55 protein-coding genes and 2 pseudogenes (1 of these 57 only partly in view) are annotated in these 55,663 nt (G+C 42.4%); 40 read left to right on the forward strand and 17 right to left on the reverse strand.

The window, feature by feature from the left end:
• Positions 1 to 82, reverse strand: partial view of a TerC family protein gene (locus FNW02_RS14000; RefSeq protein ID WP_191758146.1) — the 5' portion only. 641 nt of this gene lie to the left of the window's left edge; only the first 82 of its 723 coding nucleotides appear in the window; the start codon lies at positions 80 to 82; its stop codon lies beyond the left edge, outside the window.
• A gap of 1,272 nt (positions 83 to 1,354) precedes the next feature.
• Here FNW02_RS14000 and FNW02_RS14005 point away from each other — a divergent pair.
• The 8 genes from FNW02_RS14005 to FNW02_RS14045 all read left to right on the forward strand — a co-directional run bounded on the left by FNW02_RS14005 (position 1,355) and on the right by FNW02_RS14045 (position 9,775).
• The gene (locus FNW02_RS14005) at positions 1,355 to 1,789 is read left to right on the forward strand and encodes a hypothetical protein (protein ID WP_191758147.1); all 435 of its coding nucleotides are present in this window, start codon (positions 1,355 to 1,357) and stop codon (positions 1,787 to 1,789) included.
• A gap of 426 nt (positions 1,790 to 2,215) precedes the next feature.
• A complete protein-coding gene (locus tag FNW02_RS14010) occupies positions 2,216 to 3,907 on the forward strand; it encodes an NAD(P)H-quinone oxidoreductase subunit 4 (protein WP_191758148.1) in 1,692 nt (563 codons plus the stop codon).
• 655 nt (positions 3,908 to 4,562) lie between these two features.
• Positions 4,563 to 4,727 carry a hypothetical protein gene (locus tag FNW02_RS14020; RefSeq protein WP_191758149.1) on the forward strand — a complete coding sequence of 55 codons (165 nt, stop codon included), beginning with the start codon at positions 4,563 to 4,565 and terminating at the stop codon, positions 4,725 to 4,727.
• A 627-nt stretch (positions 4,728 to 5,354) separates the two neighbouring features.
• Complete coding sequence (locus tag FNW02_RS38640; RefSeq protein WP_225225637.1) at positions 5,355 to 5,696, forward strand: hypothetical protein; 342 nt, start codon at positions 5,355 to 5,357, stop codon at positions 5,694 to 5,696.
• A gap of 12 nt (positions 5,697 to 5,708) precedes the next feature.
• Positions 5,709 to 6,263, forward strand: a complete 555-nt coding sequence (locus FNW02_RS14030) for a hypothetical protein (protein ID WP_191758150.1) — start codon at positions 5,709 to 5,711, stop codon at positions 6,261 to 6,263.
• A gap of 195 nt (positions 6,264 to 6,458) precedes the next feature.
• Entirely contained in the window at positions 6,459 to 7,382 is a 924-nt protein-coding gene (gene thrB / locus FNW02_RS14035; protein ID WP_191758151.1) for a homoserine kinase, read from the forward strand.
• Positions 7,383 to 7,391: 9 nt separating this feature from the next.
• Complete coding sequence (locus FNW02_RS14040) at positions 7,392 to 7,901, forward strand: hypothetical protein (protein WP_191758152.1); 510 nt, start codon at positions 7,392 to 7,394, stop codon at positions 7,899 to 7,901.
• Between the two features lie 260 nt (positions 7,902 to 8,161).
• Positions 8,162 to 9,775 (forward strand): NAD(P)H-quinone oxidoreductase subunit 4, encoded by a 1,614-nt coding sequence (locus tag FNW02_RS14045; protein ID WP_191758153.1) that lies wholly within the window; start codon positions 8,162 to 8,164, stop codon positions 9,773 to 9,775.
• 331 nt (positions 9,776 to 10,106) lie between these two features.
• Here FNW02_RS14045 and FNW02_RS39565 read toward each other — a convergent pair whose 3' ends face one another.
• Together FNW02_RS39565 and FNW02_RS14050 are read right to left on the reverse strand one after the other, a co-directional pair.
• On the reverse strand, positions 10,107 to 10,361 hold the full coding sequence (locus tag FNW02_RS39565; RefSeq protein ID WP_263627752.1) for an SDR family oxidoreductase: 255 nt from the start codon (positions 10,359 to 10,361) through the stop codon (positions 10,107 to 10,109).
• A complete protein-coding gene (locus FNW02_RS14050; RefSeq protein WP_263627753.1) occupies positions 10,304 to 10,819 on the reverse strand; it encodes an SDR family NAD(P)-dependent oxidoreductase in 516 nt (171 codons plus the stop codon). The genes FNW02_RS39565 and FNW02_RS14050 overlap by 58 nt, the downstream gene beginning before the upstream one ends.
• A gap of 61 nt (positions 10,820 to 10,880) precedes the next feature.
• Here FNW02_RS14050 and FNW02_RS14055 point away from each other — a divergent pair.
• Positions 10,881 to 11,512 (forward strand): annotated as a pseudogene (locus FNW02_RS14055) (Uma2 family endonuclease).
• 265 nt (positions 11,513 to 11,777) lie between these two features.
• Here the strand turns inward: FNW02_RS14055 and FNW02_RS14060 are convergent.
• The 4 genes from FNW02_RS14060 to FNW02_RS14075 all read right to left on the reverse strand — a co-directional run bounded on the left by FNW02_RS14060 (position 11,778) and on the right by FNW02_RS14075 (position 14,924).
• On the reverse strand, positions 11,778 to 12,308 hold the full coding sequence (locus FNW02_RS14060; protein WP_191758154.1) for a DNA methyltransferase: 531 nt from the start codon (positions 12,306 to 12,308) through the stop codon (positions 11,778 to 11,780).
• Positions 12,309 to 12,479: 171 nt separating this feature from the next.
• A complete protein-coding gene (locus FNW02_RS14065; protein ID WP_015136553.1) occupies positions 12,480 to 12,830 on the reverse strand; it encodes a DUF1257 domain-containing protein in 351 nt (116 codons plus the stop codon).
• A gap of 141 nt (positions 12,831 to 12,971) precedes the next feature.
• A complete protein-coding gene (gene ycf46, locus FNW02_RS14070; RefSeq protein ID WP_191758155.1) occupies positions 12,972 to 14,483 on the reverse strand; it encodes a stress-responsive protein Ycf46 in 1,512 nt (503 codons plus the stop codon).
• Positions 14,484 to 14,576: 93 nt separating this feature from the next.
• Positions 14,577 to 14,924, reverse strand: a complete 348-nt coding sequence (locus tag FNW02_RS14075) for a slr0373 family blue light stress response protein (RefSeq protein WP_191758203.1) — start codon at positions 14,922 to 14,924, stop codon at positions 14,577 to 14,579.
• Positions 14,925 to 15,220: 296 nt separating this feature from the next.
• Between FNW02_RS14075 and FNW02_RS14080 the strand changes: the two genes are divergently transcribed.
• The 5 genes from FNW02_RS14080 (at position 15,221) to FNW02_RS38645 (ending at position 21,912) form a co-directional block, all read left to right on the forward strand.
• A complete protein-coding gene (locus FNW02_RS14080) occupies positions 15,221 to 15,745 on the forward strand; it encodes a hypothetical protein (RefSeq protein ID WP_191758156.1) in 525 nt (174 codons plus the stop codon).
• Positions 15,746 to 16,020: 275 nt separating this feature from the next.
• Complete coding sequence (locus FNW02_RS14085; RefSeq protein WP_191758157.1) at positions 16,021 to 17,175, forward strand: NAD-dependent epimerase/dehydratase family protein; 1,155 nt, start codon at positions 16,021 to 16,023, stop codon at positions 17,173 to 17,175.
• Between the two features lie 136 nt (positions 17,176 to 17,311).
• Positions 17,312 to 17,494, forward strand: a complete 183-nt coding sequence (locus FNW02_RS14090; protein ID WP_191758158.1) for a hypothetical protein — start codon at positions 17,312 to 17,314, stop codon at positions 17,492 to 17,494.
• A gap of 6 nt (positions 17,495 to 17,500) precedes the next feature.
• Complete coding sequence (locus FNW02_RS14095) at positions 17,501 to 18,637, forward strand: glycosyltransferase family 4 protein (RefSeq protein WP_191758159.1); 1,137 nt, start codon at positions 17,501 to 17,503, stop codon at positions 18,635 to 18,637.
• Between the two features lie 257 nt (positions 18,638 to 18,894).
• Positions 18,895 to 21,912: a GAF domain-containing protein gene (locus FNW02_RS38645; protein ID WP_225225646.1), complete on the forward strand. Its 3,018-nt coding sequence runs from the start codon at positions 18,895 to 18,897 to the stop codon at positions 21,910 to 21,912.
• Positions 21,913 to 21,962: 50 nt separating this feature from the next.
• On the opposite strand, the gene FNW02_RS14110 is transcribed toward FNW02_RS38645, so the two are convergent.
• The gene (locus FNW02_RS14110) at positions 21,963 to 22,238 is read right to left on the reverse strand and encodes a DUF7219 family protein (RefSeq protein ID WP_191758160.1); all 276 of its coding nucleotides are present in this window, start codon (positions 22,236 to 22,238) and stop codon (positions 21,963 to 21,965) included.
• A gap of 571 nt (positions 22,239 to 22,809) precedes the next feature.
• Here FNW02_RS14110 and purC point away from each other — a divergent pair.
• From purC to FNW02_RS14145, 7 genes are all read left to right on the forward strand, one after another.
• A complete protein-coding gene (gene purC / locus FNW02_RS14115) occupies positions 22,810 to 23,547 on the forward strand; it encodes a phosphoribosylaminoimidazolesuccinocarboxamide synthase (RefSeq protein ID WP_191758161.1) in 738 nt (245 codons plus the stop codon).
• A 114-nt stretch (positions 23,548 to 23,661) separates the two neighbouring features.
• On the forward strand, positions 23,662 to 26,256 hold the full coding sequence (locus FNW02_RS14120; RefSeq protein WP_191758162.1) for a BamA/TamA family outer membrane protein: 2,595 nt from the start codon (positions 23,662 to 23,664) through the stop codon (positions 26,254 to 26,256).
• 200 nt (positions 26,257 to 26,456) lie between these two features.
• Positions 26,457 to 27,305 carry a UDP-3-O-acyl-N-acetylglucosamine deacetylase gene (gene lpxC / locus FNW02_RS14125; protein WP_191758163.1) on the forward strand — a complete coding sequence of 283 codons (849 nt, stop codon included), beginning with the start codon at positions 26,457 to 26,459 and terminating at the stop codon, positions 27,303 to 27,305.
• Positions 27,306 to 27,384: 79 nt separating this feature from the next.
• A complete protein-coding gene (fabZ, locus tag FNW02_RS14130; RefSeq protein WP_191758164.1) occupies positions 27,385 to 27,915 on the forward strand; it encodes a 3-hydroxyacyl-ACP dehydratase FabZ in 531 nt (176 codons plus the stop codon).
• A 340-nt stretch (positions 27,916 to 28,255) separates the two neighbouring features.
• The gene (gene lpxA, locus FNW02_RS14135) at positions 28,256 to 29,074 is read left to right on the forward strand and encodes an acyl-ACP--UDP-N-acetylglucosamine O-acyltransferase (RefSeq protein ID WP_191758165.1); all 819 of its coding nucleotides are present in this window, start codon (positions 28,256 to 28,258) and stop codon (positions 29,072 to 29,074) included.
• 92 nt (positions 29,075 to 29,166) lie between these two features.
• Positions 29,167 to 30,360, forward strand: a complete 1,194-nt coding sequence (lpxB, locus tag FNW02_RS14140) for a lipid-A-disaccharide synthase (protein WP_191758166.1) — start codon at positions 29,167 to 29,169, stop codon at positions 30,358 to 30,360.
• Positions 30,361 to 30,468: 108 nt separating this feature from the next.
• Positions 30,469 to 31,737 (forward strand): DNA cytosine methyltransferase, encoded by a 1,269-nt coding sequence (locus FNW02_RS14145; RefSeq protein WP_191758167.1) that lies wholly within the window; start codon positions 30,469 to 30,471, stop codon positions 31,735 to 31,737.
• A 36-nt stretch (positions 31,738 to 31,773) separates the two neighbouring features.
• Here the strand turns inward: FNW02_RS14145 and FNW02_RS14150 are convergent, their stop codons facing one another.
• The 6 genes from FNW02_RS14150 to FNW02_RS14175 form a co-directional block, all read right to left on the reverse strand.
• On the reverse strand, positions 31,774 to 32,739 hold the full coding sequence (locus FNW02_RS14150; protein ID WP_191758168.1) for an aldo/keto reductase: 966 nt from the start codon (positions 32,737 to 32,739) through the stop codon (positions 31,774 to 31,776).
• Between the two features lie 202 nt (positions 32,740 to 32,941).
• Positions 32,942 to 33,388, reverse strand: a complete 447-nt coding sequence (locus FNW02_RS14155; protein ID WP_191758169.1) for a type II toxin-antitoxin system VapC family toxin — start codon at positions 33,386 to 33,388, stop codon at positions 32,942 to 32,944.
• On the reverse strand, positions 33,376 to 33,609 hold the full coding sequence (locus FNW02_RS14160; RefSeq protein WP_191758170.1) for a hypothetical protein: 234 nt from the start codon (positions 33,607 to 33,609) through the stop codon (positions 33,376 to 33,378). Before FNW02_RS14160 ends, FNW02_RS14155 begins: the two co-directional genes overlap by 13 nt.
• A 15-nt stretch (positions 33,610 to 33,624) precedes the next feature.
• Positions 33,625 to 33,792, reverse strand: a complete 168-nt coding sequence (locus FNW02_RS14165) for a type II toxin-antitoxin system HicB family antitoxin (protein ID WP_191758171.1) — start codon at positions 33,790 to 33,792, stop codon at positions 33,625 to 33,627.
• A gap of 32 nt (positions 33,793 to 33,824) precedes the next feature.
• Positions 33,825 to 35,507, reverse strand: a complete 1,683-nt coding sequence (locus FNW02_RS14170) for a type IV pilin-like G/H family protein (protein WP_191758172.1) — start codon at positions 35,505 to 35,507, stop codon at positions 33,825 to 33,827.
• A gap of 182 nt (positions 35,508 to 35,689) precedes the next feature.
• The gene (locus FNW02_RS14175; RefSeq protein ID WP_191758173.1) at positions 35,690 to 36,211 is read right to left on the reverse strand and encodes a hypothetical protein; all 522 of its coding nucleotides are present in this window, start codon (positions 36,209 to 36,211) and stop codon (positions 35,690 to 35,692) included.
• 94 nt (positions 36,212 to 36,305) lie between these two features.
• Here FNW02_RS14175 and nfi point away from each other — a divergent pair, with 94 nt between their 5' ends.
• The 10 genes from nfi (at position 36,306) to FNW02_RS14225 (ending at position 47,779) form a co-directional block, all read left to right on the forward strand.
• Positions 36,306 to 36,971, forward strand: coding sequence for a deoxyribonuclease V (nfi, locus tag FNW02_RS14180; RefSeq protein ID WP_191758174.1), 666 nt, complete (start codon positions 36,306 to 36,308; stop codon positions 36,969 to 36,971).
• Between the two features lie 127 nt (positions 36,972 to 37,098).
• Entirely contained in the window at positions 37,099 to 37,698 is a 600-nt protein-coding gene (locus tag FNW02_RS14185; protein ID WP_191758175.1) for an FHA domain-containing protein, read from the forward strand.
• 34 nt (positions 37,699 to 37,732) lie between these two features.
• Positions 37,733 to 39,688: an FHA domain-containing protein gene (locus tag FNW02_RS14190; protein ID WP_191758176.1), complete on the forward strand. Its 1,956-nt coding sequence runs from the start codon at positions 37,733 to 37,735 to the stop codon at positions 39,686 to 39,688.
• Positions 39,689 to 39,734: 46 nt separating this feature from the next.
• The gene (locus tag FNW02_RS14195; protein WP_191758177.1) at positions 39,735 to 40,622 is read left to right on the forward strand and encodes a CPBP family intramembrane glutamic endopeptidase; all 888 of its coding nucleotides are present in this window, start codon (positions 39,735 to 39,737) and stop codon (positions 40,620 to 40,622) included.
• A 66-nt stretch (positions 40,623 to 40,688) separates the two neighbouring features.
• Complete coding sequence (locus FNW02_RS14200; RefSeq protein ID WP_191758178.1) at positions 40,689 to 41,414, forward strand: GDSL-type esterase/lipase family protein; 726 nt, start codon at positions 40,689 to 40,691, stop codon at positions 41,412 to 41,414.
• A 145-nt stretch (positions 41,415 to 41,559) separates the two neighbouring features.
• Positions 41,560 to 41,994 carry a hypothetical protein gene (locus tag FNW02_RS14205; RefSeq protein WP_191758179.1) on the forward strand — a complete coding sequence of 145 codons (435 nt, stop codon included), beginning with the start codon at positions 41,560 to 41,562 and terminating at the stop codon, positions 41,992 to 41,994.
• 420 nt (positions 41,995 to 42,414) lie between these two features.
• Positions 42,415 to 43,704, forward strand: a complete 1,290-nt coding sequence (locus tag FNW02_RS14210) for a cation:proton antiporter (protein WP_191758180.1) — start codon at positions 42,415 to 42,417, stop codon at positions 43,702 to 43,704.
• Between the two features lie 235 nt (positions 43,705 to 43,939).
• A complete protein-coding gene (locus tag FNW02_RS14215) occupies positions 43,940 to 46,144 on the forward strand; it encodes a cation:proton antiporter (RefSeq protein WP_191758181.1) in 2,205 nt (734 codons plus the stop codon).
• Between the two features lie 4 nt (positions 46,145 to 46,148).
• Positions 46,149 to 46,658 carry a hypothetical protein gene (locus tag FNW02_RS14220; protein ID WP_191758182.1) on the forward strand — a complete coding sequence of 170 codons (510 nt, stop codon included), beginning with the start codon at positions 46,149 to 46,151 and terminating at the stop codon, positions 46,656 to 46,658.
• A gap of 251 nt (positions 46,659 to 46,909) precedes the next feature.
• Positions 46,910 to 47,779, forward strand: coding sequence for an AMIN domain-containing protein (locus FNW02_RS14225; protein WP_191758183.1), 870 nt, complete (start codon positions 46,910 to 46,912; stop codon positions 47,777 to 47,779).
• Between the two features lie 72 nt (positions 47,780 to 47,851).
• Here FNW02_RS14225 and FNW02_RS14230 read toward each other — a convergent pair whose 3' ends face one another.
• Positions 47,852 to 48,391 carry a DUF3172 domain-containing protein gene (locus FNW02_RS14230; RefSeq protein WP_191758184.1) on the reverse strand — a complete coding sequence of 180 codons (540 nt, stop codon included), beginning with the start codon at positions 48,389 to 48,391 and terminating at the stop codon, positions 47,852 to 47,854.
• A 406-nt stretch (positions 48,392 to 48,797) separates the two neighbouring features.
• Between FNW02_RS14230 and FNW02_RS14235 the strand changes: the two genes are divergently transcribed.
• Both FNW02_RS14235 and FNW02_RS14240 read left to right on the forward strand, forming a co-directional pair.
• A complete protein-coding gene (locus tag FNW02_RS14235; RefSeq protein WP_191758185.1) occupies positions 48,798 to 49,625 on the forward strand; it encodes an ABC transporter permease in 828 nt (275 codons plus the stop codon).
• Positions 49,626 to 49,652: 27 nt separating this feature from the next.
• Positions 49,653 to 50,129, forward strand: coding sequence for a GNAT family N-acetyltransferase (locus FNW02_RS14240; RefSeq protein ID WP_191758186.1), 477 nt, complete (start codon positions 49,653 to 49,655; stop codon positions 50,127 to 50,129).
• Positions 50,130 to 50,164: 35 nt separating this feature from the next.
• On the opposite strand, the gene ndhN is transcribed toward FNW02_RS14240, so the two are convergent.
• Together ndhN and FNW02_RS14250 are read right to left on the reverse strand one after the other, a co-directional pair.
• A complete protein-coding gene (gene ndhN / locus FNW02_RS14245) occupies positions 50,165 to 50,641 on the reverse strand; it encodes an NAD(P)H-quinone oxidoreductase subunit N (RefSeq protein ID WP_191758187.1) in 477 nt (158 codons plus the stop codon).
• 189 nt (positions 50,642 to 50,830) lie between these two features.
• Positions 50,831 to 50,986 carry a hypothetical protein gene (locus FNW02_RS14250; protein ID WP_191758188.1) on the reverse strand — a complete coding sequence of 52 codons (156 nt, stop codon included), beginning with the start codon at positions 50,984 to 50,986 and terminating at the stop codon, positions 50,831 to 50,833.
• 754 nt (positions 50,987 to 51,740) lie between these two features.
• Between FNW02_RS14250 and rplC the strand changes: the two genes are divergently transcribed.
• The 7 genes and pseudogenes from rplC to FNW02_RS14290 all read left to right on the forward strand — a co-directional run.
• A complete protein-coding gene (gene rplC, locus FNW02_RS14260) occupies positions 51,741 to 52,376 on the forward strand; it encodes a 50S ribosomal protein L3 (RefSeq protein ID WP_191758190.1) in 636 nt (211 codons plus the stop codon).
• Positions 52,377 to 52,452: 76 nt separating this feature from the next.
• A complete protein-coding gene (gene rplD / locus FNW02_RS14265; RefSeq protein WP_191758204.1) occupies positions 52,453 to 53,085 on the forward strand; it encodes a 50S ribosomal protein L4 in 633 nt (210 codons plus the stop codon).
• Positions 53,078 to 53,392, forward strand: a complete 315-nt coding sequence (locus tag FNW02_RS14270; protein ID WP_191758191.1) for a 50S ribosomal protein L23 — start codon at positions 53,078 to 53,080, stop codon at positions 53,390 to 53,392. Before rplD ends, FNW02_RS14270 begins: the two co-directional genes overlap by 8 nt.
• 247 nt (positions 53,393 to 53,639) lie before the next feature.
• Positions 53,640 to 54,503, forward strand: a complete 864-nt coding sequence (rplB, locus tag FNW02_RS14275; RefSeq protein ID WP_191758205.1) for a 50S ribosomal protein L2 — start codon at positions 53,640 to 53,642, stop codon at positions 54,501 to 54,503.
• 117 nt (positions 54,504 to 54,620) lie between these two features.
• Complete coding sequence (gene rpsS / locus FNW02_RS14280; RefSeq protein WP_191758192.1) at positions 54,621 to 54,899, forward strand: 30S ribosomal protein S19; 279 nt, start codon at positions 54,621 to 54,623, stop codon at positions 54,897 to 54,899.
• A gap of 128 nt (positions 54,900 to 55,027) precedes the next feature.
• Positions 55,028 to 55,387 carry a 50S ribosomal protein L22 gene (gene rplV / locus FNW02_RS14285; RefSeq protein ID WP_191758193.1) on the forward strand — a complete coding sequence of 120 codons (360 nt, stop codon included), beginning with the start codon at positions 55,028 to 55,030 and terminating at the stop codon, positions 55,385 to 55,387.
• Between the two features lie 52 nt (positions 55,388 to 55,439).
• Positions 55,440 to 55,663 (forward strand): annotated as a pseudogene (locus FNW02_RS14290) (30S ribosomal protein S3); the annotation flags it as partial.

Genomic DNA, 55,663 nt, shown 5'->3' on the forward strand with positions numbered 1-55,663 from the left:
CTAAAAAAATCAGGATCAGCAGGACTATAGAGGCTTCAACGCTGAAATGAAAGTTCAGGTAATCAAAAATTCGGTCTAACATTCCGGGTTCTCAAGCAGCGATTAAAAATTAACAGGATTAGCCAATTTAGCCAATTTAATATAAACAGTGCAATAAATTGCTACTTTTAATCCAGCTTAACGTGGTTGCGGTGCATTCTGAAGGCGATGTCCAAGGGGAAGCCATCCGGTGACGCTCGTGATTCGCCAGAAAATCTGTATTTTTTTATACGGATACATCATATATATTTTTAAATATAATTGTATATCAATAAAATTTGAGGCATTGCTGAATCAGGGGATGAAATTTGATGTATTGAAATCTTAAACTCTTTATTCTCTCTGTCTTGAAAAGTTTCCTAGGTCGGGCTAACCCTCCTTCTCCTGACGGAGACCGGAGGCGAACAGAACTTTTCGCTGCGTCTGTGCCTTGAAAAGTTATCAACGCTATGCCGGTCTTACTGCCCAACCGTTCTTTTAGAACGGTTGCCTTGTGTCCTCTGGACACAAGGGGGAGGCGCAAGGCTTTGCGCCTCTCGGCAGTGAACAGACCATCGCCGGAAGCCGGCGCTCAGACTTTCCGCTGCGTTAAATAAATCATCCCGCAATTATGCAACGCCAAATTTGATTGTTTCAGACAGATGACAACCATTCAACAGACAGGTAATTCAATACAGATCAGCCAAAAATCCTGATGTAGAGACACGATTTATCATGTCTTCAAAGACAAATTATCTGTACAAATAATCCTTAACCTAACCGTATTGACAGGTATTGACTATTTGCTTATTTTGGATAAAAATCAAACTTTCATGCCTGAAAAGAGTTACTAAACACTCGATTATTTAGTCCAATGTGTAAGTTGTATGAGATTTTATATGAGTTTTTATATGAGTTTTCAGGTCTAGCAGATACACAATCAAAGCAAAAATTTTAGTTTAATAAATCAGTAGAGATCCTGTTTTTCAGAAAAAAGTTTTCTTCAAAAATTAGTCTTAATGAGACTAACTTAAAATATCTATTTTTTGACTATTTATTCATGTAAAGTGGGGAATATATCGTATGGGAATAGTCTTCTGGAGAAAAGTATTTGATTTGATTAAAAAGGGTAGAAGTAATTTTCGATAAAAAGCGATCCCGCTACTCTTTCTCCTCTGGATTGCTTCTGAAGCCAGAACACTTAGCTTAGTTAGTAAAATTTGTAAAGTGTAAACATAGTAATAAATTAGAATACCTAATTTACTTAGACCTGAGATTCATGTGACAATAGTGGAATTAGGGTTGAAAATTATACTTAATACTAAGGAAATCCAACATGAGTATTGGTAACACTAAGTTATATCCGAAAAGATTAATATTTTGTCTGAGTGCGGTGTGTGGCTTGCTGGGCGTGATGATTCCCGAAACCGTGTCTTCTCAAACTACTCCTATAATACGCATTTTAAGGGTTACTGCTCCTGGAGGTACTACTTTCAAGCGGGAAGAAAGCTGGTATTTACAAGCACGTAACATAACACAAGCAGATCAAAAGTGCGCTGTTAGATCAGGTGATAAGTTTTTTGTCTCGTCTATTCTAAGTAGCAATAATAGTCAGGTAGTGAGTCCTACTGGCAATGGTGAACGTCTCAGGGATTACTGGGAAGTTACATTTGAGAAGCCACTTCCTTGCAATCAGCAGGGTGATGGTAGACAAACCTGGTTTGTTTTTAAATCTCATGTACAACAATTACAAGCTGTTGCCGTGCGCTAGTGGTGAAGTGATTTAATATTCTTAATCTTGTAGGACAAGTGTAAAATTGCATTGATGCAAATCAGATATTAATTAGCTTGCGATCGCATTTCTGTTTGGTAGTAAGTACTCTGCGGAAATGCTTGTCTACGAAACCAAGGCGAACCCAAACAGCATGACAATAACGTCGCACATCACTCGCACCTCATCATTAAATGCAATTTATCTTCTGAGAGTCGGGTGTACAACGCAGGATAAAACCTTCAATATTTAGTAACGGCAACTTCAGCATTCATAAGGAATATTAGATTACTTGTTCACCACCAAGTCCGTGGTTCAAAGAACAGTGTTGCATCTATACATACCTATGGAAAATCTTTATGAAGAAATTGTTACAAAGTTTAGTAGAATGACATCATTCACAAATAAGTATTTTTTCTTATTGACATGATGGCGGATAGATTTCCCTGGCTTACCGCGATTGTCTTGCTACCACTTGTTGCTTCCCTGCTGATTCCTGTGCTGCCTGATAAAGACGGCAAGCGCGTGCGGTGGTATGCACTGGGTATAGGTATCGCAGACTTTGCCTTGATGTGTTACGCCTTTTGGAAGCATTACGATGCCAGCAGTGCTAGTTTTCAACTCGTGGAGACTTATGCCTGGGTACCTCAGTTAGGCCTGAACTGGGCAGTATCGGTAGATGGACTTTCAGTTCCGCTTGTGCTTTTAGCAGGATTTGTCACCACGCTCTCGATGTTTTCTGCCTGGCAAGTTGATCATCGACCCCGCCTTTTCTATTTTCTAATGCTTGTGTTGTATTCCGCACAGGTAGGGGTGTTCGTTGCCAAAGACTTGCTGCTATTTTTCATTATGTGGGAAGTGGAGCTGATTCCCGTATACCTACTAGTCTGCATTTGGGGTGGGCAAAGGCGTCGCTATGCAGCTACAAAATTCTTGCTGTATACCGCAGCGGCTTCTATATTTATTCTGGTGGCAGCCCTAGCAATGGGGCTATATGGTGGCGGTAATATGACATTTGACATAACCGCACTCGGCATGAAGGAATATCCGCTTGGTCTACAACTGCTGCTTTATGCAGGGCTGTTGATTGCATTTGGCGTTAAGCTTGCTGTTTTCCCCATGCATACCTGGTTGCCTGATGCCCACGGTGAAGCATCCTCTCCTGTATCAATGATTCTGGCTGGTGTGTTGTTGAAGATGGGCGGATACGGACTGATTCGCCTGAATCTTGAGTTGTTACCTGATGCACACATTTACTTTGCGCCAGTTCTAGCCATTCTGGGTGTTGTCAATATTATCTATGGCGCATTGAATTCCTTTGCTCAGACCAACATGAAGCGGCGTTTAGCTTATTCGTCGATATCTCACATGGGATTTGTACTGCTTGGGATTGCGTCCTTTACTGATTTGGGAATCAACGGCGCGATGTTGCAGATGATATCGCATGGTTTGATCGCATCGGTGCTGTTTTTCTTAGCAGGTGTTACTTACGATCGTACCCACACTATGGTAATGAAAGATATGGGCGGTATTGGTCAAGCCATGCCCAAAGTCTTCGCCCTGTTTACAATTGGAGCGATGGCATCACTAGCGCTTCCGGGTATGAGCGGCTTTGCTGGCGAACTTGCGGTATTTCTTGGTGTAACAACCAGTGACGTCTACAGTTCGACTTTCTGCACTGTAACAGTTTTTCTCGCCGCAGTTGGAGTCATCCTCACACCTATCTATCTCCTTTCAATGCTGCGACAAGTGTTTTATGGTAAAGGTGCAGCGCTCGTATGCGACATCAATAATGTAGGCTTAGAAAATCAAGAAGACGAGGGAACAGTCTGTTTTGGTACAGACTGCCTCGTGCCAACAGAAGCAGTTTACGACGATGCTAGACCGCGTGAAGTGTTTATCGCTGCTTGTTTTCTAGTTGTAATTATCGGTATTGGTTTCTATCCTAAGATGGCTATGCAGATGTACGATGTGAAGACTGTGGCAGTCAATGCTAACCTTCGCCAGTCTTATGCCATAGTCTCGCAAACAAATCCCCGGATCTATGCCAATGGAATCTTGATTCCGAAAATCTCACAAACTAATGATGAAATCTTTGTTGCTCAAGTTAAGCAGTAAGTCTTGTTGATTGCAAATAAAACTGACAAACCCACCAACCTGGAGATAATTATTAAAGTCAAAAGTATCCTTAGATTGGAAATCAAGGATACTATCGATATCTTGTAAGCCGTCTTGGAAAATGTTCTGATTGATTGAAGGTAAGGTGTTTGAACCGCTACTACCTCGCAGGATATCATTATCGAGTCTACCGATTAAGATATCTTTATCGTTACCGCCGATAATGATTGATGGTTGTCATGAGACGTTACTCCAATTTTGGAATTTTAGCAGTGAAGAGTCTCTCCTAATTACTTCATATTTCTAAGATTAGGCGATCGCATGAGGTGATGAAAGATCAGTTTTGTAGCGAAGAAGTACTTGGAAAACTGATTTTGACAAAACAAAAGTTTTACAGAGTAGATTTTCAGGCGTTGCTGAATAGAAGTATGAAATTGAAAAATAGAGTGTATTAAAACTCTTACTCTCTGCGCAGCGGACACTTTGTACTCTGCGGTAAGCCGCTATCGTGTCTAAAAGTCGGCAGAGCAGCGCACGCTAGTGTCCTCCTCTGTATGAGATAAATTTATACCCTGATTTAGCAACGCCGATTTTCAACTAAAGGAAGATTATATTAACATAGGAATTAAAATAATATTTATAACATTTAATTATTATGGCTATGCGAGACGCAGACAAAGATCGTCGCAAAAATCTTCATGTCAAAAATACTAATTTACCTGTGAAAGAACCCCTTTCTTATCATGAGCTTAAAGACAAATGGAAGAATGCTCGTGCCGATGCACTTCAATGGGAACAATGTGCAAAAGAAAATCAATAAGCTGCATCTAAACTGGCTCAAGTTCAGCAAGATATCCAAACTTACCAAATTGAGGTTCATGAATTAAAAGAACGTGCAGGACATAATTACGAAATATATCTGAATGAACAAAAAAACTATCAGCAGGCTTTAAGCCTCTACAACGGAGAAAAAACTAGAGCAATTGAATTAATTGCCCAACGTGATGAATGGCAACAACGCGCGAAAGAAAATCAAGAAGCTGCGTCCCAACTAACTCAAGTTCAGCAAAACATCTACACTTATCAAGTTGAAATTAATAAGTTAAAAGAACGCATAGCACACAATTATTTAATCTATCTTGAGGAACAAGAAAATTATCAGCAGGCTCTAAATCGTTACAATGAAGCAAAAGCCAAAGCAACTGAATTAATTGCCCAACGTGATGAATGGCAGCGACGTGCGAAAGAAAATCAGGAAGCTGCGTCCCAACTAACTCAAGTTCAGCAAAATATCCAAATTTACCAAGTTGAGGTTAATGAATTAAAAGAAAGTGCAGCACACAATTATCAAAAATATATTGATGAGCAAAAAAATTATCAGCAGGCTCTACATCGTTACAATGAAGAAAAAGCTAGAGCGGCTGAATTACTTGCCCAATATGAAGAAATGAAATCTGAGCGAGACAATTATTTAACTCTATATAATGAGGCACAAACACAACTTAAATTTGAGCGCCGTTCCAAGGCTGGTATTAAGGGATGGGAAACTCGTCGTAAAGCCGAGAACGAAAGGCTAAAAAGGGAAATTGCTGAGATGGTTGTTCTGCTGCGCGAATCCCTGGCAAGTAAGGATGAAGCTATAAATAACCTCTACGTTGTAGCAGAGCGTATGGATCGAATTCAATCCCTGGTAGATTCGGTGGAAGATGAAACAATAGGCAATCCTGTAGGTCTGGTACAAAAGTTTAAACGCATTTGGCTTGCTATTAAAGAAATACTTACGGAATAAACAAACATCTTTATGAGCAAAAAATCATCATCAACTATAGGAATTCAAAGTAAAGCTAAGTTGGGGGAGCAAATTCGTAATATTGCCGATAGACTTAAACAAGAGACCGAGGTGCAGATCAAAGCCACCTCCCGTATTTTAGGGGCTGCGGCTCAAATTTCCGAAAATCATGACCGACTTATTAATGAAGTAGTTGATATGGTTGAGGAAGACCTTAATAAACAAACCCAGACGTATTCAAAGGATATTTATACGGTTGATATTCTAAAGCAACAGTTTAAAACATTACGTGAAGCAAAGGATTATTTTAAGCTGAAAGCGACTAGTTGGGAATCCCTTGCTAAGAAACTAAATGATTCATCTTCCCAAAAGCTTATACTTGAAACTAAACCTCAGTCATGTCAAGTTTTGGAAAGCAACTATATAGGAAAATTTGAAAATAATGGCAAAAACTCTGAAGGTTTGACAGTTCATTTAGAAGCAGATGTCGCAGAAATGTTTCCCAATGCTCAAGCAGTAAATGAAGCTCTACGTTTTCTCATTAGAGTTACGAAGAACAGTTGCTAAAACAGTGAATTTGACAGTCAAAAATTTATAATTAATTTTAGTTGATGCTGTGTTCTATTTAATTACATACAGCTTACACAATTAACTAATTATTACAATTAATCATCCCAGTAACTCCAATAGTGATCAAAAACTCGCCCCCAAATGCTACCAATACATGGGATGCTTGTTGATTGATTAGTTGAGTATTTGCAGATGTCTGTTGTTTCTGGTGTAACTGTTACCGTTCCTGCCACAACTGCTAATTTGGGGCCTGGTTTTGATTGCATCGGTGCAGCTTTAACGCTGTACAACGAGTTTAAGTTCATTCGCTTGGAAGAAAGCGGGATGATTATCCATGTCACAGGTGTAGAAGCTGAACGAGTACAAACTGATGAGAGCAATCTTCTCTACCAAGCATTTTTGAAGTTATATCAATATATAGAGCAGACACCGCCATCAGTGAAAATGGAGATTCGCCTGGGTGTACCGCTGGCGCGAGGTTTAGGTAGTTCGGCTACAGCAATTGTTGGTGGGTTGGTTGGTGCTAATCAACTTGCGGGTGCGCCTCTGAGTCAGTCGCAAGTGATGGAATTAGCGATCGCAATGGAGGGACATCCTGATAATGTAGTTCCAGCTTTGTTGGGCGGATGTCGTCTTGCCGCTACTAGTGACACAGGTTGGGAAATTTGCGAGGTTCCCTGGTATGGGGATATTGTGCCTGTGGTGGCTATTCCTGATTTTGAACTTTCTACTTCCAAAGCGCGGCGCGTTCTTCCAACTGAGGTGAGTCGTGCAGATGCAATTTTCAATACGGCGCATCTGGGGTTGTTATTGCGCGGCTTAGAAACTGGTAAGGGAGAATGGTTAAGGACGGCTTTGCAAGATAAGTTACATCAGCCTTATCGCAAAGCCTTGATTCCTGGTTACGATGCTGTCAACATAGCAGCTGTGGCTGCTGGTGCTTACGGCATGGTAATTAGTGGTGCAGGGCCGACACTGTTAGCTTTGGCAGATACAACACAGTCACAGGCTGTAGAAATGGCGATGTTAACCGCTTGGCAAGAAGCAGGAATCACAGCTAATGTGCGATCGCTTTCTCTAGATACCCAAGGCGCAAGCAGCTTTCACGAAGGATAAACAGGAATTATGCAGCAAATTCAGGCAGAAATAGCAGCACTTAACTCTCAAATTCAAGTTCTCCAGCAAGAACGTGCTGCTCTCAATATTAATAATGCGATATCTAGCGAGAATGATTCACCCCTAGCCACAGTTGAGGCGTACCGTCGCCATGCTAGAGAAAATCCTCAATTGTCTGCTGAACTAAAAGGCATAGATGATGCGATCGCCGCCTTGGAAGTGCAGCTACATCATAAACAAGCTGAATTAGCATGTTGCCAAATTGAATCAAAGCAACTTACCCAACAGCAGCAGCTAGATGAAGCGAAAAGAGTGGCTCAAGTTCATGCTCAACGCATTAATCAACTCGCAGGAGAACTGTCCACAGAAATCCGTCTTCTGAAAGCTTGCGCTGATTATCTGAGTCCAATGTATTGGCAAGTATATTACAAACCTTTCATTACCGGGTTTAAAACCATATCAGTTCCTCATGTCCGCTCAGATGGGGAAGTCTGGACAATTGTCAATCGGATCGTTTAAAAGTGTAATTTTAAGCCTTGCTTGGCAGTTATCTGCGTCTTAGAAAGCAGTCATATCTTGAGACGGTGGCATTAGCCGCCGTTTTTTGTTGACTTAGTAAAAGTTTACATTTAGAATGGATTGCCAAGAGAAACCAGTGAGTATTTATTACTAGCTGCATCCAAATTTTAATCTTCTAAGGAGGAATAACGTTTACAAAACTCAAAACTCCTTAATATAATGTAATCAAAAGCGAAATTCTAAAACTATTGTCAGCAGTGATGAATAATATTGAAATTCCTTGGCTAACAGCCATAATTCTTTTGCCCTTGGTGGCTGCCTTAGCCATCCCCTTAATCCCAGATAAAGAGGGCAGAACCGTGCGATGGTACGGTTTGGGAGTAGCGATCGCCGACTTTGCATTGATGATTTATACTTTTTGGTATAAATACGACTTCCAGAGTTCAACATTCCAACTTGTAGAAAACTATCCTTGGGTTCCTCAGTTGGGTTTGCATTGGGCGGTGGGGGTTGATGGTCTGTCGATGCCCCTACTACTGCTAACAGGCTTAATTAATACACTCGCAATCTTCGCGGCTTGGAAAGTTACCACCAAGCCGCGATTATTTTATGGCTTGATGTTGGTGATGTACAGCGCCCAGCTTGGCGTATTTGTCGCCCAGGATATGCTGTTGTTCTTCCTAATGTGGGAAATCGAGTTAGTGCCGGTTTACCTGCTAATTTCCATCTGGGGAGGACAAAACCGCCGTTATGCAGCTACCAAATTCATTCTGTACACCGCCGCTGCATCAATATTTATCTTGGTAGCGGGTTTTGCAATGGCATTCTCTGGAGATACCGTCACCTTCGACATGGCAACTCTGGGAATGAAACAATATCCCAAAGCCTTTGAGTTGTTAGTTTACGCAGGTTTCTTAATTGCCTTCGGTGTAAAGCTGCCAATTTTTCCCTTGCACACTTGGCTACCTGACGCTCATGGTGAAGCATCAGCACCAGGTTCAATGATTTTGGCTGGTGTATTGTTAAAAATGGGCGGTTATGCTCTCATCCGCATCAACGTTGAGATGCTGCCTAATGCTCATGTTTACTTTGCCCCAGTGTTAGCGATTTTGGGTGTAGTGAACATTGTCTACGGCGCTTGCTGTGCCTTTGCCCAAACCAATCTCAAGCGCCGCTTAGCTTACTCTTCAATTGCCCACATGGGATTTGTGTTGATTGGGATTGCTTCCTATACAGAACTGGGTATCAGCGGTGCAGTACTACAGATGGTTTCCCACGGTTTGATTGCCGCTAGCTTATTCTTCCTATCCGGGGTCACTTACGATCGCACCCACACCTTGATGATGGATAAAATGGGCGGTATGGCAAAGGTAATGCCCAAAACCTTTGCTCTGTTTACCGTTGGTTCAATGGCTTCTCTTGCATTACCAGGAATGAGTGGCTTTGTTGGTGAATTGATGGTGTTTCTCGGTATCGCCACCAGTGATGTTTACAGTTCTAGCTTCAAAGTTGTAGTCGTTCTGCTGTCGGCGGTTGGCGTGATTCTGACACCGATTTATTTACTGTCGATGCTGCGTCAAGTGTTCTACGGCGAGCAAAATGAAGAGTTACATTTAGATGCTGTAATATCTGATGTCAAACCCCGCGAAATATTTATTACTGCTTGTTTGCTGCTTCCAATAATCGGTATCGGGTTTTATCCAAAGTTGGCAATGCAGACTTATGATGTGAAGGCAGTAGAATTAGCTACTCATGCTCGCCAAGTTTTACCAGTTGTTGCTCACCAGCAACCATCAAGTTTGTACTCGCGTATTTTTACAGCACCAACCTTGGCTACTGCTCAAGTTGAAAGTTTAGTTAATATTTCAGAGTAAATATACTTCCGGCAAAGGTGCTGGAATTAAATTTTAATATGAGGGGAATAAAGGGGTGATTACGAAATCACCCCTAAAATTTTTGTATTAGTGAATTGAAAGAGATTTTTAGGTCTAACTTTTCACGGTATCTGGAAAACCTCACTTCTATTTCTCTCTCCTTCTAGGAGAGACTTTGAATTTTCCCCCTTAAAGCATCGGGAAGGGAGTTATATCATGTTCGCTTGATTACTTATTAAACCCGAAGAACCCCAAAGAGTAAAAGCTACACTTTGTCTCCCTGCCTTTTTTGGAAAGGCGATCGCTTGGATTCCCCGACCTAGAAATAAAACTAAATAGCAGCAGAATAGGCTTCATCCACCTTCAGAGTCGTACCTGTGATAAACTTGGCATCATCAGAAATCAGAAAAGCAATTGTTTTAGCAAACTCTGCATAGGTAGTGGGACGACCAAACATCAAATCAGAAGGCACATTCCATCCCTCTAACTCTGCCATTGAATCTGCTACAAAAAAAGGCGCTACGGAAATCATGCGAATCCTATCTGCTTTGTAACGCTTGGCATAAAGTTTTGTGAATCCTTCCATTGCGGCGCGGAGTGTACCGCTAAAGGTGTCCCTAATTCTGGTTCATGGGAATCACACGCGGAAATGTTCACGATGACACCGCCTCCTGAATATCGCATTGCTTCTGTAACTAGTTTGGCGATGCGGACAACACTCAAAAACAACATTTCAAAGTTTTCTATCCACATTTGATCAGAAATAGATAGCAAATCTGGTCGGGGTGGATCTCCAAAACTATTTACCACTGCATCAATACGACCGAATTGAGTTAAAGTCGTCTCTACTAATAGCTGTAAGTCGTGGAAATGGGTAATTGATCCTTGAGTGGCAATACCGCCCAACTCATCTGCTAAATCGAGAATATCAGGCGATCGCGCCATCAGTGAAACCCTATAACCTCGCGCTGCTAACTCTCGCGCACAACCTGCGCCAATTCCCCGACTAGCAGCTGTAATAATCGCTACTTTCTGTGAATTCATAATTTGCTCTAGAGTATGAAAAGATTATAGTTAAAGCAGGTGAAGTAGCCAAAAAGCAATTATGACCACAAACTTACCTGTAGCCACAGAAATTATACCAATGGTCTTGCAATTGCAACCTGCGATCATACTAACCGAAGATCAGTTTTATGAGTTTTGTCAGCTAAACCGTGATTTTCGTATCGAACGCAATGCTGTAGGAGAAGTAGTCATTATGCCCCCTACCCTACTGGTTTCGAAACTGATGAACGTAATTTTAACTTAGTTGGGCAGTTGTGGGTATGGACAAAGCAAGATGGTACAGGTGTAGGGTTTGGTTCCATTGGTGGGTTTACTTTATCTAATGGTGCAGTTAGATCGCCAGATGCAGCGTGGATAAAACGCGATCGCTGGTAAGCCATACCAATGGAACTGCGAAAAAAATTTGCACCCATTTGTCCTGAGTTTGTGATTGAATTGCGTTCTGAGAGCGTAGGCGTAGCCCGTCGTAGACATCGCTTGCAAGTTTTGCAAGACAAGATGCAAGAGTATATGGATAATGGGGCGCAACTCGGTTGGTTAATTGATAGAAAACAACGCCAAGTATTTATTTATCGTCCTAATACTGCGGTTGATATATTAGATAACCCTAAGACATTGAGCGGTGAACCGTTGCTACCTGGCTTTGTTTTAGATTTAAGTCAGATTTGGTAAGTAGTAAGTTCACTATTAAGCTGACATTAATGTTCCAATTTTCTTAAAAAGTTTGTTAGCAAATTCTTGTTTTGAAAAGTAGCTCGAATTGTATTGCTATTATTATAATCAACGATAACTTCAAATTTTTCAAATTCCCCAACTGGGCTGTCAATCTTAAGTGTATCTAGCCCACTAATTGCATCATCAATACTATCAAATTCGTATCTCTTTCCGAAAAGCGGAATTAAAACTATATTACTAATGTAACGCTCAAGACAATTTCTCAGCGTTTACATAAACATCGTAAAGTAGCAGAGATTGCTAGAAAAGTGAGAGACTGTAACTCTTCAGATAGGGTTGGAGCTAGCTCTAAATAAGCTTGCTTGATTTTGAAGAGATGTATTAATACCTCCTCGGTGTAGCATTTGCTTAGTAACACTAGCATTTTGTCTGGAAACTTTGGCTGAATACTAGCAGCAAGATTTTTAATCTCAGTGATTGCTTCTAAAAACTCATGGGTATGTATCTCCCATGAGAGCTTCCCTTGTGCAAGCCGATAAACAAAAGGATGCGCTTCAATGCCGTAGGAATTCACACCAAGTTTATCAGCAGCAATACAAATAGTGCCCGATCCTGCAAATGGATCGAGCACTGTTTTAGGTTGCAATTCTGCGATTATTCCTTCAACCCAAGTAGCTGAAAATCCAGCAGAATACCTAAACCATCTATGAATAGGTAATTTCATATTGTCAGTAAATGTGCCTGTTCTTTCTGTAATAGCTCTTGATTGAAAATCATTGCGAAATTCAGGCATCAACTTTAAAAGCTGAACTTAATAGGGCTTACTTATTTTAAATTAGTATTGACTAGACTAAACTTATAAAAATTAGGGACTGAGAAATAAATCTCAGCCCCGATAAAAAAGCGGGCTAACCGCTATTAACTTGGTTAACCCGTGCAGCTTTGGGAACGCGCAGAGAAATAGTTATTGCAATACCAATTTCACATTGGCGTTTTGCAGACCGCGCTGTTTTACTTCTGCCAAGGTTTTGTTAACGGCATATTTTTGGTTGATTGAGTTGATCAACTCGGTTTGGTTATGCTTTTTAGCAACGCCCCACAGGTCAGCGATTAGATCAAAAGAACCATCGCTGTTGCGAGACCAACCTAGGTCATATTCGCCTTCCAACACGGCAACGATGTCGGAACGGACACGCTGACCGTTATAACCACGGACATCAGCTTCAGTCTTCACGCTGATACCGAGGTCGCGCAAGGAAGCTTTGAGGATTTCGGCATCGGTGATCTTGGTACGCAGAGTGCTAAAGTGAGACATTTGGGTTTCCTCCAGTGAGAAGATTGAGAACAACGACAACGATTTACTTTAGGCGAAGCCGCGATTAGGTTGAAGCGGCTTTTTTCGTAACTGCTAGCATTTTCAGCTAGCCTTTCCCCCTGGGTTAGCAAGGGAAAGCTTTTAAAACTCCATTCGCTGATATTCAGCAACGGAGGATGCTGCGGGTCGTGCTCGCTGTCTAGCCCAGTCTCTTAGGGCCGTTACCTGTTCTTGCATCGTGCGAGACAGCGGCAGGGTAGCTTTCAATGCAGCAATAATATCTAACTGGGTGAACTCGCGATCTTGGGCAAAAGCTTCGTACATTGCCGCAACGATCGCTTGCTCAATTTCTGCCCCAGAAAAGCCGTCGGACATCTTGGCTAGTTGCTCAAGGTCGAATCGAGAGATGTCTTCACGACGCTTGGTCAGGTGGATGTTGTAAATATCCTGACGTTCTTCGGGAGTTGGCAGATCTACAAAAAAGATTTCATCAAAGCGACCTTTCCTCAAAAATTCCCCAGGTAAGCGTTCAACTCTGTTGGCGGTTGCCATCACAAACACTGGAGATTTCTTTTCCTGCATCCATGTGAGGAAAGAACCAAAAATTCGGCTTGAAGTGCCACCATCCGAATCACCAGAACCAGCACTACCAGCAAAGGATTTATCTAACTCATCAATAAATAGAATAGTTGGGGAAATTGATTCTGCTGTTTTTAGAGCATTGCGTAGATTTGCCTCGCTTCGACCCACCATTGAGCCGTCGTAGACTCTCCCCATATCCAGGCGCAAAATTGGTAAACCCCACAGCCGAGAAGTCGTTTTAGCAATCAGCGACTTACCACAACCGGGAACACCCAGAATCAACATTCCCTTTGGTTGAGGTAAACCATACTCTCTAGCTCTTTCTGTAAAAGCGTTAGAGCGTTGCTTAAGCCATTTTTTTAGTTCTTCTAAGCCACCGACAGCATCAATGGTTTCATCTTCTTCGATGTACTCTAGTATACCATTACGCCGGATAAGTTGCTTTTTCTCAGATAGAACTATATCTACTTCATCTTCCGTCAAACGCCCTGTAGTGACCTGCGCCTTACGGTATACTTTCTCAGCTTCATCTTTGGTTAAACCCAAAGCTGCTCTGAGAAGTTTTTCTCTGGCCTCTGTTGTCAACCGTCGCCCACGATTTTGCTCTATGTGGTGAGTCAAGACTTTATTCAACTCGGTCATGTCTGGCAATCGAAAGTCCAGAACCACAACTTCTTTTTCTAACTCAATAGGAACTTGTTGCATTGGAGACATCAAGATGATGTTCTTCTGCATACCTTTGAAGCTAGCGATCGCATCTCGCAACGATCGAGTTGTCGCAGGCGCATCAATAAATGGATGTAAATCTTTAAGAATAAATATACCAGGTTCTCTTTGCCGGATTATCCACTCAATCGCCGCCTCTGGAGAAACGGTGTTGTGCTGAGTAACATTCCGTGGTTGACCATACTCCACAATACCGTGCGTTACTGTCCAAACATATACTCGGCGTTGGGGCTTTAACACTTGGGCGATTGTGGAAATTGCCTGCTCAGCCCGCTCTTCCTCGGAGGTCACAAGGTAGATTAGAGGGTATTGAGCTTGAATTAGGATATTGAGCTCTTCTTTCATACAATCGACCTACTTGAGACCTTATAGAGACAGTACAGACATTGCTTTTAGTAAAGACAACCGGACTATGAATTCTTCATTCATAATTCCTATCTAGCAAGGAACTAACTCTTCCTCACCCTTAGGATGGGTTTCATCTTGAGCCATCTCGTCAATGGGAAGATGCTCTTGACCAATAATTCCTGGTTGATTGCCCAATGCAACCAGTTCTCCATCACGTAATACTAGTGAACTTTCACAATTTGGACAGGAATATAATTTATGGGTTCGCCCGTAAGAAGAAGCTTCTACCTCTTCAACTATTTCTGAATTGGACAAGTAAAAACCAAGGGCCCGTTCGGCAAGTTCTGACATTGATTCAGAATCTACTGCTGAACGAATCTTCAGCCTTTTGTGTAATTCTGGCGATAGATACAAAGTAACCTTTTGCTTAGCTTGCATATAACTCATTAACGGTCTTACCCGGGTATGTATATCACGTTATCGGCTCGTCCTACCATTGTCAAGATGGCAAAGCGTTTTGACGGTGATTTTGTTACATTTGTTTACAACAAGGTTTGTCCTGTTCTGTTGTTCTTAGTAGTGACATTGTCACTGACCTAAGTTATCTATGAAAACGGTTATGTGGTTTCTACTAAATTTAATTCAAACGATAGTAGCGTTCCTCCTACCTGCCAATAGAGATTTGTGTTTCTGATAATTTTGCCAAATCAGTAACTCTGGTAAAAAGTATAACAATGACCATCGATGCGGTTAAAACCTGTTGTTTAAAGCGAAGAAAGTATGTGTTTGCTTCAGGCGTTAGCAAAATCTTAAGCTTGTTCATCATGCTATGCGGGTGTACTACAACTGGTTTTAACGCGGGTTCTGTTACATGGAAGACTTATAACAATTACCGTTATGGTTTTGAGTTTCCATACCCTAGTAACTGGATTTCTCTACCAGCCCCAGAAAATGATGATGGCATTGCTTTTGTTTCACCGCATCATAACTCTGTAGTAATTCGGGGTTGGGCGAGTCATCAGATACCAGATACTAATACAGACCAGGAAGGAGAAATAAATTCTAACTTTCGGACTACTCAAGGAATATCTGGAGTGCTGGTAGTAGAAGTTAATCAACAAATAAGTTCAATGACACTGACCCTAACTCAAGGTCAAGTGCAATACCAGTGGCAAGGGCAAAGCCAGAGCCAAGAATTTCAAGATTACTACCGTTTGTTTTATTACATCGCCCAGCAGTATCGCATTCCAAAGTCCTAACTCATTTTTCATTGATTAGGAGTCAAGGGTTAAGGGTAAAGAGTCAAGAGCCAAGAGTTAGTTTCTATTCCCTGCGCCTCTGCTCCCCTTTGTGGTCTCTTACTTCATCTTTTCATCCTGGCTTTTTACAACGGAATTTTGTTATTTTAGCTAGCTCTGCTGCCACTGCTTTCTTCGCTTGTTGTATCCTCATTTCCACATCTCTTTCAGAATGATGATAAAGAGGGGACATAAACCTGATAGATTTAGCTATCAGCGAGTAAAAACTGGTTAAGATGAAAGTCCTGGTTATTGGTGGCGATGGGTATTGCGGTTGGGCAACCGCTCTTTACCTTTCCAATCGAGGTTATCAAGTTGGGATTTTAGATAGTTTGGTGCGGCGGCACTGGGATAACGAACTGGGTGTCGAAACTCTTACCCCGATCGCGCCAATTCAGCAACGCCTCCAGCGCTGGCAAGATTTGACTGGTAAGTCTATTGACTTTTTTGTCGGAGACATTACCAATTATGAGTTTCTCCAAAGAACTTTACACAAATTTCAGCCAAACGCCATAGTGCATTTTGGTGAGCAACGTTCGGCTCCATTTTCGATGATTGACCGCGAACATGCGGTTCTGACACAGGTAAATAATGTAGTCGGCACTCTCAATTTGCTGTATGCCATGCGGGAGGATTTCCCTGACTGTCATTTGGTGAAACTGGGAACAATGGGTGAATATGGTACACCCAACATTGATATAGAAGAAGGGTATATCACCATAGAACACAACGGGCGCAAAGATACTTTGCCTTATCCCAAGCAGCCCGGTTCAATGTACCATTTAAGCAAAGTTCATGATAGTCACAATATCCATTTTGCTTGCCGGATTTGGGGATTGCGAGCAACTGATTTAAATCAAGGTGTAGTTTACGGCGTCTTAACCGAAGAAACGGGGATGGACGAACTTTTGATTAATCGTCTGGATTATGATGGAGTGTTTGGCACTGCACTAAACCGCTTCTGCATTCAAGCAGCTATTGGACACCCCCTCACCGTTTACGGTAAAGGTGGACAAACTCGCGGATTTTTAGATATTCGCGATACAGTGCGATGTGTTGAATTAGCGATCGCTAACCCTGCCCAACCTGGAGAGTTCCGCGTATTTAACCAATTTACCGAGCAATTCAGCGTCGGTGATTTGGCATTGATGGTGAAAAAAGCTGGGAACGCATTGGGATTGAATGTAGACATCAATCATCTCGATAATCCCAGAGTTGAAAAAGAAGAACATTACTTCAACGCTAAAAACACCAAATTGCTTGATTTAGGTTTACAGCCTCACTTGCTTTCTGATTCTTTGCTTGATTCTTTGTTGAACTTTGCCATCAAGTATCAGAAACGAGTTGATAACAAGCAAATTTTGCCCAAAGTCTCTTGGCATAGAAATTAGGGTAAACCTGGGTACAACTGGTAACACCTGTTTAACTCAAGTAAGTCGCTAAACTCAAACTGGTCGTCATCTCTTAGCACAGTATGACGACCAATTAATTATTATTTATTAAACGTATCATCCAACTAGTAGTAAAATGCTGGATGCTTACGCCAAAAATTGGCTTGTGAACATTGAGGACATCTCGGATTTTGTACGAAAGCAGCAGAAAAACATTAAGTCTGACTGTGCAGAATTGATTACAGCACGCGAGACAGTTTACTGTGTGTTTGATACCGAAATACAAAACAAGCTGGGATTATCTGCCTGGACTGAATAGTTTTTTATGAGAATTGCCCTATTCACCGAAACCTTTTTGCCCAAGGTTGATGGTATTGTAACGCGCTTGCGTCACACCGTTGACCATCTACAGCGCAATAGTGACCAAGTGCTAGTTATTGCCCCTGATGGAGGTATTACTGAACACAAAGGAGCTAAAGTTTACGGCGTTACTGGCTTTCCTCTCCCATTGTATCCAGAATTAAAAATGGCACTTCCTCGTCCAGCCATTGGTTACGCCTTAGAAGAGTTTAAGCCAGATATCATTCATGTGGTAAACCCAGCAGTTTTGGGTTTATCTGGGATATTTTATAGCAAAATGCTCAAGATTCCCTTAGTGGCGTCTTATCATACGCATTTACCCCAGTATCTCCAGCATTATGGCTTGGGTATGTTAGAAGGGTTTTTGTGGGAATTGCTCAAAAGTGCTCATAATCAAGCAGCATTAAATCTGTGTACCTCCACAGCGATGATGGAAGAACTGACGGCACACGGTATTGAACGGGTGGATTTATGGCAAAGGGGAGTGGATACAGAATTATTTCACCCCGATTTGGCTAGTGTCGAAATGCGATCGCGTTTGTCGCAGAATCATCCCGAAAGTCCTTTGCTACTTTACGTTGGGCGTCTTTCTGCTGAAAAAGAAATTGAGCGCATCAGACCAATTTTAGAGGCAATTCCCGAAGCTCGATTAGCATTGGTAGGGGATGGCCCGCACCGTCAAGCCCTGCAAAAACACTTTACTGGCACAAACACTCATTTTGTCGGATATCTTATGGGACAAGAGTTAGGCTCTGCCTTTGCTAGCGCTGATGCATTTATCTTTCCTTCGCGTACAGAAACATTAGGATTAGTGCTACTAGAAGCAATGGCCGCTGGGTGTCCAGTGGTTGCAGCCCGTTCTGGAGGAATTCCTGATATTGTGACAGACGGGGTAAATGGATATCTTTTTGAGCCAACAGCAGACATTCAAGAGGCGATTGCTGCTACCGTTCGCCTCTTACAACAAAAACAACAACGAGACATCATTCGTCAAAATGCTCGTCAAGAAGCAGAGAGTTGGGGTTGGGGATCTGCCACGCGCCAGCTACAAAACTACTATCAAAAAGTAATATTTTCGCAACAGTTAGACAAAGCTGTTTAAGTAGGATTTTGATTTCTAAGGCGGGAACCCCCGCCCCAAAATTCTGGAAACGTTGATTTAAAAATTAAATGATATGTAAAAGTAAAAATCTAAAATCTGTCTTGGAAAGTTCTGATGCCTGTCTTGAAAAGTTTCCTGCGGAGGGAAACCCTCCCGCAGAACTTTTCGCTACAGCGGGCTACGTCAACGGAGGAAGCCTCCGCACCCTGCGGGATCTTGCTACAGACTTTCCGCAAAATCTAAAATCTAAAATTCCCATGACACTCCCCAACCCTGGTAGCGTCCTGGCTACATTAACTGAACTTACTCAAGTTAATCGTACTCACGCTCTACTGCGTCGCGTCAAAGACTTATCTGTTAACGAATTTGTTTGCCTACTAGACTTCATCACTGCTGAATTCCAACAATTCCTAAGAGCCATTGAACTGATTAATAATGAAGCTCTAGAAACTATGTTGGAGAAAGTGCTAGAAGCCATCACACTCAAAATTGGTCAAATTCTCCAGGCAGAACACACAGCCATTTTTTTAGTTGACTATGACAAAGGTCAGCTATGGTCAAAAGTTCCTCAAGGTAATACTCAAAAATTCTTAGAAATTCGTACCCCTATTACAGTTGGTATCCCAGGTCATGTTGCCAGTACAGGTGAATATCTGAATATATCTGAAACCTCTACTCACCCTTTATTCAGCCCAGAATTAGAAAAACAGATGGGCTACGAGATTCACAATATTTTATGTATGCCAGTTGTGAGTAGCAAAAACCAGACTGTAGCAGTAGTACAACTGGCTAATAAAACTGGGGATATTCCTTTTAATCAGGATGATGAGGAGCGTTTTCGAGACTTTGCCTCTTCTATTGGCATTATTCTGGAAAGCTGCCAATCCTTTTACGTAGCAGCTCGCAATCAGCGAGGAGCAACGGCTCTATTGCGGGCAACTCAAACACTTGGGCAAAGTCTGGATTTAGAAGCAACTTTGCAGATAGTTATGGAGCAGGCTCGGATTTTAATGCAAGCAGACCGCAGCACGCTATTTTTGTATCGTAAAGAGATGAGTGAACTCTGGACGAAGGTAGCAGTAGCAGCGGATGGCACAAACTTAGTAGAAATCCGCATTTCTGCCAACCGTGGTATTGCTGGTTATGTAGCTTCCACTGGTGAAGCGTTAAACATTCCCGATGCCTACAAAGACCCCCGCTTTGACCCGACTACAGATAAAAAAACTGGGTATGTAACTCGTAATATTTTGTGTTTGCCAGTATTTAATTCGGCAAATGAATTGATTGGCGTCACACAATTAATTAATAAGCAACAAGGCAGTTTTACCGCCTCTGATGAAGAGTTTATGCGGGCCTTTAATATCCAAGCCGGAATTGCTCTAGAAAATGCCCGCCTGTTTGAAAATGTGCTTTTAGAAAAACAGTATCAAAAAGATATTTTGCAAAGTCTGTCGGATGCTGTGATCTCTACAGATATGGCAGGTCGGATTGTCACAATTAATGATGCGGCACTGGAGTTACTGGGTTGTCCTCTGGGAGAGGCTAATACCAAAAATAACAAGCTTTTATGGGAACAAAATTTGATCAGTCGCCTAGTTTGGGAGGTTGTACCGATTGAAAATCTTCAAATGCGGCTGGTAGACAGTTTAAAAACTGGGGCTAAACATTATGTGCCGGAGCAAAGTTTGACAGTGGGAGTTTACCAAGTACTGAAGGATCAGTGCGTGCAAGAAAGTTGTCAAAACGGAGACTTCCAACTATCAGAACTTTTTTCCTTAGAAGAGGACACCAAGGGCGATCGCGAAACTCCTCCTGTTGTATCAAATAACGTTGCTGAGCGCTGGGTAAAGAGTGAAACTCAAGAACATGAGTCAAATATTAGTACCTACCCTTCGGGAAGCAGCCCAGAAGGTGTCCACAAATCGCCAGAACTGACGAAAGTTGCGATCACACAGCACACCACTAGTTCATTTCAGTTGGAAGACAAGCCAGTAGAGCTAGTTCCTCAAGGCGATCCTTACTCTCACCCACTTACGGCCTTTAAAACTGTTACAACATCTGGATTTCCCAACGCATCTGCTACCCAGATTGGAGAACCTTTTCGTCAATCCCATGAGTCGGTAAGCCCTCCTACAAAGCTGGCTCATCATGGCGCTAGCTCTGTATTATCCAATAATCAACAAGGTTGTTACATTTTAGCAGTGCGCGATCGCACTAACCCAGATGTTTTCATTCCCTGGAATCAACCTATGACTCCCCAATCTGAGTTCCTCACCTCTAACCAGGTACAAAAATTAGAACGCAGCATCAATCTTACTGTCAATCCCTTGACTAACCCAGAAGGCGGAGTGAGGGGTGGTTTGGTAGTTTTGGAAGATATCAGCCAGGAAAAACGGATGAAAACTACCATGTCTCGATACCTGACGCCACATGTAGCTGAGCAAGTTATGGCACTGGGAGAAGATGCCTTAATGGTAGGCGAGCGCAAGGAAGTAACTATCTTATTTTCTGATATCCGGGGCTATACAACACTTACAGAAAATCTCGGTGCGGCTGAGGTGGTATCACTGCTCAATCAGTATTTTGAAACAATGGTAGAGGCAGTTTTTAACTACGAAGGCACTTTGGATAAGTTTATTGGTGATGCCTTAATGGCGGTATTTGGTGCGCCACTACCACTGACAGAAAATCATGCTTGGAGGGCGGTGCAATCGGCGTTGGATATGCGACATCGCCTAGAGGAATTTAATCAGCGGCGAATTATCCAGGCACAACCACAAATCCATATTGGTATTGGAATTAGTTCTGGCGAAGTTGTTTCAGGGAATATAGGTTCTCGCAAACGGATGGATTATACCGTCATTGGGGATAGTGTAAATTTGAGTTCGCGCTTAGAAGGAGTCACTAAGGAATATGGCTGTGACATTCTTTTAAGTGAATTTACTTACCAAATGTGCAGCGATCGCATTTGGGTGCGTCAGTTGGATAAAATTCGGGTCAAAGGTAAACACCAAGCAGTAAACATCTACGAGTTAATTGGCGATCGCAGCACCCCCCTAGACGCCAACACTCAAGAATTTTTATTCCATTACCAAACTGGACGTGCTGCTTATTTATCACGCAATTTTCAACAGGCGATCGGCTGCTTTGAAGCTGCTAAATGCATCCGACCCACAGACCAAGCTATTGATATCCACCTAGAACGTGCTCGTAATTACCAACAAACGCCACCTCCCAAATCTTGGGATGGTGTCTGGACAATGATTGTTAAATAATCAAAAAGGTTAAAGGTCAAAAGTCAATATTTGGACTTTGAACTAATTTCTCAATCTTCAAGATCACCTTGGTCACTCTGAAACGGTTCTTCGCCAATTTTTAGTTGTTTTTTTGTGCGTTTCAACTGTTTCCACAAATCCTTGATTTGTTCGTAAGCTTCACCTGGAGGTAGTTTTCCACCTGTTTCTAAATTGCAAATGTAGCTGACTCTTTGGGCAAATTCCTGTAGATTTGCATTAAAAACCAAGTTTTCTGGCTTTACCTGACCATAGTAACGACCACGAGGATAGAGAAAATCATCTTTGTTCACTATTTTTCTCTCCATTTATTTAACTCACTCCTGTTTTAATATTTAAAGCAGAATCACTAGCCTTCTCATTTACATCTTTGTCAGACTAGGAGAAATAAAATCATCGAATCCTTCTTCCAGAAAGGTTGTGCGGGAGTTGGTCGATTTGGGCTTTGATGCTAGAGGATAAAAGTTGAAGTACTTTCATCCAAGTTTACAAATAAAGCATCTTTAACACTGACAACATAGGATAGTTTACCTTCCTGCCAATTGCCAATTTATTTCTTTATTTATCAAAACTCTAGTTGTAATTAACTTCACTTGAACCCACTAATTACTAAGTATTTTTTAATACTTGTATATATTATTATAATTTTATTTCTGCAAAAATAATTACAACTAAGTAGATAGAAAGACTCATATAGAACATATCACGTACCAAAGATAATTATCGTCTGTTAAAAGTTAGATGTCATCTAGGAGTTTTGTGTCCCTAGCTACCAACCAGGGTTAACCGACTAAATGGTTAATGGCTAATAACTAAAGATAAAATAGTGAAGCCTGAAAGGACAAAAGCTGCTAATCGCCTAAAACTTTATCTGCCACCATGTCTGTTAATTCCAAGCTATACGAAGGCAAAGCAAAAATTCTCTATACAACAGACGATCCAGAAGTCTTGTTGGCTGATTTTAAAGACGATGCCACTGCGTTTAACGCCCAAAAGCGTGGCAGCATCCAAGGAAAGGGAAAAATTAACTGTAGTATTTCCAGCCAGTTATTTCAGCAATTGGAGGTACATGGCATTAAAACTCACTTTATTGACAGCCCTGTTCCTAATCAAATGCGAGTCAAAGCAGTGAAGATTTTGCCATTAGAAGTGGTTGTCAGAAACATTGCTGCTGGAAGCCTGTGCCAGCAAACAGGGTTGCCACTAGGCACAGTTCTGAAACAGCCTTTGGTAGAGTTTTATTATAAAAACGATCAATTAGGAGATCCTTTGCTGACACGCGATCGCCTATACCTAATGGAACTAGCCACTTCGGAACAAGTGGACGCAATTATACATCTAGCACTACAAATCAACGAGTTTCTTAAAGACTTTTGGCAGCGATGCGGTATTACCCTAGTAGACTTCAAACTAGAGTTTGGTTTGGACTCACAACAGCAGTTGCTCTTGGCAGATGAAATTAGCCCCGACACCTGCCGTTTGTGGGATACAGCAGAGGGTGACTCTAACCGCCGAGTAATGGACAAAGACCGTTTCCGCCGAGACTTAGGAAATGTAGAGAATGCCTACCAGGAGGTCTTACAAAGAGTCTTAAAAGCAGTAGAAAGTAATAATTAGTGGGCAAAAATAAACTAAACTCGTGTGGATTGCCCATTGTCATTTTTCCTTTGTAACTAATGACAAATGACAAGTCCGTAATGGTGTGTGGTCGTGAAGAGGAATGTAAATAAAATGCGTTTATCCCCCGTATTGGTGGCAACGGTGGCAATTGCAGCCCCTTTGGGCGGCTCATTAAGTGCAAATGCACAAACCGCTGATAGTTTAAAACAGACAACAGAGATTTCTACTCTAGAAACAAATCAGCAACTAGAAAAGGACAGCGATCTTCGGGTTCATTCTATTGAAAGGCTAAAATCTCGCCTCAAATCGAAAGAGGTTCTCAAGGTAGATTCTCTGCAATCTCCATCTGTCAAAGCATTAACAGTTAACTCAGCATCGCTGGCAACATCAGAAATAATAGTGCCAACTGCCACGACGCCAAAAACTGCACAAACTCCTCAAATCAACCAAAATCCTACTCAACAGCCATCTCCTACTCCAGAAATCTCACCTCCAGCTACTCAACAACAAATACCTTCTTCAATCCCTAGCAGCACTCCAAATCTGGACGATGGCAACCAGCCTGCGCCTACACCTGTATCCCCAGAGACTCAACAGCAAACACCTTTCTTAACGCCTGGCATCACTCCTGGTCAAGAAAATTTCGACCCGCCCGCAGCAACACCTGTAGTCCCCACAACACCAGGAAATACTCAACAGCCGTCTCCCGCTCCAGAAATTCCAGTCCCAGCCCCAGGAACTCAGCAACAAGCTCCTTTCTCAACACCTGACACCACTCCCAGTCAGGAGAATGTCAATCCGCCTGCATTCCCTACAACACCAGGAAATACTCAACAGCCATCTCCTAACTCGGAAGCAAATGAGCCTCGTGTGTTGGTGTCGGAGGTAGCAATCACATCTCAGACAGGACAATTATCACCAGAACTAGAAAGCCAAGTTTACAGAGTCATTCGTACCCAACCAGGACGAACGACAACCCGCTCCCAACTGCAAGAAGATATTAACGCCATCTTTGGTACTGGTTTCTTCTCCAATGTTCAAGCAACTCCAGAAGATACCCCTTTAGGAGTGCGCGTCAGCTTTATCGTACAGCCAAACCCCGTTTTGTCTAAAGTGCAAGTGCAGGCCAATCCTGGCACTGGGGTAGCCTCTGTGATCCCAGCTAACACAGTGGATGAAATCTTTCGTGAACAGTACGGCAGAATTCTCAACTTGCGTGACTTGCAGGAAGGCATCAAGCAGTTAACCAAGCGATATCAAGATCAAGGTTACGTGCTAGCTAACGTAATTGGAGCGCCACAAGTCGCTGAAAACGGAGTTGTGACACTACAAGTAGCAGAAGGTGTAGTCGAGAACATTAGAGTCCGGTTCCGTAATAAAGAGGGTCAGGAGACAGACGAGAAGGGACAACCGATTCGGGGTCTGACACAGGAGTATATTATTACACGAGAAGTGGAGTTGAAGCCCGGACAAGTATTTAACCGCAACACAGTGCAAAGAGACTTACAGCGGATATATGGACTGGGACTATTTGAAGACGTGAATGTCTCCCTTGACCCTGGTACTGACCCCAGCAAAGTCGATGTAGTAGTGAATGTGGCTGAGCGTAGCAGTGGTTCTATTGCCGCTGGGGCTGGGTTTAGTTCTGCCAGTGGACTGTTTGGTACCGTTAGCTATCAGCAGCAAAACCTGAACGGCAGAAACCAAAAACTGGGGGCAGAGGTGCAAGTGGGACAGCGAGAACTGCTGTTTGACCTGCGATTTACAGACCCCTGGATTGCGGGAGATCCGTACCGGACTTCTTACACTACCAATATTTTTCGCCGCAGTTCCATTTCGTTGATTTTTGATGGCAAAGATGATGACATTAGGACTTTTCAAGAGGGGCAAACAGATGAAGGCGATCGCCCCCGTGTTCTCCGTTTAGGTGGCGGTATCACCTTTACCCGTCCTTTGAGTGCCAATCCCTACAGACCTTCAGAATGGACGGCTTCAGCAGGTTTACAGTATCAACGAGTTTCCACCCGCGATCGTGATGGCGACCTGAGAAGAGAAGGAGCGATATTCAATGATGATGGAACCCTCCGCCCTGGCACAACAGTTCCTCTGAGCTTCTCTGGGGAAGGTGAAGACGATTTAGTGTTAGTCCAATTAGGCGCACAACGCGATCTCCGTAATAATCCCTTGCAACCCACCAGCGGTTCTTACCTGCGTTTTGGGGTTGATCAGTCAGTGCCAATAGGACTAGGTAGCATTTTCCTTACCAGATTAAGAGGTAGCTACAGCCAATATTTACCCGTGAGCTTTACTAACTTCACTAAAGGGCCACAAACCCTGGCGTTTAACTTGCAAGCGGGAACTATCCTTGGTGATTTGCCGCCCTACGAAGCCTTTAGCCTTGGTGGTAGCAACTCTGTCCGGGGTTATGAAGAAGGAGCACTAGGTAGTGGACGTACTTATGTGCAAGCATCAGTTGAGTATCGCTTCCCAGTTTTCTCGGTAGTCAGCGGCGCACTATTTTTTGATCTTGGTACTGACCTGGGAACTAGTACCAGGACAGCTGAAGTTTTGAACAAAAACGGCAGCGGCTATGGCTATGGTCTTGGCGTGCGCGTACAGTCGCCATTAGGGCCAATTCGCATTGACTACGGCATTAACGATGATGGTGATAGTCGCATCAACTTTGGTATTGGTGAAAGATTTTAAGTTAGTCAGGAGTCAAAAGTCAAAATATTGACCCTTGACTCTTGACCCTTGACCAATCTGTTTTTTATTAGCTTGCTAATTTTTACATTTGCCTTAATACTATTTCGATACAGGTACTAGTGACATTTTTAGTCACATATCAGGGTTTGGCTCAAACTAACCATGAACACTACCAAACAACATATATTAAATTTTTGTCTATGCAACAGCACACTTTAGCTGCGGAAATCACCCAAACAGGGGTGGGACTGCATAGTGGTGTGAGTACCCGTGTACGGATACTACCAACTGAGGCAGGAAGTGGGCGCTACTTTGTGCGGGTGGATTTGCCGGACTTACCGATTATTCCAGCCCAAGTTGCGGCGGTTAGTCAAACTGTTCTCTCAACTCAGCTTGGTAAAGGTGAAGTATACGTTTGTACAGTAGAGCATTTGTTGGCAGCACTTTCAAGTATGGGTGTGGATAACGCCCGCATTGAAATTGATGGGCCGGAAGTACCGCTTTTAGATGGTTCGGCAAGGATATGGACAGCCGATATCGCTCAAGTTGGCTTGGTATCACAATCAACTACTAACAATCAAATTTCCTTGGCTGTTAAAGAGCCAATATATGTATATCAAGGCGATGCTTTTGCTTGTGCCCTACCCGCAGCAGAAACCCGTTTTAGTTATGGTATTGACTTCGACCTACACGCTATTGGTAATCAATGGCACAGCTGGTCGCCAACTGTCGTAGGAAATGCTTCTGCCAGCTTTGCTGCGGAAATTGCTCCTGCCCGTACCTTTGGATTGCTACATCAGATTGAACATCTACAGCAGTCAGGGTTAATCAAAGGTGGCAGTTTGGATAATGCACTTGTTTGTGGGCCTGAAGGTTGGCTAAATCCACCATTAAGATTTGCAAATGAGCCAGTACGTCATAAAATCTTGGATTTAGTAGGAGATTTGAGTTTACTAGGAATTTTTCCCCGCGCTCATTTCTTAGCGTATAAAGCCAGTCATAATTTACACATTCAACTAGCGCAAAAGATTTTAGCTTCTCAAAGCTAAAGTCTGGGCAATAAAAAGCTCAAAGGGTTTTAACTCACGCCTACTTACGTTCCCAGATTAAAAATTAACCATACTGCCAATGTCAATCCTTACCAAAGTGAACAGCACCGATACGACGACACCGACATCTACCGAACAAGAAGCTACTAATGAGACTACAATTACATCTGAGACTAAAACGACTCTTGTCTCTGAAGAAATTCAAAAACTGCTACCCCACCGCTACCCATTTTTACTTGTAGACCGGATTATCGACTACATACCAAATAAACAGGCTGTAGGCGTTAAAAACGTTACTGTCAACGAACCTCATTTTCAAGGGCATTTCCCAGGAAGACCACTGATGCCAGGAGTGCTAATTGTAGAAGCAATGGCACAGGTTGGGGGTATTGTTCTAAAGCAAATGCCAGGATTTGAAGATAGACTGTTCGTTTTTGCTGGTATCGATAAAGTCCGCTTCCGACGCCAAGTAGTACCAGGGGATCAGCTAGTAATGACCGTGGAACTGTTATGGGTAAAACAACGTCGTTTCAGTAAGATGCGAGCTATTGCTGAGGTTGACGGTCAGATCGCTACTGAAGGCGAATTGATGTTTTCTCTAATTAACTAAAAACTTGCTGTTGTGGTGTGAGTACAGCCGTGAAGTGCCTTTACTGAAACCTAAATGAGGATAGCAGTAAAAAATAAGCCACAAAAGCATCTTAATAATTTCTTGATTTTCGATGCCCTCTATTCTCCTGACGGAGACGCTGCGCGAACACACTTAACTTGCTTTGCCCGACACTTTCGTTTACTCAATACTTTAAAGCTCAGTAACGCCAGTCGCCTCAATGGCAACCAAAGTAGGGTGAGCCATTCCTAAAGAAGGGTTTTCTAAACTTTGTAAACTGGCGAAGCCATTCCCAAAAGGAAAGGCGCTGGCTACCTAAGACAGTTCTGGAGATTCACCCTTGAAGACGCTTATTCATCCAACTGCTGTAGTTCATCCTAACTCGGAACTACACTCAACAGTGCAAGTCGGTGCTTATGCTGTGATTGGCGCACATGTAAAAGTAGGCCCTGAAACTATAATCGGCGCTCATGTAGTGCTAGAAGGGCCTTGTGAAATTGGGGCGCGAAATCAGATTTTTACTGGTGCAGCTATCGGTATGGAACCCCAGGATCTCAAATTTGTGGGAGAACCAACCTGGGTAAAAATTGGCGATAATAACTTGATTCGTGAGTACGTTACTATTAACCGTGCTACCGGTGCTGGTGAAGCAACGGTGATTGGTGACGGTAACTTGCTGATGGCTTACGTCCATGTAGCTCATAATTGCATTATTGAAGACCAGGTTGTAATTGCCAACTCTGTAGCTTTGGCGGGTCATGTTCACATCGAGTCACGTGCTAGGCTGAGTGGGGTTTTGGGTGTCCATCAATTCGTGCATATTGGCAGACACTCAATGGTGGGCGGTATGACACGTATTGACCGGGATGTGCCCCCATATATGCTGGTGGAAGGAAATCCGGCACGGGTGAGAACCCTCAACCTGATTGGACTCAAACGCTCTGGTATGGACTCAAGCGAATTACAAATTCTCAAAAAAGCCTTCCGCATTCTCTACCGTTCTAACTTGACTTTTAAGGACGCCTTGGAACAGTTGGAACTGCTAGGGGAAACAGAACAACTACAGTACTTACGTCGCTTTCTGCTACTTTCTCAGATGTCAGGAAGACGTGGTTTGGTTCCCGGAAAGAGTAAACCGGGCGTGAGCGATGATTCGTAGATTATCTGTTAGGAGTTAGGAGTGAAATTTCATTCCTAACTCCTAACTTCTGAATTTTTAAATTTGAACTTCTAATTTTTACTAATTATCAAATGCGGATATTTATCAGCACTGGCGAAGTGTCTGGCGATTTGCAAGGTTCGCTGCTAATTGCAGCGCTGAAGCGTCAAGCTGCTGCTGCTAATTTGGAATTAGAAATTGTGGCACTAGGTGGCGAAAAAATGCTAGAGGCAGGGGCAACCTTGCTGGGTAATACCAGTAGTATTGGCTCAATGGGTATTCTAGAAAGCTTGCCTTATATTTTGCCCACTATTAAGGTACAACGACAGGCGATCGCCTACCTCAAACAAAATCCACCTGACTTAGTGGTGCTGATTGATTACATGGGGCCTAATATTGGCATTGGTACTTATATGCAGCAGCATTTACCAGGAGTGCCCATAGTGTATTACATAGCTCCCCAAGAATGGGTTTGGGCAGTAAATGTACGTAATACTGCCCGGATTGTCAGCTTTACAGACAAGCTGTTGGCAATTTTCCCAGAAGAAGCCCGTTATTTTCGCGGGAAAGGCGCAAAAGTAAGTTGGGTGGGGCATCCTTTGGTTGACCGAATGCAGGATGCTCCCAGTCGCCAAGAGGCGCGGGCAAAATTGGGAATTGCACCAGAACAAACTGCGATCGCACTTCTCCCCGCTTCTCGCCGCCAAGAACTAAAATATCTTTTACCAGTTATTTTCCAAGCTGCTCAAACTATTCAAGCTAAATTACCAGAAGTTCATTTTTGGATTCCTCTGTCTCTAGATATTTATAGACAGCCAATTGAGCAGGCAATTGAGCGTTATGGTCTACGGGCTACAGTTGTATCAGGTCAACAAAAAAAGCAAGTATTTGCTGCAGTTGATTTCGCCATTACCAAATCTGGCACTGTTAACTTGGAACTTGCTCTATTAAACGTGCCGCAAGTGGTAGTTTACCGTCTGCATCCGATAACTGTTTGGATTGCGCGGAAAATCTTGAAAGGTTCTATACCTTTTGCCTCGCCGCCTAATTTAGTGGTTATGAAGCAGATTGTGCCAGAGTTTTTACAAGAGCAAGCTACACCAGAAAATATTACCCAAGCGGTAATGGAATTACTACTAAATCCTGAACGCAGACAGCAAACTTTGGCAGATTATAAGGAAATGCGTCAGTGTTTGGGAGAAGTGGGAGTATGCGATCGCGCTGCTCAAGAAATTTTGCAAATGCTACCAAAGACTAGAGACTGGGGACTGGGGATTGGGCACTAGGGAAGAGTTTTCTAATACCTAATCCCTAATTCTCAACCTCTAACTCTCAATACCCGATACCCAATCCCCAATACCTGATCCCCGATACCCAATCCCTAGAGAGGTGTCATGGCTCATGAAGTGAGAAAACAAAGACCGATCGCAGTTGACTTGTTCGCAGGTGCAGGCGGTATGACCCTCGGCTTTGAACAAGCTGGCTTTGATGTGCTCGCATCTGTAGAAATAGACCCCATTCATTGTGCAACACATGAGTTTAATTTTCCCTTTTGCTCAGTGTTATGCAAAAGTGTTGTGGACACAACAGGGCAAGAAATTAGAGATAGATCTGAAATTGGCGATCGTGAGATTGATGCCGTAATTTGTGGCTCACCATGTCAAGGGTTTTCACTAATTGGTAAACGAGTTTTCGATGACCCGCGAAACTCATTAGTATTTCACTTTCATCGGCTAGTTTTAGAGTTACAACCGAAGTTTTTTGTAATGGAAAATGTTCGGGGGATCACAGTCGGTGAACATAAACAAATCCTCACAACCTTGATTGACGAGTTTAAGATTCACGGCTATCAAGTTGAGGAGAATTACCAAGTTTTAAATGCTGCCCATTACGGAGTACCACAGTCTCGTGAGAGATTATTCCTCATTGGGGTGAGAGGGGATATAAAGTTACCGAAATATCCTCAGCCGATTACTAAACAAGCGTTACCAAATAATTCTACATCCAAAAATTTATCTGTTCTTCCAGATGGCCCGACGGTATGGGAGGCAATTGGAGATCTACCAGAAGCAGAAAAATACTCAGAATTATTAGAAAGAGATTGGGTAATCGCGGAGTATAGCAAGCCTAGTAATTATGCTCTAACACTTCGCGGTATTAGCACTTTAGCAGATGATTATTCCTACGAACGTGAATTCGATTCCCGAATTCTTTCTTCAAGTCTCCGCACAAAACACTCCATAGAAACTATTAATCGCTTTGCTGATACAACTCAGGGTGAAAGAGAGCCAATTAGCCGCTTCCATAAACTACATCCTGCTGGCGTTTGTAACACCTTAAGAGCAGGCACAGATATGCATAAAGGTTCTTTCACTTCTCCAAGACCAATTCACCCATCTACACCCCGCTGTATCACGGTCAGGGAAGCGGCGAGACTGCATTCATACCCCGATTGGTTTAGATTTCATGTGACAAAATGGCACGGATTCCGGCAAGTCGGTAACTCTGTACCACCCTTACTAGCAAAGGCTGTAGCAGCGGAGATTATTCGTAGTTTGAATATCTCACTTTGTAAACCCAGTGTTCGATACGAATTGGGAGTACAGAAGCTTTTGCAACTTAATATGTCACAAGCAACACAATATTATCAACGAAATTGTTAAAGCTAAGCGATCGCCTTGTAATATCTGCAAATTGCCCTAAGTCCAAGCACGGAAAAATGTCCCATCTTCCCAAATACCAGCAGTTTGTTGAGCGATCGCAGTCAGTTCTTGCTCCTTAAGGGGTTGAAAAGCCCGCGCTATCTTGACATTAGCTTCTAATTGTGCAGTTGTTTCTGCTGCAATCACACAACAATGAACTCCAGGCTGAGACATTGTGTATCCCAAAGCTTGTTGCATACCTGTTAACCCACCTGGTTTAAATAGCCGTCCATAGGCCGGGACTTTCATCGCAATTACACCGACATTCTTTTCTTGAGCTACTGGTAGAACTACGGGAATAAATGGACGCGGATGGTGTTTGTCGGCGGCATTAACGGGAATCAGTGTAGTGTGGAAGGGGTAGCGACGTAGCCCTTCGGCAATCACTTCAGGATCATGATGTCCGGTAATACCTGCGTAGCGTACGAGTTTCTGCTGTATGGCTTCTTCCATAGCTTTAATTGCACCAGATGCACCAAAGATAGTATCTAGTTCTTGGGAAAAAGAAACGTGATGCAACTGCCATAAATCGAGATAATCAGTGTTGAGACGTTTAAGCGATCGCTCCAATTCTCGCCATGCACCATCCCGATCTCTTTTATCAGTCTTACTTGTTAAAAACAGCTTTGAGCGGTGGGGTGGTAGAACTTTACCTAAATAATCTTCACTTGGGCCATAACTAGCCGCAGTATCAAAATAGCGGATGCCAAGTTCCAGCGCTCTTTGAATAATTTCCACAGCATCACGTTCTCTTCCTTCCCAAGATAGCGGCGTTTGTCCTGCTCCACCTAAACCGAAAATAGGTACTTTTACTTCCGTGCGTCCTAGTACTCTTTCTGGCATTGTTACTGGTGGTGTAGCGGTGTTGGTGGCATTTTGTTGTAAGGCAGTAGTTGCCACAATACCACCTGTCACAGCAGCGGTGGTCATTAAGAAATTACGCCGCGTCTGTCTTTGTGTCATGGCTAGCTTTAAAGGCGAAATTGCTTTTCTTCTATGTTAGCTAGAGAGAATTAATCTGAGAAAGTAAAACTACTAGTCTGCCAAGGAAACTTTGCATGGTGATAGGCTGAGGAAGCTGGAGAGGCTGGGGGAGAAAAAGCATTATTGAAAAAGAATTCTTTCTCCCCCTGCTCCCCCTGCTGCACCTCTCCCCCTGCTTTGCCTACACGGCAAAATTGGGTTGGTGAACTACTACTGATAAACTAGGGACACTCTCAAAGCGCTGGTCATTGGTGAGAAACGTAGAGCATTGAGACAACAGCGCTGTCGCTGCGTAGATAGCATCGGGTAACTTAATATTGACACTGGCACGTAGTTGAGCAGCTTCAATTAAGACCTGACGGCTGACAGGAATCACTGTTAAATTCCGCGAATTGCTAATGAACTGTTTGTAAGTTTTCTGTTGAGCTAAGTCCTGATTTTGAAACGGTTTTACTAATGCTTCAGCAAGTGAAAGTTCACTAGTTATTACACTCAAGTTACCCTGCTCAATATTTTGGAATAACTGAGTTAAGTTTTGGACGAATGCTGGATATCCTTCTAAAGCATAGATCCAAATATTGGTATCGAGGTAGACCCGTGTGCCTTGAATAGCATTTAGGATTCCCATGCATCCCGTTCTTGGCGAATAAACTTATCGACTTCTTCTGGAGTGGTAAAACTCCCTCTAGCAGATCCGAGAAAGCTAGTTAGAGGCTTTTCAGATTCCTTCAGGGGTGATTCCAGAAGTACTATCACCTCTACAGTTGCGCCTGCTGGAAGTTCTGGAGAACAGATTTCTACTACACCACCAGGCTTGACTATCGCCTTTTGCCTGAGTCCATTCAGCATGATAATTTATCCTCATTAACGTAGGAATATCGATTCTTCCAGGTATAGTCTTGTAGCTTCTTTCAGATTAGCAATAGCCTCTTCAATTGTTTCCCCTTGATCAACTGTGCCAACTTCAGGACATTCGGCTACATACATATCTTCCTCTTTGTCAATAATGGCAGTTAATGTTTTGGTTTTCATTTTTATAAGTAAGTACCCTCAATGAGGATTTTTTATATGTCTATCTGGGAAGAGCCAGATGGACATTGAATGACATTTCCTACTAATTGAGGATTTTCAGGAGGTGTTTTTGATGTTGAATTCGTTTCACAAGTAGCAGTTTTCATTTCAACTTCATCTGTTTCTTTCACTAAGAAAACAACACCCGTATAACTTCTTAATCCATCTTCTTTTGCCGTAGCTGTTGTTATAGCTTGTGAATTATCTGTACTAGCAATATTATAAACATAGTTACTAGTTTCCGAGCGAATACTTAATTCTAAGTCTTCTATGGTAGTAGCAAAGATATCTTTTTCTAGGTGGAAAATTTGTTGCCCTCTATTAATTGAACCAATGTAAACTTTAGCTTCTGATTGTTTTGCTTTTGTTTCTTGCTGATTGTATTCTAATTGATGACTAACTTCTATAAATATCTTTGGTATGATAACACCAATCAAAACTAACCCTAAAAATATATAAGCCTTTTTTGCTTGTTTAATATTAAAAAGGTCAGAAAAATACTTTACATGACCTACCTGGTAAATATTTTGCTTTTCTTGAATAATGGCGGCAGCTATAATCATACCTGCACCAAGAATTAGCAATACCCATCCCCATTGAATCTGAACTGACTGAATCGCCACATCAGCAAATCCTTTGAACGGATTACCAGCCAATTCTTCTTCCATATTCGATTTAAGTTGAGATATTCGTATTTGAAAATTTATCAATCCTATTATGATCACTCCAAGAGAAGCAAGCCCTGTCCACCAAAGCCATTTATACTTCTCTTTAACTGCTAAAATCAGAGAGATAACAGCTAATATGAGCAGAACAACTCCGTCACCTTTGCCATTATGAAAATAGTTTAAACTACCTATCATTGGGGCAGTTACAATAGGAGTGAAAACTCCAATAAATAAAATAATAGAGCCAGTAACTCCTAATATTTTACTTTGCAGTATTGATTCGACTCCGCTCAAGTTAATTGTCGTACCATTAACGCTAATAGTTAGGTTGGGCGATTTTAATGTTGATGCTTGATTTATAATCTCTCTTTTATCTTGACTGGTAACAGTAGGATTTGAATTTGGTTGCGCTAATATATCAAATTCTTGAATCCAAGACGGAAACTCATTACCAATCTGTTTTCCGTAAATTTTTACGGTTGTAATGCATTCCGGCTTTATCATCATCATTTCTCGGCGGACAACCGTAGTTGAAGTTTGTACCGGAATCTGATCGGATTCCAGCATCACCTGTAAGCAGCTATCTTGCAAGCTAATTTTTGCAGTAATGTTTTTGTGTTGTAGGGCAATGTTTAGTAATGTTGTAATATTATCCACATCGCCTTGCTTTGCCTGTTCCTTCAGACTAAGTTGGTTTTGTTGTGTTTCTACATTATGAACTACAGATTGTTGTTCGCAAATTTCCAACTCTTGACTCCAAGCTGGAAATTCCTCACCTGTTTGTCGTCCATAAACCTTAACTCTCTCAATAGATACAGCACCTAAGCCAGTTATACCTTTGCGGACGAATGTAACTAAGGCTTGCTGATTAGGCACTTGGGCAGATTCCAGCATTACCTGCAAACAAGCGTCTTGAAAAGCAACTTTTGCAGTAATGCCTTTAGGTTGTAATTGGCGGTTCATCAGAGATGCGATCGCCCCTGCATCTCCCTGTTTAGCAAGTTCCAAAATATTCTGCTGTGTCATAACCAATAAATGCAAAAACCTGAGAAAATATTGTCTATATCAGGATTCCCTATTTATAAGCAAAATAAACATTTCTGTATAAATATATTTAAATTAGTATAATCGTTCAATCTTACAAATAAAGTCATTGCATTATCAAAGATTATCCACAAAAAACTAATAAACTAGCGTTCAATTGTAATAACAGATATGCCGTTACTAATACTTACCTTTTGAATAAACATATTCTGAGAAGATGAAAAAATATCATTTGTCATTTTATTAGCAAGACTTTCAAAATTTTGGGTTGTTAATCCGCGGACAGTATCACCACTTAAGTTAATAGAAATAGTTACAACTTGAGGATTAGTAGAAGGCTGTTTATTATTTACTGCTTCTAATTCTGCTTTTGTTACACCTAGATTAAATTCTTGGCTCCAAACAGGAAACTGCTCGCCTGTTTGGTATGCGTAAACTTCCACTCTTTCTATAGATGCAGCACCTAAACCAGTTATCCCTTTGTGTACAAATGTAATTAAAGCTTGCTGATTCATTACTTGAGCAGATTCCAGCATTACCTGTAAGCAAGCATCTTGAAGCGCAACTGTCGCAGTAATGCCTTTGGGTTGTAGGTGGCGGTTCATCAAAGATGCGATCGCCTGTGTATCTCCTTGTTTAGCAAGTTCTAAAGTATTAGGCTGTGTCATAACCAGTAAAAGAGAAAAGCTGAGAAAATAATCTTCTATCTCAGGATTCCCGGTTTACAGGTACAAGCAACATTTTATAATTCCAACTTTAAATATGAAGATTGATCAACCTCATGCTTGGCCCCTAACGGTAGAAGAAGCGATCGCTATTCAAGAACAGTTACGAAGTCAGGTAATTACTGAGGATAAATTCAAAGAACCTATCCAATACGTTGCGGGCGTGGATATGGGTTTTGAAGCCGATGGAACGATTAGCCGTGCAGCGGTGGCGGTGCTGAGTTTTCCCGATTTACAAGTAGTCGAAACTAGCTTGGCACGTCGTCCTACTACGTTTCCTTACATTCCTGGTTTCCTCTCATTTCGAGAAATTCCCGCTGTACTTGATGCCCTAGAAAAGATTCAGATAATACCAGATATCATCCTGTGTGATGGTCAGGGAATTGCTCATCCCCGCAGATTAGGTATAGCTAGCCATTTAGGGGTAATTATAGATATGCCGACAATTGGTGTAGCAAAATCGTTGTTGATTGGTAAACATGAAGATCTGCCAGAAACTAAAGGAAGTTTGCAACCACTAATACATCGGGGTGAAACAATTGGGGCAGTTTTACGAACACGTACAGGAGTAAAACCTCTGTATATCTCCAGTGGTCATAGAGTCAGCTTATCAACAGCAATTGACTATGTATTACGCTGCACACCAAAGTATCGCTTGCCAGAAACCACACGCGTTGCAGATAAATTAGCATCTGCGAGATAAAGCGTAGATTCTCAAGATCATTTTGTTGAAGTTTGTTCTAAATACTTGCTTGCTTCTGCTCAATCGTGTTAGGAATCGCACAGGAAAGAGTTGAAGTAGCTAAATACGAGTTACCCAAGTTAGAACAATGAACGCACTAACTTTACAGTGGCATGATGCAGGTCAAGATAAAACTCAGAATATTTACGAACAACAGCCAAGCAAAAATCCTGGCACTATCCGCATAGGCCGCGATCCACTCCGGTGCGACATTGTTCTGAGTCACCCTACCGTATCTGGTCTGCACGTTGAAATCTTTTTTCATAACCAGCAACAACGCTTTTATATCAGAAATTTGCGATCGCAAAATCCCCCCCTCATAGATGGACAGCAACTAGTCCAGGGTGAAAGACCTTTAACTCAAGGCACAGTTATCTTTTTAGGGCAAACGAAACTTCAAGTCACCAGCGTTTCAATCAACAGTATCCCAGCAACAATTTTGACGCCACCGCAAGCACAAGCGGCAAACTTCCATTCACCCACACCTCTGGCATATCAGCAGCCACAAGTGCAACTAGGACATCACCATCATCAACCCAAAGCTTCAGCACCACCCCAAGGGGTTTATGGCTTGGAGTGTCCCAAATGTCATAAAGTTTCCCCTGCTGAGAATTTGCAAATTGGCTGTCGCTGGTGCGGCACATCTTTAGCTGCGGCAGTAAGTGTGCTAGTAGCACCCAGTAATTAGGATAGATGGGACAAATATCAATGACAAATGACAAATGACAAATGACTTACAAATTCAATTAAGTTGGGAAGATCCAGCAACAGGAGAACGGCGAGAACCAAAGTTAAATGTACCCATCGCTTTTGGTCGAGAATTCGCCCGTTTACCTGCCGAAATTGCAGGAAAACGCGTCTCTAGAATGCTGCTTAACAGTAATGAAGTTTCTCGCTACCATGCCCTAATCGATTGGGAACAAAACCAACTGGTGGTAATTGACCAAGGTAGTGTTAACGGTATATTTGTCAATAGTCAACAACAAACGCGCAGTGTTTTGACTAATGGGGATGTGCTGCAAATTGGCCCTTACATGATGACGGTGACGTTTGCCACTAACGTATCTGCACAAATCACCAGTCCTCCTTCAACAATTCAGTTTAACCCCAATACCAATCTTCCCGACCCCAGCTTATCCCCAGCGCAGTCTACACCCTCAAGAAGCAATTTCCCGCCATCAGCCTTTCAGGCAGAAAATGTCGTTGTGCAAGCACTTCATGCTACAGGCTTGCCAGTCGATGAATCTGACTATCTGGCGATTGGGGCAGGATTGGGTAGCTTTGTCTGGGTTGATTTGCTGCGAATTAGTGGTGTTCATGCCGACAAAATTGTGGCTTTGGGATTAGAGGGAGAGCCGTATGCTCGTTACAAGCGCCTCTGTATGAATTCACAAATTCCTCTACACGAAAGGTTGCGATCTAATTCTGACTCTTGTCCTGATAATATTTGGGGTTGGCCTAGCTATGCTCTGCGGGAATCTTGGTACGATTTCACCCAAGGCAAGCTAAACTCAGCATTTAGGTATTTATGGCAGGTGTTTGCTGAGCCAACATTTGCAGAAACTTATACACCCCGTGCAGGGAATGTCTTTGATTCCATCGACCGAGAGGCCAAGCGCATAGGCTGGAATCAAATTTATCGCTATGGAAGAGTTAGGGCAATTCGCAAAACTGATGATGGTAGATATTGCGTAGCTTACTCTCGTGGCCCAGGAAATTATGCTTTTATAGTTAGTCGTTATTTACATTTGGCTACTGGCTACCCAGCCATTCAGTTTCTTCCAGATTTACAAGCTTATAGGGAAAAATATCAAGATTTTAAGTCGGTCGTGAATGCTTATGAAGCACACGATCATGTTTATCAACAACTAGAGCAACAGGGTGGTACGGTGTTGATTCGGGGGCGGGGGATTGTCGCTTCGCGCGTTGTCCAGCGCATTTATGAGGCAAGAAAGCAAAATCAGAATATTACAGTTTTGCATTTGATGCGATCGCCTAAACCCCAAGGTAACAAATTTCAAACTGCCCAGCGTCTAGTCAAAAATCATTACGAATTTCAACCATTTAACTGGCCTAAAGCCTGTTGGGGCGGTGAACTCCGCGTCATGTTAGAAAAAGCTAGTCCTGATGAGCGCAAACGCCTATTAGCAGACTGGGGCGGTACAACCACCGCCGACCGCCACGATTGGCAACGCATTACCGAACAAGGGCTGAGCGAAGGCTGGTATCAAATTACCTTTGGTGAAGTTCTAGGTGTAGAACGGGATGCCCAAAACCGTACTATTACCCATATCCGGGAAAAAGGTTTTGGGGAAATGAATCTGGCAGCTGACTTTATTGTTGATGCTACTGGACTCGATGCCAAGGTGGAAACAAATCCTTTATTAGACGACTTGGTAAAACATTACAATCTGCCGCTAAATCACTTGGGGCGATTGGTTGTAGCAAACAATTTCGAGTTGACAGAAATGCGTAGTGGCAGAGGTCAGATGTATGCAGCTGGAGCCATTACCCTGGGTGGCCCCTATGCAGCAGTTGATAGTTTTCTCGGCTTGCAGTACGCCGCGTTAGTTGCCGTTGATGGACTCGTTGCCGCCCGTGCGCCTGGAGTCCAATACTTGAATACCGTAAGTTCCTATGGGCAATGGTTGAAGTGGGTGTTAAATCAATCGCCTTAGTTAAGTGAAAGTAAAGAAATTATAGGCGATCGCCTATCATCCATTTATGACAGATCAAAATCTCGATAATCCATTCCGTAGGCTCAAGGTTCGCAATTTGCTGTTGCGGGGTTTGTTGATATCCTTGAGTCTTGGCTTTGCACTAGGCTTTATACAAGGAATCAGTGGTCTGAAATTTAACAATCAAGTTGTGCCGTTGATCCTATACATCTTAATATTTGGATTACTTTGCCTCTGGGAACTGGCAGATTTCAAACGCTTTGGAATTAATCTCAAGTACGTAGTAGGTAGAGTACCAAAAAATCATAAGTGGCTAAAGACAGTAGGCTTAGTGATTCTCACGATTCTGTTTTCACTCAGTGCCTTCCTTGTGTCATTTTACATACTATTATTAGTTGCGCCTTCCTTTGTGGAGGGAGTCATCCGCCAGGTTGCTGCCAATCCATCTCCTCAAAGTTCTGCACCTTTGTTTGATAATTTGCTAGCAGTGATCGTTTATGTAGTGATTGGCCCGATCGCAGAAGAATTTCTTTTTCGAGGTATTATTTTACAGCGTTGGGCGGCTAAGTGGGGCATTCGAGCTGCTTTAGTTATTTCATCGCTTTTATTTGGAATTTTACACGCCAATGTTTTGGGATTGTCCATATTTGGGATAATCATGGGGGTGTTATACATCAAAACCCGCACGCTGATTGTACCGATCGCTTGCCATGCATTGAATAATTTTCTGGCGGTGACAATGGGACTGTTTTCTAGTGGCTCGAATCCGACCTCAGCTGTGAACACCATAGAACAATTACGTTCTAGCTGGTGGCTAGGTGTCCTACTAATGCTAGTAACATTGCCTTTGCTAGTTCGCTTCCTTTCCCAAAATTGGCCGCGCCGAGATGCTGCAGTCCCCTATTTAATCAACGCTTACCAAGATGAAGCGTAAAAATACTCATTAATGGTGTAGAAATGTATAGAATCTTGTAAAGATGTAAAATATATTCTTTTTAAGATGCAAACATTTCAAGCTACTTCCTCAATGCAGCTGTCCATACCACCAAATCAATGCCAGCCTTTGAAGATTATCGCACTGGGAGATAGCTTAGTCTATGGATTCGGCGACCCAGAAAGAGGAGGTTGGGTTGAGCAACTGCGACGCTGGTGGATGTTGCCGGATAGTGCGGGTCATGTTTTATATAACTTAGGAGTACGAGGCGATCGCACACAGCAAGTAGCACAAAGGCTAGAAGTTGAATTTCGCCATCGAGGTGAACTGCGAAATCGTGTTCCCGACTTAATTATCTTATCAGTAGGCGTGAATGACTCAGCGCGGTTAGCTCGTCCTGATGGACGCAATTATACAGATTTTGCCGTATTTGAATCGGAAATCGCTTCTTTACTAGATTTGGCACAGCAACTCTGTCCCGTATTATTTGTAGGTATGGTTCCAGTGAATGAAGCTAAGATGCCATTTCTAGATTGCTTTTACTACAATCATGCCGAACAATACCGCTATAAAACAGCTACTCAAATTGCTTGCTCTAAACGGCAAATTCCCTATCTGGATATTTTCCAGCAATGGATGGAACGCGGTGAAGCTTGGCGACTCAAACGCTTGAGCGAAGATGGTCTTCACCCTAATACACTAGGATATCAAGCTTTATTGGAGGATGTGCTGAATTGGAAACCATTAGCAGCCTATCATTCTAAATACGATTCTTGCTTGCGATCGCCCTAAAAATATAATTACTTTTGTATTTTCCTTCCTTGCATAAAACACTAAATTTTTACTAGTTTTTTGAATATAAATGGGAGTAAAGTGCATTTCACAACTAATCTAAAAAAACTCCCATATCTCCTATTATTTTTTACTCAGTAATCTTATGACTCCAACTTTATTAGGTCGTTGGCAAACTCGATTATTACTACTTGCTACTGTTGGTGTGTTAGTATCCTTGCCTTTCGCAATAGGCTTAGTTGGGCCTGGTGCTAACTCAGTTTATTTTTGGATACTTAGTTATGTTGCTATTTTTGGCTTAGGTTGGGATGTACTTTATAACTATCTTCAAAAATCTCGTTGGGATAGAGACTGGCCCGCAGCTTATCAACTTTTAGCTGGTATATGGGAATTAGTTTTTGTCTTCTGCGGGATAAAACTTTTTGGCTTCTTACCCACACCTCTGCCTAAAGAGGAACTATCGCCAGGAGCTTTTCTATTCCACTACAGCGTCGTTTGGCTAGCAGTTTTTATTGTCTCGCAAAGCCTGATGCGAATTATATTTCCCCGTTGGCGTTTCCGAGGTGGCGAGTGGTTGTAAATGCTCAAGCTTTTTTAGCTTTTTGTTGTCTGTAAAGCATGAAAGTAATTATATAAGTAGCTAGGCGTAAATAAATTAAAGTTTGTAGTAAGGACTTTAGTCCTGATAATCCTTATTTTGAGCAATGAATCGCTCACTACGAAATAGGATTTTATTTTACTGTTTAATTATACCTACTTACTTATTATTTAAAATAAATTTATTTATTCATAGAGATTCTGTTTCTGAAATAGACAATTGTGCTGATGTAACAGTCATATAGAAGAAAAACACAAAATAAGCTTTGAAGTTTGGTAAAAATTCTCTAATCAAAGATGTGAATTTTCGTATCTCTGTATTTCTACCGTTGTGTCCTGTTGACTTAAAATTGCTATATTTAACTCCCTCAATATCTTCTTACTTTGTGATCAAGGAAGTAAAATGTCGAATTTTGACCTAGTTACTAAGCTTTTTCTACAACTCACCGTAATTTTAATCACTTGTCGCATCGTCACAATTTTGGGACGACGTTATCTTGGTCAAACCGATGTTGTTTGTGAAATGATCGCAGGTGTGATGCTGGGCCCATCACTTTTGGGTTTGATAGCACCAGATTTGCAGCAATGGCTGTTTCCCAAGCTTCCTGTCTTAACTGCATTAGGAGACAAAATTCCTAACCCATCGATGTCGATTTTATATGCAATTAGCCAAATTGGATTGGCAATTTATATGTTTTTGATTGGGCTGGAGTTCGATACAAAACTTTTAAAACATCATATTAAAAGTGCGGGATTGCTATCTGCTGCGGGAATTATTACTCCATTTATTTTAGGAGCGATCGCCTCTTTTTTCTTGTACAACAATGGCAGTTTTCTCCAACCAAATGTAACACTTTGGGCGGCTGCTTTGTACCTTGGTGCGTCGATGACAATTACCGCGTTTCCCATGTTAGCTAGAATCATTTACGAACGCGGTCTGGCAAAAACCCGCTTTGGTACTTTAGCTTTAGGAGCAGCATCGGTTGATGATGGAGTTGCTTGGTGTTTGCTGGCGGTTGTACTTGCTAGTGTGAAAAATTCTATGAGTATTGCTGTTTTAGCAATTGGTGGTGGCATTATTTATGTATTGTTTGCAATTTTTGTAGGGCAACCCCTACTTAGCATCTTCACACGCATAACAAAACGCGATGCAGGTGTGAGTAGGCAAACCCTGACTTTATTGTTAATAGTTTTGGCATTCTGTGCTTGGTTTACTGATGCCACAGGTATATATGCAATATTCGGTGCATTTGTGCTTGGTGCAGTGATGCCGCGTGGAGAATTCGCCCAACAAATTCGCCAACATACTGAGTTTTTTACGACTTCATTTTTACTACCGATTTTCTTTGTTTTTTCTGGACTCAACACTCAAATTGGACTGGTAAACACACCTGCTTTGTGGGGAATCACAATCTTAATTCTTGCGATCGCCATTTTTGGTAAAGGTGTTTCTTGTACACTGGCAGCAAGGCTTGGTGGCGAGAATTGGCGGAATTCGGCAATAATTGGCTCATTAATGAACGCTCGTGGTTTGATGGAGTTAATTATTCTCAATGTTGGTCTTGAGCAAGGTATAATCACTCCAACTTTATTCACTATTATGGTTATTATGGCGATTATTACAACACTCATGGCATCACCTTTAATTGCTTTTTTGTTACAAGGTACAAACTATGAAAAATCTTCAGTTTAAAAACAGTACAGTAGCAATTTCAGGGATCAATCACTTAATATTAATTACGTAAATATTGGTTAAATACCTATCTTTGAATTCTAGTTATAACTGCTTTCATTGCTAGAAGCGTGTTGTAACAACAATTGACATCACAACTAAGCGCAAATTAACTTTAAGTGTGTCCAACAAGGTTGACATTTTCCATTAATTTAAAGAATCATCTAAAAGAAACCGGATAGTCGTTGAGGAAACCATGCACACAATTATTCTCGTTCTGGTTGAGGTGCTGATTGTTATTGGACTGTCACGGCTAGTAGGGCTGGCATTCCGGTCAATTAATCAACCGCTAGTAATTGGTGAAATTGTTGCGGGGATTATGCTCGGCCCGTCTTTATTTGGTTGGATTGCTCCCTATGCAGCAGTTACCTTATTCCCACCAGAAACTATTCCTTTTCTAAATATTTTGTCTCAGGTGGGACTAATATTTTTCATGTTTCTAATTGGATTAGAGCTCAATCCAAAATACTTGAGTGGACAATTAGAAGTAGCCATTCTCACTTCTCACGTAAGTATTTTAGCTCCGTTTTCTTTAGGAACATTGCTAGCGGTGGTGCTTTATCCTCTAGTTTCCAATGCTAGTGTGTCCTTTACTACCTTTGCTCTGTTCTTGGGGGCGGCAATGTCAATTACTGCCTTTCCTGTGCTAGCACGAATTATTACTGAGAATAATTTGCAGGGGACACGCTTGGGAACGTTGGCTTTAACTTGTGCCGCAGTCGATGATGCGACAGCTTGGTGCTTATTGGCAGTAGCGATCGCTGTAGCTCGTACAGGTAACTTCGCTGGTGCAGTCCCCACAATTATTGAGAGCTTAGTCTACATTGCTTTTATGCTAACGGTGGGACGTTGGTTTTTACAACGTCTTGCTACTCATTATCGCCGCACTGGACGCCTTAGCCAATTAGTTCTAGCTCTAATTTATATGGCAGTGGTTGCGTCTGCACTAATCACTGAACTAATAGGCATTCACTTGATTTTTGGAGCATTTTTACTGGGCGCAGCAATGCCCAAGAATGCAGATTTAGTGCGCGAATTGGCGATAAAAACTGAAGATTTCGTATTGATATTTTTACTGCCAATATTTTTTGCCTATAGTGGTTTGCGGACGCAAATTGGTTTGCTCAACCGTCCCGAATTATGGCTTTTGTGTGCATTGGTTTTAATAGTGGCGATCGCAGGTAAGTATATAGGCACTTATGTCGCAGCTCGTGTCAGTGGTATTAATAAGCGGGAAGCATCGGCACTCGGTTGGTTAATGAATACTCGTGGTTTGACCGAACTGATAGTGCTAAATATTGGTTTGGAGTTAGGAGTAATTTCCCCTTTAGTATTTACCATGTTGGTCATAATGGCATTAGTAACCACATTCATGACCTCGCCACTACTGGAATGGACGTATCCAAAAAAGCTGATCATGTTAGATGTGGTGGAACCAGAATTAGAAACAGAAGCAGACATAGATGCAGCTAGTGAACCTTACACTCGTCCCTACCGGATTTTAGTACCGATTGCTAATCCTAGTACACAAAAAGGTTTGGTGCAATTAGCTGTGGCGATCGCGCTGCCCACCGCAGGCATTGCTCTTAACTACCAACAACCCGCCATTGTTAATCCCTTGAGCTTGATTGAATTTGAAGAAGACTATGCCTTTGAAAGTACTCCAGTTGAAGCAGACCGATTAATCGTACAGCGCCGCCAGCAGCTAGCTGAATTGATTAATACTCTCGAACCACCAGAAACACAATCTCATGTACATCCTATCGTTCGCATATCTAGCAATGTCGCGCGGGAAACAGCACAGATTGCCGCACTAGAACAAGCAGATTTAATTTTAGTGGGATGGCATCGTCCAGCTTTTAGTAGTAATCGCTTAGGTGGACGAGTTGGACAAATTCTGACTAATGCGCCAGTTGATGTAGCAGTTTTTGTAGACAAGGGAGGCGAGCAATTAGAAAGCTTGTTAGTGCCTTATTCGGCAAATATTCATGATGACCTAGCATTGATACTTGCGTTGAGACTGCTAATCAATCACGAAAATTGCATGTTGCAAATTTTACAAGTAGTAGCGAATCATATCAAGGAAGAATTGAGTTACGAACTGAATACGATGATTGAGCAATTGCCAACTAGTGTACGCGATCGCATAGACATCAAAATTATCGAAGCTCCAGAGCCAATCCAAGCTGTAGTTACAGCCTCAGAAGGTGTCGATTTGACAATTGCTGGCACTAGCCGCACTTGGGGGATTGAGCGTCAAACTTTGGGACGATATACAGATCAACTAGCTATTCAATGCCGCTCCTCCCTACTAATTACCCGCCGCTACAGTCAACTTACCTCTCACCTGTCCTCCGTACTTCCTGATGTTGGTAGTCAAGAATCAAAAGTTGGGATGTAAAACTATGAATCATTTCAACTTCAAATCTTTAGCATTTTATGGAGTAGCAATAAGTTCAGTGCTCCTGTTATTTAAAGTCGTAACGGCCTACGGGGAAAACAATCTTCAGGCTCCTCCTGCAATTAATGGTCTTTATAGTCTGACCCTAGCTGAAAATTTGCCGCTGTGTAAAAAATCGGATGCGTTGATATTAAATCTTCAGCAATCAGGTATCTACTTGAATGCCTCTTTATTAGCAGCAAACACCAACGCAGATATTGACGTTAAGCACTCGCTTACAGGTATGATGCTGAGACAGCAGTTGAATTTATCTGGAACAGTTGACATATCTATATTTTGTAATAACTCTCGGCTGCAAAAAAATCCGATTAACTCAGTCACAATTCAAATGCAACTGGTGCATAAAGGCAAAATGACAGGTCAACTAACCATAAATGGGATCTCGCAAAATCTGGGGTTTACTGCCACGCTACAAAAAGCTCAGGAAAAATCCCAGAAGTCAAACAGCCATTAAAACATGGGCAACTATAAAGAATAAGTTGATATGCATTTAGTTTGCAGTATTGTCGTAGCTAGAGAAAGTAAGAAAGTGGAGGAGAAATAATCAATGTCTTCTGTCCCCTGACTTCTGACTCCTATTTCAACATGCAATCTTGTTTGCCGATTAGCTTAAAAAATTAGTAACCCGTAATTACTAATTAAGAATTGCTATATTGCTAGTCGATAAATCATACTTTATCGCTCAACCTACAAGGGATCAAAAGAATGGACAAGGGACTAAAGACTAGGGAATTTTTCCAATGGTACAAGCAGCTGTTTGGCGTGAGCTTGTTTAGCTTGTATGTAGCAATTGCCCTTGAAACTATTAGCAGTGCTGCTACACCAGTAGCAAAATTAGATGATTGGCGCTTTTATCCAGAGAAAGTACAACTAGAAATTACTCTCTCAGCAGGTATCACTCCCCGCTATTTCTACCTTGCTCAACCACCTCGTATTGTTGTAGATTTGCCGGATACCCAGTTGGGCTATGTTACTACTCAACAAAATTATTCTGGAGCAATCCAAAGAATTCGCGTTTCTCAATTGACCGCAAGTAGCACCCGCATCGTCCTAGATTTAGCACCAAGCACTTCTTTAAATCTAAAGCAGCTGCAACTGCAACCTGTTTCCCAAAATAACCCCACTCGCTGGGTTTTACGTCCTGTCACTTCTGGTTATAGTACTTCTGTGCAACCAGGATATTCCTCGCCTTCACCTAACAACCTACCCCAAAGTAGTAATCTCCCTCAAATACCTCATAACTACTCACGGCCGCCTAGTAATCTACCGCTAACGACTACTAACGCACAACCGCCCTTGTTCACGCTTCCGCCCCCATCGAGCGACCTACCGCAAACAACTAATCCACAGCAGCCTTTTGTAACAGTACCTCCCCTGACTCCTAACCAACCCTCTCAACTACCGAATTCTATTCTTCCGCCTGCTACTTTCCCAAATCAACCCGTTAATTTAAATAGCATTCCTCCTTTCAAACAGTCTGAATTTCCAGTACCAACAACTCCGAATAATCAATCTAATGATCCCGATATCAAGGTAATTGAATTTGGTCAACCTTTACCCAAAACTAGATACTAAAAATTCAAAGTGATTGGAAATTGGGCATAGAATATCAACAAAAGTAATTCTGCCTATGCCCCATGCCAAAATCTAGAATCTATCTGTTTCTTGAGGTGAGCCAACTGCCCCTGGTTGAGCCGTAAAGAAGTTTTGAGCAGCTTCATTCTGATATATACACCTAATATCAGGTTTGTCACTGTCTAAGTTACCTGTAAAGCCAAAGGTATTCAGTCGATTTTTGCAATCTCTTACCTGCTCAGATGTAACCAGCTTGCGTTGTTCTAAAAGTGCCCAGTTATTTTGTCGAATGACGCATCCAGGACGCATACTAGGCTGAGCAACATAGACATTGAAGGGGTTGAGAGTGACAAACAGTCTAGCGTCCATCACCATAGCGCTGGCTCCATACTGTACGCAAATTTCAGGGTTAGGTGCTTTGGTATCAATGAATTCACGGGAAGCCACATTTGATGGAGCCAATGTGGTTGTAGAACTAAAAGCAATGCCAATTCCAATTCCCAAAATCAACACCCCTCCCAAAATTGCGATGGTGGTGAAGTTGAACAGAGGGGATTGGAAAGCAGAGGGTTTAGAAGTAGTAGCCTGTCTACCAGTAGATTTACGTCTCATTATTGCTTAATCACCTTCACGCCGATTGGGCTGGGAGTGGTCTAAACTTCTCTCCCTCTTTCAGTATGCCGAGTCTTGACTGTAATTGCCTGCAACTTTACGTGCAATTTTCTTATTAAATGACAAAAATAGCAAATAAGTTTAGATGTCTGGGCAGAATTTCAACCTTTACGGTTTTTTTTAATTAAAAGATTCATAAGTTCTTAATTATATCATATTTTTTATCGGTTTCAGATAACTAGGATTGTATTTGCCAAGATAATACTATCAAAATGCATAGATTATCTAATTTTAGCTTTTTTAAATTTTAGTTTTTCAGATTTACAGATTTTAGTTACTTTTGGTAATTAATACACCAAAAAATGTAAATTAATAATTGATAAAATTTTTGATAAGTAACTAGAAAGTGACATTTCCCAAAGCATTACTCTCAAGCAAGAGGTTTAAAGCTTCTCAATTTCAAATCCTCATAGCAGATAGTTTGACTATTTTTTGGGGAGATTGGCTTGATTTACGTGTAAGAATAGTACAAGTTGCTGCATCAGGCTTAATATCTCCACTTATATACATTTTAGCTTTTGGATTGGGTTTGGGTAGTTCAATCAAACCAGACTCAGGAATCAGTGGTAACTATGACAACTATTTAGAATTCATATTACCGGGGATGGTAGCGCTGTCGTCGATGACCATTAGCTTTGGTGGGACAACATTTTCGATTTGCGGGGACAGAATCTTTACCAAAACCTTTGAGGAGTTGTTACTAGCCCCCATACATCCGTTAGCGTTGCACATCGGTAAAATGCTAGCAGGGATAGTGCGGGGGTTGATGACTTCTGGTTCAGTGATTTTAGTAGCAGTGCTGTTAACCGGAAACTGGAATTTTCTCAACCCACTATTTCTACTGTTGGTAGTACTGAATTGTGCTGTATTTGCAGGGTTGGGGGTGATTGTCGGGTTGAGTGTGCGATCGCTAGAATCAGTAGGACTCTACAACAACTTTGTGATCATCCCCATGTCTTTTTTAGGGGCTACTTTCTTTGATCCTGGAACATTACCAGTTGCCCTGAAAGCCGTTGTTTACCTGTTACCGTTGACTTATACCAGCATCGGATTGCGTGCAGCGGCTCATTTGCCATTATCTCAGTTTCCTTGGTACAGCGTGCCGATTTTGCTAGTGATAGCGATCGCCCTTTCTCTGTGGGGTGGTTATAAATTTGCTCATCAACAAGATTAATATCTTCGCTTTATAGTTCGAGAGTTTATGCTGATCCGCCCTGCTACACCAGCTGATGTCCCCGCAGTTTTACCAATGGTTGCTAAGATTTGTGCTTTGCATAAGTCCTGGGATTCTGCCAAGTATGGTTTTTTACCACATCCAGAACAGCATTATGAACAATGGTTAAGGCGGTTGGCAAATAACGAGCGTAGCGTATTTTTAGTATCTGAGGATCAAAGCCAACTGGTAGCATTTCTAGTAGCAACAGTAGAACGAGAAATACCAATTTACCGTTTACAGGAATTTGCTTTTATTCACGATCTCTGGGTTGAGCCAGAATATCGCCAAAACGGACTTGCAAGACAAATGGTGACACTAAGTGTTGAACGCTTTCATCAAATGGGTGTTAACCAAATTCGGCTAGATACAGCAGCAGTCAATGAAGCTGCACGCCGATTGTTTGCATCCTGTGGTTTTCGCGCTAGCACTATTGAAATGCTGATTGAAGTCATTAGTCATTAGTGATCACTAAATGACTAACGACTAATGACAAAGGACTAACTAGCCAACAGCGTTTTTTCTAAAGGCGTCCAACGGAAGTAGCGATCGCCACCCCTCTCAATGACTACTTTTACTCGTGGTTCCAAACTAGGTAAAGTTACTAAAAACTCAAGTTCCTGATTGGAAAGAATATGTCCTTCAATAATCCATAAAACCAGCCCCTTTGATTTTGGTGGTAACTGCTCTAAGTGAGAATTGATAATTGGTGGCGCATAATATACAGCACCCACCGCTGCACCACTACCAGTGCTTTTTTTACCAAGATGAGGAGGTCTGACTCCATGAACTCTTGTGAGATATGCAGCCACATCCCCCAGTCCCCTAGCAGTAATGTGGAGGGTATTATAGCCGGCTGCACGCAGTCGGCGTTGATAACGTCCCTCGTAACCTCCTTCTAGAGGTACGTACACACCAAGAGCGCCAAATTTTTCCAGGTCGCGGATCAAAGCGTTACCAGTGGTAATCAATGCCATAGATTTTCGTCTTATCCCACTCAGATATCTCTATTATTTACCGTGAACCGCGAGATTGAGTTCAACAATAACTTATGAACTAGATTTGGTTCACTTGATGAGGCTAATAGGATTTTAAGTTTTGAATTCTCTGTTCTGTATTGAACACACTTTCTACTTTTAGCTGGAAAGAGAAATATTACTCAAAATTCAGTACTCGGTCTTTTGATTCACAATTCCCCGCGTCAGCCCTACAATGTTGCGTGAGTTGCTAGATAAATCATCGGCGCTTTCGGAAGCATCTGTGATGATTGCAGACTTTGTTGCTTGATTTGCTGCGATCGCCTCAACCTTTAGGTTAACCATTTCGCCTCTTACCCTTGGTATATCAGCAAAGAGAGGGATTTAGTCGAATCCCTAGACAAAAATAAATAATTAATATATATTATTAGATTGTGACCAAACGTGGAAATTAAGCTGCTTTTGTCGCAACTGTTTGAGTAAGTTCAAGCATTAAACATTAATGCCTCAATTCTAAATTGGATAAGCTGACTCAAATTGGTTAAAACACTGGTAGGCTAGATATGCCGCACAGTCAATCATAAGCTCGTGGCTTAGAATCGAAACTAGCCATGAGGTAAAAGCTACATTCACTCCTGTAGCCCCTGAAAAACTAGGCAAAACCTTAAGCTATTGTTTAAGGTATGTAGTGAAGTAGAAGCTGAGCAGTAATGTTGGTTTCATCGCTTTGCATCAGTCTCAGTTAACGGATACTGAGCGGAAAATAACCGCTTAAGTCCAACTACAACCAGGAAGTGCCAGAGCAATTGCTTGGACAAAAGCATTGCTGCACACAGCTTGAAGCTGTAGCGCCTTGCATCATTCCAGAAGATACTCCTTCCTAATGGGAAGAAGATTGTGGCTGTTCTAGTGAGCCAGTGAGTGAAAGTAAGCGATTCACCAAACAGTATGGACACAGTTTGGTGCGTCCTGAGAAATTTGGTTCGGCCTCAGCTGCGCCAAATTTTGGAGGCCTCTCCACCCAAGACCAATGTTGACAATCACGTGTCCTCTAAAGTCCAATTCCAAAGTCAGCAAGTAGAAAGGAGAACCAGTCACAGTGTCAGTAGGTATTCTCGGCACCAAGCTGGGTATGACCCAAATATTTGACGCGGCAGGAGTAGCTATTCCCGTCACCGTTATCCAAGCAGGGCCATGCACAGTTACACAAGTTAAAACTAAACAAACCGACGGTTACGCTGCTATCCAAGTCGGCTATGGTGATGTTAAACCAAAAGCTCTAAACAGACCACTGTTGGGTCACTTGGCTAAATCATCTGCTCCAGCATTGCGTCATTTAAATGAGTATCACACCGATACTTCTGGTGATTATGCTTTAGGTCAGCAGATTAAAGCAGATATTTTTAGTGAAGGTCAAATAGTCGATGTAATCGGTACAAGTATCGGCCGTGGTTTTGCGGGGAACCAGAAGCGCAACAACTTTGGTCGTGGGCCAATGTCACATGGTTCCAAAAACCATAGAGCGCCAGGTTCTATTGGTGCTGGTACAACACCAGGTCGTGTCTATCCAGGTAAGCGGATGGCAGGGCGTTTAGGCGGTAAACGTATCACAATCCGCAAGCTGACTGTAGTTAAAGTAGACGCGGAACGCAACTTATTACTAATTAAAGGAGCTATTCCTGGTAAACCAGGGGCATTAGTGAACGTTATACCTGCAAAAAAAGTTGGTAAGTAGTCAAGAGTCAAGAGTCAGTAGTCATTGGACTATGGACTATGGACTAATGACAAATGACAAAGGACAAATAAGGAAAATGGTTGAAAGTGTAGTTAAAAATTGGCAAGGGGAACAAGTCGGAGAAAAGACCTTCGAGTTGCGAGTTGCTAAAGAGGAAACAGCAGCGCATATTGTGCATAGAGCCTTGGTACGACAATTGACCAATTCTCGCCAAGGAACTGCCAGTACAAAAACTCGTTCCGAAGTTAGAGGTGGTGGTCGCAAACCTTGGCGGCAAAAAGGTACTGGTCGTGCTCGTGCAGGTTCTATTCGTTCACCACTATGGCGTGGTGGTGGTGTGATATTTGGGCCAAAGCCCAGAGACTTCAATCTGAAGTTAAACCGCAAAGAACGGCGTTTGGCACTGCGAACAGCGCTGGTCAGTCGTATTAACGATTTGATTGTAGTAGAAGAATTTGGCAACGAGCTATCTCGTCCAAAAACCAAAGAATTAGTGGCAGCACTTGCTCGTTGGGGAGCAGCACCAGAAACTAAGACACTGTTAATTTTGTCCGAGTTTCCTGAAAACGTATATTTGTCAGCCCGCAATATAGAAAATTTAAAGCTAATTGCCGCTGACCAGCTAAATGTTTACGATTTGCTGCACGCTGACAAGATTGTAGTAACGGCATCAGCTATAGAAAAAATTCAGGAGGTCTACAGTGCCTAGCTTTGACCCCCGCGATCTTGCCGACTTAGTGCGTCGCCCAATTGTCACAGAAAAGGCGACCATGCTGATGGAGCAGAATAAATACACTTTTGAAGTAATTCCAAAGGCAACTAAGCCAGAAATCAAAGCTGCGATCGAAGACTTGTTTCAAGTCAAGGTTGTACAAGTTAATACTACGTTACCACCGCGCAAAAAACGGCGTGTTGGCAGATTTATTGGTTATAAGCCCCAATATAAGCGAGCCATAGTTACTATTGCTCCTGGGGACGAAGACAAGATTAGACAAGTTCTATTCCCAGATGTTTAAAAAGTGATGAGTTACCAATGAGTTACTAGACTCAAAACTCAGCACTCAAAACCACTTGCGTTAACAGGATGTCTTTGACAAGCCGCCCGCTCTTTGAGAATCGGCTTTGCGTTTACCGAGCGTCTATGCCGGGAATCGGCGCACCCTGCGGGACTTGTTACAGACTTTTTTCTACAACGCGGTGGTTCCTCAGCACGAGCTAGACCCCGCTACGCTAAAAGCACTAAGCACTCAGCACTTTAAAGATATGGGTACTCGTTCCTATCGCCCTTATACCCCCAGCACTCGCCAAGTTACTATCTCCGACTTTGCGGAAATTACCAAAACCGAGCCTGAGAAATCGCTAACGACATCGGTACATCGTGCCAAAGGTCGGAATAATCAAGGACGGATTACTAGCCGTCGCCGGGGTGGCGGACACAAACAGCTTTACCGCATCATTGACTTTAAAAGGGATAAACGTAATATTCCTGCCAAAGTCGCAGCTATTGAATATGATCCCAATCGTAATGCTCGCATTGCCCTTTTGTATTACCAAGATGGCGAGAAGCGTTACATTCTTCATCCCAATGGGTTGAAAGTCGGAACAACAGTTATTGCTGGGTCTGAAGCTCCCTTTGAAGATGGTAACGCCTTACCTCTCTCAAACATTCCCTTGGGTACAAGTGTTCACAACGTGGAATTGACTCCTGGTAAAGGTGGTCAAATCGTCCGTTCTGCTGGCGCTAGCGCTCAAGTAGTCGCAAAAGAAGGTAACTATGTAACTCTTAAGTTGCCGTCGGGAGAAGTCCGCTTGATTCGACGTGAGTGCTACGCCACGATTGGACAAGTAGGCAACACTGATGCCAGAAACCTGAGTGCAGGTAAAGCAGGGCGAAATCGCTGGAAAGGTCGCCGTCCCAAGGTCAGAGGTAGCGTCATGAACCCAGTTGACCACCCTCACGGCGGTGGTGAAGGTAGAGCACCCATTGGTAGACCTGGCCCTGTAACACCTTGGGGTAAACCTACGTTGGGTGCAAAGACACGCAAACCTAAGAAACCCAGCAGCAAATTGATTGTGCGTCGCCGCCGTAAATCCTCTAAACGCGGTCGCGGTGGTCGTGAGTCTTAATAAGTTATGAGTAGCGAGTGCTGAGTGAAATTAAACAACTCAAAACTTAATACTCAAAACTTCAGACTCAAAACTTAAAATTTAGAACTCAGAACTCATCACTCAGCACTTAAGATTATGGGTCGTTCTCTAAAAAAAGGGCCTTTTGTGGCGGATCATCTGCTCAGCAAAATTGAAAAGCTGAATGCTAAAAACGAAAAGCAGGTTATTAAAACTTGGTCGAGAGCCTCGACAATTTTGCCTCTAATGGTGGGTCATACCATCGCTGTTCACAACGGACGCCAACACGTTCCAGTGTTTGTCAGTGAGCAGATGGTGGGACACAAGTTGGGAGAATTTGCCCCAACACGCACCTATAGGGGTCATGGTAAAAGTGACAAAAAAGCAGGTAGGTAGTCATTAGTCATTAGTCATTGGTCATTAGCTAAAGACAAATGACAAAGCGCAAAGTCTGAGCGCCGGCTTCCGGCGATTAAAACTTTGTAAGAAACGACGAATGATAAATGACAAAAATGGAGAAAATTATGGCTACTGATACTACTGAAGTAAAAGCGATCGCCCGTTTTATACGCATTTCTCCTTATAAAGTGCGTCGTGTACTCGATCAAATTCGGGGGCGCTCATACCGTGAAGCGCTAATTATATTGGAATTTATGCCCTATCGAGCTACTGAACCTATATTGAAGGTTCTTAGAAGCGCTGCCGCTAATGCTGAGCACAACGCTGGGCTAGATAGAACTGAGTTGATTATTACTCAGGCATACGCTGATCAAGGGCCAGTTTTGAAACGCTTCCAACCTAGAGCGCAAGGTCGAGCTTACCAAATTCGCAAGCCGACGTGTCACATCACTGTAGCTGTTGCTGCTAATACCACTGCCCAATAAGCACGCTTACACCAAAAATTGCGTAAAGTAAGAAATTTTAGAGGAAGCATTTGTGGGACAGAAGATTCATCCAGTTGGTTTTCGCCTGGGTATTACACAAGAGCATCAATCCCGTTGGTTTGCCGTTCCTGAACGCTATCCAGAACTTTTACAAGAAGACCACAAACTCCGTCAATACATAGAAAAAAAGCTGGGTAGACTTGCTCAAAACAACGCCGGGATTTCCGAAGTGCGGATTGAGCGCAAAGCTGACCAAATTGACTTAGAAGTACGTAC

Source organism: Komarekiella delphini-convector SJRDD-AB1 (genome assembly GCF_014831675.1).
GTDB lineage: Bacteria > Cyanobacteriota > Cyanobacteriia > Cyanobacteriales > Nostocaceae > Komarekiella.

Excerpts from the sequence above, each read along its gene's own strand:
- ndhN (WP_191758187.1), bottom strand. The coding sequence starts at position 50,641 with ATGGCATTGATTACCACTGGTAACGCTTTGATCCGCGACCTGGAAAAA.
- FNW02_RS14045 (WP_191758153.1), top strand. The coding sequence starts at position 8,162 with ATGAATAATATTGAAATTCCTTGGCTAACAGCCATAATTCTTTTGCCC.
- FNW02_RS14185 (WP_191758175.1), top strand. The coding sequence starts at position 37,099 with ATGAACGCACTAACTTTACAGTGGCATGATGCAGGTCAAGATAAAACT.
- rplD (WP_191758204.1), top strand. The coding sequence starts at position 52,453 with ATGGTTGAAAGTGTAGTTAAAAATTGGCAAGGGGAACAAGTCGGAGAA.
- FNW02_RS14210 (WP_191758180.1), top strand. The coding sequence starts at position 42,415 with ATGTCGAATTTTGACCTAGTTACTAAGCTTTTTCTACAACTCACCGTA.
- rplV (WP_191758193.1), top strand. The coding sequence starts at position 55,028 with ATGGCTACTGATACTACTGAAGTAAAAGCGATCGCCCGTTTTATACGC.
- FNW02_RS39565 (WP_263627752.1), bottom strand. The coding sequence starts at position 10,361 with ATGGAAGGATTCACAAAACTTTATGCCAAGCGTTACAAAGCAGATAGG.
- FNW02_RS14095 (WP_191758159.1), top strand. The coding sequence starts at position 17,501 with ATGAGAATTGCCCTATTCACCGAAACCTTTTTGCCCAAGGTTGATGGT.
- FNW02_RS14040 (WP_191758152.1), top strand. The coding sequence starts at position 7,392 with ATGCAGCAAATTCAGGCAGAAATAGCAGCACTTAACTCTCAAATTCAA.
- FNW02_RS14080 (WP_191758156.1), top strand. The coding sequence starts at position 15,221 with ATGACCATCGATGCGGTTAAAACCTGTTGTTTAAAGCGAAGAAAGTAT.
- ycf46 (WP_191758155.1), bottom strand. The coding sequence starts at position 14,483 with ATGAAAGAAGAGCTCAATATCCTAATTCAAGCTCAATACCCTCTAATC.
- FNW02_RS14250 (WP_191758188.1), bottom strand. The coding sequence starts at position 50,986 with ATGGTTAACCTAAAGGTTGAGGCGATCGCAGCAAATCAAGCAACAAAG.
- FNW02_RS14090 (WP_191758158.1), top strand. The coding sequence starts at position 17,312 with ATGCTGGATGCTTACGCCAAAAATTGGCTTGTGAACATTGAGGACATC.
- rpsS (WP_191758192.1), top strand. The coding sequence starts at position 54,621 with ATGGGTCGTTCTCTAAAAAAAGGGCCTTTTGTGGCGGATCATCTGCTC.
- nfi (WP_191758174.1), top strand. The coding sequence starts at position 36,306 with ATGAAGATTGATCAACCTCATGCTTGGCCCCTAACGGTAGAAGAAGCG.
- purC (WP_191758161.1), top strand. The coding sequence starts at position 22,810 with ATGTCTGTTAATTCCAAGCTATACGAAGGCAAAGCAAAAATTCTCTAT.
- FNW02_RS14160 (WP_191758170.1), bottom strand. The coding sequence starts at position 33,609 with ATGCTGAATGGACTCAGGCAAAAGGCGATAGTCAAGCCTGGTGGTGTA.
- FNW02_RS38640 (WP_225225637.1), top strand. The coding sequence starts at position 5,355 with ATGAAATCTGAGCGAGACAATTATTTAACTCTATATAATGAGGCACAA.
- rplB (WP_191758205.1), top strand. The coding sequence starts at position 53,640 with ATGGGTACTCGTTCCTATCGCCCTTATACCCCCAGCACTCGCCAAGTT.
- FNW02_RS14240 (WP_191758186.1), top strand. The coding sequence starts at position 49,653 with ATGCTGATCCGCCCTGCTACACCAGCTGATGTCCCCGCAGTTTTACCA.
- FNW02_RS38645 (WP_225225646.1), top strand. The coding sequence starts at position 18,895 with ATGACACTCCCCAACCCTGGTAGCGTCCTGGCTACATTAACTGAACTT.
- FNW02_RS14150 (WP_191758168.1), bottom strand. The coding sequence starts at position 32,739 with ATGACACAAAGACAGACGCGGCGTAATTTCTTAATGACCACCGCTGCT.
- lpxB (WP_191758166.1), top strand. The coding sequence starts at position 29,167 with ATGCGGATATTTATCAGCACTGGCGAAGTGTCTGGCGATTTGCAAGGT.
- FNW02_RS14020 (WP_191758149.1), top strand. The coding sequence starts at position 4,563 with ATGGCTATGCGAGACGCAGACAAAGATCGTCGCAAAAATCTTCATGTC.
- FNW02_RS14215 (WP_191758181.1), top strand. The coding sequence starts at position 43,940 with ATGCACACAATTATTCTCGTTCTGGTTGAGGTGCTGATTGTTATTGGA.
- FNW02_RS14050 (WP_263627753.1), bottom strand. The coding sequence starts at position 10,819 with ATGAATTCACAGAAAGTAGCGATTATTACAGCTGCTAGTCGGGGAATT.
- FNW02_RS14010 (WP_191758148.1), top strand. The coding sequence starts at position 2,216 with ATGATGGCGGATAGATTTCCCTGGCTTACCGCGATTGTCTTGCTACCA.
- fabZ (WP_191758164.1), top strand. The coding sequence starts at position 27,385 with ATGTCAATCCTTACCAAAGTGAACAGCACCGATACGACGACACCGACA.
- FNW02_RS14030 (WP_191758150.1), top strand. The coding sequence starts at position 5,709 with ATGAGCAAAAAATCATCATCAACTATAGGAATTCAAAGTAAAGCTAAG.
- FNW02_RS14165 (WP_191758171.1), bottom strand. The coding sequence starts at position 33,792 with ATGAAAACCAAAACATTAACTGCCATTATTGACAAAGAGGAAGATATG.
- FNW02_RS14120 (WP_191758162.1), top strand. The coding sequence starts at position 23,662 with ATGCGTTTATCCCCCGTATTGGTGGCAACGGTGGCAATTGCAGCCCCT.
- FNW02_RS14155 (WP_191758169.1), bottom strand. The coding sequence starts at position 33,388 with ATGGGAATCCTAAATGCTATTCAAGGCACACGGGTCTACCTCGATACC.
- FNW02_RS14110 (WP_191758160.1), bottom strand. The coding sequence starts at position 22,238 with ATGGAGAGAAAAATAGTGAACAAAGATGATTTTCTCTATCCTCGTGGT.
- FNW02_RS14085 (WP_191758157.1), top strand. The coding sequence starts at position 16,021 with ATGAAAGTCCTGGTTATTGGTGGCGATGGGTATTGCGGTTGGGCAACC.
- FNW02_RS14205 (WP_191758179.1), top strand. The coding sequence starts at position 41,560 with ATGACTCCAACTTTATTAGGTCGTTGGCAAACTCGATTATTACTACTT.
- FNW02_RS14230 (WP_191758184.1), bottom strand. The coding sequence starts at position 48,391 with ATGAGACGTAAATCTACTGGTAGACAGGCTACTACTTCTAAACCCTCT.
- lpxC (WP_191758163.1), top strand. The coding sequence starts at position 26,457 with ATGCAACAGCACACTTTAGCTGCGGAAATCACCCAAACAGGGGTGGGA.
- FNW02_RS14195 (WP_191758177.1), top strand. The coding sequence starts at position 39,735 with ATGACAGATCAAAATCTCGATAATCCATTCCGTAGGCTCAAGGTTCGC.
- FNW02_RS14220 (WP_191758182.1), top strand. The coding sequence starts at position 46,149 with ATGAATCATTTCAACTTCAAATCTTTAGCATTTTATGGAGTAGCAATA.
- FNW02_RS14005 (WP_191758147.1), top strand. The coding sequence starts at position 1,355 with ATGAGTATTGGTAACACTAAGTTATATCCGAAAAGATTAATATTTTGT.
- FNW02_RS14175 (WP_191758173.1), bottom strand. The coding sequence starts at position 36,211 with ATGACACAGCCTAATACTTTAGAACTTGCTAAACAAGGAGATACACAG.
- thrB (WP_191758151.1), top strand. The coding sequence starts at position 6,459 with ATGTCTGTTGTTTCTGGTGTAACTGTTACCGTTCCTGCCACAACTGCT.
- FNW02_RS14065 (WP_015136553.1), bottom strand. The coding sequence starts at position 12,830 with ATGTCTCACTTTAGCACTCTGCGTACCAAGATCACCGATGCCGAAATC.
- FNW02_RS14190 (WP_191758176.1), top strand. The coding sequence starts at position 37,733 with ATGACAAATGACTTACAAATTCAATTAAGTTGGGAAGATCCAGCAACA.
- FNW02_RS14200 (WP_191758178.1), top strand. The coding sequence starts at position 40,689 with ATGCAAACATTTCAAGCTACTTCCTCAATGCAGCTGTCCATACCACCA.
- FNW02_RS14075 (WP_191758203.1), bottom strand. The coding sequence starts at position 14,924 with ATGCAAGCTAAGCAAAAGGTTACTTTGTATCTATCGCCAGAATTACAC.
- FNW02_RS14145 (WP_191758167.1), top strand. The coding sequence starts at position 30,469 with ATGGCTCATGAAGTGAGAAAACAAAGACCGATCGCAGTTGACTTGTTC.
- FNW02_RS14060 (WP_191758154.1), bottom strand. The coding sequence starts at position 12,308 with ATGCCTGAATTTCGCAATGATTTTCAATCAAGAGCTATTACAGAAAGA.
- FNW02_RS14225 (WP_191758183.1), top strand. The coding sequence starts at position 46,910 with ATGGACAAGGGACTAAAGACTAGGGAATTTTTCCAATGGTACAAGCAG.